52 protein-coding genes (2 of these 52 cut by a window edge) are annotated in these 57,671 nt (G+C 50.8%); 14 read left to right on the top strand and 38 right to left on the bottom strand.

The features are described from left to right. The 13 genes from V8F51_RS22880 to V8F51_RS22820 all read right to left on the bottom strand — a co-directional run. A protein-coding gene (locus V8F51_RS22880) for an A24 family peptidase (RefSeq protein ID WP_337102815.1) crosses the window boundary here: on the bottom strand, window positions 1-487 show its 5' portion. It extends 26 nt beyond the left edge of the window; the window shows 487 of its 513 coding nt (coding positions 1-487); its start codon is at window positions 485-487; its stop codon lies beyond the left edge, outside the window. A gap of 17 nt (window positions 488-504) precedes the next feature. Beyond that, window positions 505-1,479 (bottom strand): hypothetical protein, encoded by a 975-nt coding sequence (locus V8F51_RS22875; protein ID WP_337102814.1) that lies wholly within the window; start codon window positions 1,477-1,479, stop codon window positions 505-507. Then, window positions 1,445-3,676 carry a hypothetical protein gene (locus tag V8F51_RS22870; protein ID WP_337102813.1) on the bottom strand — a complete coding sequence of 744 codons (2,232 nt, stop codon included), beginning with the start codon at window positions 3,674-3,676 and terminating at the stop codon, window positions 1,445-1,447. The genes V8F51_RS22875 and V8F51_RS22870 overlap by 35 nt, the downstream gene beginning before the upstream one ends. Before the next feature lie 35 nt (window positions 3,677-3,711). After that, a complete protein-coding gene (locus V8F51_RS22865) occupies window positions 3,712-4,479 on the bottom strand; it encodes a TadE/TadG family type IV pilus assembly protein (protein WP_337102812.1) in 768 nt (255 codons plus the stop codon). Beyond that, complete coding sequence (locus tag V8F51_RS22860) at window positions 4,451-4,636, bottom strand: Flp1 family type IVb pilin (RefSeq protein ID WP_337102811.1); 186 nt, start codon at window positions 4,634-4,636, stop codon at window positions 4,451-4,453. Before V8F51_RS22860 ends, V8F51_RS22865 begins: the two co-directional genes overlap by 29 nt. Before the next feature lie 31 nt (window positions 4,637-4,667). After that, window positions 4,668-5,567, bottom strand: coding sequence for a type II secretion system F family protein (locus V8F51_RS22855; RefSeq protein ID WP_337102810.1), 900 nt, complete (start codon window positions 5,565-5,567; stop codon window positions 4,668-4,670). Between the two features lie 4 nt (window positions 5,568-5,571). Beyond that, entirely contained in the window at window positions 5,572-6,411 is an 840-nt protein-coding gene (locus V8F51_RS22850; protein ID WP_337102809.1) for a type II secretion system F family protein, read from the bottom strand. Continuing rightward, the gene (locus V8F51_RS22845; protein ID WP_337102808.1) at window positions 6,408-7,655 is read right to left on the bottom strand and encodes a CpaF family protein; all 1,248 of its coding nucleotides are present in this window, start codon (window positions 7,653-7,655) and stop codon (window positions 6,408-6,410) included. The genes V8F51_RS22850 and V8F51_RS22845 overlap by 4 nt, the downstream gene beginning before the upstream one ends. Further along, entirely contained in the window at window positions 7,639-8,814 is a 1,176-nt protein-coding gene (locus tag V8F51_RS22840; RefSeq protein ID WP_337102807.1) for a hypothetical protein, read from the bottom strand. The genes V8F51_RS22845 and V8F51_RS22840 overlap by 17 nt, the downstream gene beginning before the upstream one ends. 215 nt (window positions 8,815-9,029) lie before the next feature. Beyond that, window positions 9,030-9,428, bottom strand: coding sequence for a nucleoside-diphosphate kinase (gene ndk, locus V8F51_RS22835; protein ID WP_337102806.1), 399 nt, complete (start codon window positions 9,426-9,428; stop codon window positions 9,030-9,032). Window positions 9,429-9,460: 32 nt separating this feature from the next. Continuing rightward, window positions 9,461-10,270, bottom strand: coding sequence for a pyruvate, water dikinase regulatory protein (locus tag V8F51_RS22830; RefSeq protein ID WP_337102805.1), 810 nt, complete (start codon window positions 10,268-10,270; stop codon window positions 9,461-9,463). Continuing rightward, window positions 10,267-10,950: a helix-turn-helix transcriptional regulator gene (locus tag V8F51_RS22825; protein ID WP_337102804.1), complete on the bottom strand. Its 684-nt coding sequence runs from the start codon at window positions 10,948-10,950 to the stop codon at window positions 10,267-10,269. Before V8F51_RS22825 ends, V8F51_RS22830 begins: the two co-directional genes overlap by 4 nt. A gap of 140 nt (window positions 10,951-11,090) precedes the next feature. Next, on the bottom strand, window positions 11,091-12,890 hold the full coding sequence (locus V8F51_RS22820; protein WP_337102803.1) for a M3 family oligoendopeptidase: 1,800 nt from the start codon (window positions 12,888-12,890) through the stop codon (window positions 11,091-11,093). Window positions 12,891-13,045: 155 nt separating this feature from the next. On the opposite strand from V8F51_RS22820, the gene V8F51_RS22815 reads away from it, so the two are divergent. Both V8F51_RS22815 and V8F51_RS22810 read left to right on the top strand, forming a co-directional pair. Then, complete coding sequence (locus V8F51_RS22815) at window positions 13,046-13,213, top strand: YycC family protein (RefSeq protein ID WP_337102802.1); 168 nt, start codon at window positions 13,046-13,048, stop codon at window positions 13,211-13,213. Further along, a complete protein-coding gene (locus tag V8F51_RS22810; protein ID WP_337102801.1) occupies window positions 13,213-13,452 on the top strand; it encodes a hypothetical protein in 240 nt (79 codons plus the stop codon). Before V8F51_RS22815 ends, V8F51_RS22810 begins: the two co-directional genes overlap by 1 nt. 67 nt (window positions 13,453-13,519) lie before the next feature. On the opposite strand, the gene V8F51_RS22805 is transcribed toward V8F51_RS22810, so the two are convergent. Together V8F51_RS22805 and V8F51_RS22800 are read right to left on the bottom strand one after the other, a co-directional pair. Further along, complete coding sequence (locus V8F51_RS22805) at window positions 13,520-14,248, bottom strand: DUF2225 domain-containing protein (RefSeq protein ID WP_337102800.1); 729 nt, start codon at window positions 14,246-14,248, stop codon at window positions 13,520-13,522. 5 nt (window positions 14,249-14,253) lie between these two features. Continuing rightward, window positions 14,254-14,643: a globin domain-containing protein gene (locus tag V8F51_RS22800; protein WP_337102840.1), complete on the bottom strand. Its 390-nt coding sequence runs from the start codon at window positions 14,641-14,643 to the stop codon at window positions 14,254-14,256. Window positions 14,644-15,093: 450 nt separating this feature from the next. Here V8F51_RS22800 and ylbJ point away from each other — a divergent pair, with 450 nt between their 5' ends. Together ylbJ and V8F51_RS22790 are read left to right on the top strand one after the other, a co-directional pair. Then, on the top strand, window positions 15,094-16,170 hold the full coding sequence (gene ylbJ, locus V8F51_RS22795; RefSeq protein ID WP_337102799.1) for a sporulation integral membrane protein YlbJ: 1,077 nt from the start codon (window positions 15,094-15,096) through the stop codon (window positions 16,168-16,170). Between the two features lie 95 nt (window positions 16,171-16,265). Then, a complete protein-coding gene (locus tag V8F51_RS22790) occupies window positions 16,266-17,063 on the top strand; it encodes an NAD kinase (protein ID WP_337102798.1) in 798 nt (265 codons plus the stop codon). A gap of 45 nt (window positions 17,064-17,108) precedes the next feature. Here V8F51_RS22790 and V8F51_RS22785 read toward each other — a convergent pair whose 3' ends face one another. Together V8F51_RS22785 and lipA are read right to left on the bottom strand one after the other, a co-directional pair. Continuing rightward, complete coding sequence (locus V8F51_RS22785) at window positions 17,109-17,834, bottom strand: YutD-like domain-containing protein (RefSeq protein ID WP_337102797.1); 726 nt, start codon at window positions 17,832-17,834, stop codon at window positions 17,109-17,111. Between the two features lie 60 nt (window positions 17,835-17,894). Continuing rightward, on the bottom strand, window positions 17,895-18,803 hold the full coding sequence (gene lipA / locus V8F51_RS22780) for a lipoyl synthase (RefSeq protein ID WP_337102796.1): 909 nt from the start codon (window positions 18,801-18,803) through the stop codon (window positions 17,895-17,897). Between the two features lie 109 nt (window positions 18,804-18,912). Here lipA and V8F51_RS22775 point away from each other — a divergent pair, with 109 nt between their 5' ends. Continuing rightward, on the top strand, window positions 18,913-19,995 hold the full coding sequence (locus V8F51_RS22775; protein ID WP_337102795.1) for a M23 family metallopeptidase: 1,083 nt from the start codon (window positions 18,913-18,915) through the stop codon (window positions 19,993-19,995). Between the two features lie 366 nt (window positions 19,996-20,361). Here the strand turns inward: V8F51_RS22775 and yunB are convergent, their stop codons facing one another. Continuing rightward, window positions 20,362-21,468 carry a sporulation protein YunB gene (gene yunB / locus V8F51_RS22770; RefSeq protein ID WP_337102794.1) on the bottom strand — a complete coding sequence of 369 codons (1,107 nt, stop codon included), beginning with the start codon at window positions 21,466-21,468 and terminating at the stop codon, window positions 20,362-20,364. A 157-nt stretch (window positions 21,469-21,625) separates the two neighbouring features. Here yunB and V8F51_RS22765 point away from each other — a divergent pair, with 157 nt between their 5' ends. The 3 genes from V8F51_RS22765 (at window position 21,626) to V8F51_RS22755 (ending at window position 23,980) form a co-directional block, all read left to right on the top strand. Beyond that, window positions 21,626-22,366: an HAD family hydrolase gene (locus tag V8F51_RS22765; protein ID WP_337102793.1), complete on the top strand. Its 741-nt coding sequence runs from the start codon at window positions 21,626-21,628 to the stop codon at window positions 22,364-22,366. Window positions 22,367-22,480: 114 nt separating this feature from the next. Next, on the top strand, window positions 22,481-23,467 hold the full coding sequence (locus tag V8F51_RS22760) for a phosphotransferase enzyme family protein (RefSeq protein WP_337102792.1): 987 nt from the start codon (window positions 22,481-22,483) through the stop codon (window positions 23,465-23,467). A 39-nt stretch (window positions 23,468-23,506) separates the two neighbouring features. Further along, window positions 23,507-23,980, top strand: a complete 474-nt coding sequence (locus tag V8F51_RS22755; RefSeq protein WP_337102791.1) for a GNAT family N-acetyltransferase — start codon at window positions 23,507-23,509, stop codon at window positions 23,978-23,980. A 37-nt stretch (window positions 23,981-24,017) separates the two neighbouring features. On the opposite strand, the gene V8F51_RS22750 is transcribed toward V8F51_RS22755, so the two are convergent. The 6 genes from V8F51_RS22750 to V8F51_RS22725 form a co-directional block, all read right to left on the bottom strand. Next, window positions 24,018-24,752 (bottom strand): alpha/beta fold hydrolase, encoded by a 735-nt coding sequence (locus V8F51_RS22750; RefSeq protein ID WP_337102790.1) that lies wholly within the window; start codon window positions 24,750-24,752, stop codon window positions 24,018-24,020. Between the two features lie 16 nt (window positions 24,753-24,768). Continuing rightward, the gene (locus tag V8F51_RS22745) at window positions 24,769-25,299 is read right to left on the bottom strand and encodes a hypothetical protein (RefSeq protein ID WP_337102789.1); all 531 of its coding nucleotides are present in this window, start codon (window positions 25,297-25,299) and stop codon (window positions 24,769-24,771) included. Further along, window positions 25,296-25,715, bottom strand: a complete 420-nt coding sequence (locus tag V8F51_RS22740; protein ID WP_337102788.1) for a MerR family transcriptional regulator — start codon at window positions 25,713-25,715, stop codon at window positions 25,296-25,298. Before V8F51_RS22740 ends, V8F51_RS22745 begins: the two co-directional genes overlap by 4 nt. A gap of 134 nt (window positions 25,716-25,849) precedes the next feature. After that, complete coding sequence (locus V8F51_RS22735) at window positions 25,850-26,206, bottom strand: S-layer homology domain-containing protein (RefSeq protein WP_337102787.1); 357 nt, start codon at window positions 26,204-26,206, stop codon at window positions 25,850-25,852. A 61-nt stretch (window positions 26,207-26,267) separates the two neighbouring features. Further along, window positions 26,268-26,618 carry a hypothetical protein gene (locus V8F51_RS22730; RefSeq protein ID WP_337102786.1) on the bottom strand — a complete coding sequence of 117 codons (351 nt, stop codon included), beginning with the start codon at window positions 26,616-26,618 and terminating at the stop codon, window positions 26,268-26,270. Between the two features lie 128 nt (window positions 26,619-26,746). Then, a complete protein-coding gene (locus tag V8F51_RS22725) occupies window positions 26,747-27,613 on the bottom strand; it encodes a sugar phosphate isomerase/epimerase family protein (protein WP_337102785.1) in 867 nt (288 codons plus the stop codon). A 215-nt stretch (window positions 27,614-27,828) separates the two neighbouring features. Here V8F51_RS22725 and V8F51_RS22720 point away from each other — a divergent pair, with 215 nt between their 5' ends. Beyond that, window positions 27,829-28,044: a hypothetical protein gene (locus tag V8F51_RS22720; protein ID WP_337102784.1), complete on the top strand. Its 216-nt coding sequence runs from the start codon at window positions 27,829-27,831 to the stop codon at window positions 28,042-28,044. Window positions 28,045-28,093: 49 nt separating this feature from the next. Here the strand turns inward: V8F51_RS22720 and V8F51_RS22715 are convergent, their stop codons facing one another. The 5 genes from V8F51_RS22715 to V8F51_RS22695 all read right to left on the bottom strand — a co-directional run bounded on the left by V8F51_RS22715 (window position 28,094) and on the right by V8F51_RS22695 (window position 39,878). After that, window positions 28,094-34,753, bottom strand: a complete 6,660-nt coding sequence (locus V8F51_RS22715) for an S-layer homology domain-containing protein (protein WP_337102783.1) — start codon at window positions 34,751-34,753, stop codon at window positions 28,094-28,096. Between the two features lie 222 nt (window positions 34,754-34,975). Further along, the gene (locus V8F51_RS22710) at window positions 34,976-36,895 is read right to left on the bottom strand and encodes an ABC transporter permease (RefSeq protein WP_337102782.1); all 1,920 of its coding nucleotides are present in this window, start codon (window positions 36,893-36,895) and stop codon (window positions 34,976-34,978) included. After that, window positions 36,870-37,640 carry an ABC transporter ATP-binding protein gene (locus V8F51_RS22705; protein ID WP_337102781.1) on the bottom strand — a complete coding sequence of 257 codons (771 nt, stop codon included), beginning with the start codon at window positions 37,638-37,640 and terminating at the stop codon, window positions 36,870-36,872. Before V8F51_RS22705 ends, V8F51_RS22710 begins: the two co-directional genes overlap by 26 nt. A 535-nt stretch (window positions 37,641-38,175) precedes the next feature. Next, entirely contained in the window at window positions 38,176-39,174 is a 999-nt protein-coding gene (locus tag V8F51_RS22700) for a sensor histidine kinase (protein WP_337102780.1), read from the bottom strand. Next, window positions 39,171-39,878: a response regulator transcription factor gene (locus tag V8F51_RS22695; protein WP_337102779.1), complete on the bottom strand. Its 708-nt coding sequence runs from the start codon at window positions 39,876-39,878 to the stop codon at window positions 39,171-39,173. Before V8F51_RS22695 ends, V8F51_RS22700 begins: the two co-directional genes overlap by 4 nt. Before the next feature lie 205 nt (window positions 39,879-40,083). Between V8F51_RS22695 and V8F51_RS22690 the strand changes: the two genes are divergently transcribed. After that, window positions 40,084-41,031 carry a hypothetical protein gene (locus tag V8F51_RS22690; protein ID WP_337102778.1) on the top strand — a complete coding sequence of 316 codons (948 nt, stop codon included), beginning with the start codon at window positions 40,084-40,086 and terminating at the stop codon, window positions 41,029-41,031. 51 nt (window positions 41,032-41,082) lie between these two features. Here the strand turns inward: V8F51_RS22690 and V8F51_RS22685 are convergent, their stop codons facing one another. From V8F51_RS22685 to V8F51_RS22650, 8 genes are all read right to left on the bottom strand, one after another. Further along, a complete protein-coding gene (locus V8F51_RS22685) occupies window positions 41,083-42,537 on the bottom strand; it encodes an ABC transporter substrate-binding protein (RefSeq protein ID WP_337102777.1) in 1,455 nt (484 codons plus the stop codon). A gap of 118 nt (window positions 42,538-42,655) precedes the next feature. Next, window positions 42,656-43,534, bottom strand: coding sequence for a carbohydrate ABC transporter permease (locus V8F51_RS22680; RefSeq protein WP_337102776.1), 879 nt, complete (start codon window positions 43,532-43,534; stop codon window positions 42,656-42,658). A gap of 2 nt (window positions 43,535-43,536) precedes the next feature. Then, complete coding sequence (locus V8F51_RS22675) at window positions 43,537-44,454, bottom strand: carbohydrate ABC transporter permease (protein ID WP_337102775.1); 918 nt, start codon at window positions 44,452-44,454, stop codon at window positions 43,537-43,539. Window positions 44,455-44,583: 129 nt separating this feature from the next. Then, the gene (locus tag V8F51_RS22670; RefSeq protein ID WP_337102774.1) at window positions 44,584-45,924 is read right to left on the bottom strand and encodes a response regulator transcription factor; all 1,341 of its coding nucleotides are present in this window, start codon (window positions 45,922-45,924) and stop codon (window positions 44,584-44,586) included. An 18-nt stretch (window positions 45,925-45,942) separates the two neighbouring features. Continuing rightward, window positions 45,943-47,757: a sensor histidine kinase gene (locus tag V8F51_RS22665; protein WP_337102773.1), complete on the bottom strand. Its 1,815-nt coding sequence runs from the start codon at window positions 47,755-47,757 to the stop codon at window positions 45,943-45,945. 215 nt (window positions 47,758-47,972) lie between these two features. Next, on the bottom strand, window positions 47,973-48,410 hold the full coding sequence (locus tag V8F51_RS22660; RefSeq protein WP_337102839.1) for a GNAT family N-acetyltransferase: 438 nt from the start codon (window positions 48,408-48,410) through the stop codon (window positions 47,973-47,975). 279 nt (window positions 48,411-48,689) lie between these two features. Further along, window positions 48,690-49,817 carry a Gfo/Idh/MocA family protein gene (locus V8F51_RS22655; protein ID WP_337102838.1) on the bottom strand — a complete coding sequence of 376 codons (1,128 nt, stop codon included), beginning with the start codon at window positions 49,815-49,817 and terminating at the stop codon, window positions 48,690-48,692. A gap of 14 nt (window positions 49,818-49,831) precedes the next feature. Then, window positions 49,832-50,686: a sugar phosphate isomerase/epimerase family protein gene (locus tag V8F51_RS22650; RefSeq protein WP_337102772.1), complete on the bottom strand. Its 855-nt coding sequence runs from the start codon at window positions 50,684-50,686 to the stop codon at window positions 49,832-49,834. Between the two features lie 58 nt (window positions 50,687-50,744). On the opposite strand from V8F51_RS22650, the gene V8F51_RS22645 reads away from it, so the two are divergent. The 3 genes from V8F51_RS22645 to V8F51_RS22635 all read left to right on the top strand — a co-directional run bounded on the left by V8F51_RS22645 (window position 50,745) and on the right by V8F51_RS22635 (window position 53,690). Next, window positions 50,745-51,575, top strand: coding sequence for an AraC family transcriptional regulator (locus V8F51_RS22645; protein ID WP_337102771.1), 831 nt, complete (start codon window positions 50,745-50,747; stop codon window positions 51,573-51,575). Between the two features lie 102 nt (window positions 51,576-51,677). After that, complete coding sequence (locus V8F51_RS22640; RefSeq protein ID WP_337102770.1) at window positions 51,678-52,628, top strand: phosphodiester glycosidase family protein; 951 nt, start codon at window positions 51,678-51,680, stop codon at window positions 52,626-52,628. A gap of 3 nt (window positions 52,629-52,631) precedes the next feature. After that, window positions 52,632-53,690: a bifunctional glycosyltransferase family 2/GtrA family protein gene (locus V8F51_RS22635; protein WP_337102769.1), complete on the top strand. Its 1,059-nt coding sequence runs from the start codon at window positions 52,632-52,634 to the stop codon at window positions 53,688-53,690. A 7-nt stretch (window positions 53,691-53,697) separates the two neighbouring features. Here the strand turns inward: V8F51_RS22635 and V8F51_RS22630 are convergent, their stop codons facing one another. Next, window positions 53,698-55,956 (bottom strand): hypothetical protein, encoded by a 2,259-nt coding sequence (locus V8F51_RS22630; RefSeq protein WP_337102768.1) that lies wholly within the window; start codon window positions 55,954-55,956, stop codon window positions 53,698-53,700. Between the two features lie 172 nt (window positions 55,957-56,128). On the opposite strand from V8F51_RS22630, the gene V8F51_RS22625 reads away from it, so the two are divergent. After that, window positions 56,129-57,671: the 5' portion of a right-handed parallel beta-helix repeat-containing protein gene (locus V8F51_RS22625; RefSeq protein ID WP_337102767.1), read on the top strand. 527 nt of this gene lie beyond the right edge of the window; 1,543 of the gene's 2,070 nt are visible here — the first part of the coding sequence; it begins with the start codon at window positions 56,129-56,131; its stop codon lies beyond the right edge, outside the window.

The following is a 57,671-nucleotide window of genomic DNA, read 5'->3' as shown; positions in this document are numbered from 1 at the left end:
TCGCTGCAGGAGCGACAGCGAGCATGAATGGAAACTTTTGACCCGAATCTGCAAATTTCAGCCATTGCCTCCTCTTTGGCTCCTCGCCTGGTACGAGTAAGGCTGTCATTCCGAACGTTAGCTTGCTGCTGAACGGACGATATATGACCGCAACCGCGATGCCGATCAATCCCGCGTACAGGATCGAATACATCAGCACTTCCAATACATTGCCTACACCTACCCATGCGCCTAGCGCCCCGAACAGCTTAACATCGCCCGCTCCGATACCTTTGGCCAAATGCAGAAGAAGAAGCGGGATGAAACCGGCTGCCGCGCCGGCAACGGACATCCCTCCGCCCTGAATGCCGTCCGCAATCAGATGAAACAGAAAGCCGCAGCCAAAAAATAGGATCGTTAACCAATTCGGTATGATCTGCTTGCTAATATCCGTAATGAATGCCGCCGCAAGAAGGATCGCTGCTGCTATAATTGTCACTGCGTCCACGTCACAACCACTCCTTCCTAATCCCCATTTGCCTTCTCCACAACAAAATATTGCGACACGCTATGCTCCTGCTGAGCTGCTGCCGTGGCTGTCAGCATCCAGCTGCCTGGCGTCGTATTGCCCGATACATGCCAAGTCCATGTCGCATACCCGCTTTCATCGGCTGTCGTTGCGCCCAAGTGCTTCGCTTTGCTATGCCCGCTCTTGTATATAACGTCCAGCGAAACGGAAGTGCCTGGGTTAGTCTTGACGACAACCGTTGCCTTCCTCCCTGGCCGCAGAGGCGAGGGCTCGATAGACACAATTTGCAGCGGTATGATGTCCTCTCCTTCTGCTTCATGACCATAAGCAGCAGCGGCGGCATCACTTACCCATACTCGTTCGGACGCTTGATCCCGGAGTAGGATCGGCTTGCCGTAGAACGGCAGCTTAAGCGGAAACTCATATTCAACCGACATCGTTAATAGGGGCTCGGTTTCCTTCGATAGATCAGGTAATGATAGATGGCTTAGTCTTATTCGCTTTGGATCAAGGATCGCCTGGTCGGCAGCTTCGCGCAATATTGGCTCTACAACGGAGCGTCCGAGCTCCGTCGCCGCCATATCCTGCAGCGGCTTCCAATCTCCTCGAAGCGCAGATGAAATCAAACCGCCAGCTGGATTCGGAAGCCATTCGGCGGCCTCTGACGCAATATCGCCCCAACTGCTCTTCGGTAGCGGCGATGCCGCTTCAAGCGGATTCACGGCAGCTGCTTGCTGAAGAGCCAGGTCAATTGGATGAATATGTGCAGCAATCTGACGAACAGCTTGCGAAGCAGTCGCATGCAAAGCCATTTGAACAGCGCATAGCCGAATTAGGACGATAAAAACAAGCAATAAAATGAGTATAAGCGGCATGACAAAAGAAGCTTCTACAACAATCGAACCCTGCTCGCTATTAAATCTCGTATTCCCCTTATCAATACGACGAGCCGATTGTTTGTATAGTCTCATAACGATTGCCAACAACCTTTCCTTCCAATAATCCGAACTTCCCCACCATGTGCATGGCACCAGGCAAAAACCACAGCTTCATCGATAGTTTCGCTTCACCAGTAACCGCAGAAGGCGTAGCCGACAGCACAGTGCCTGTATTTTGCTCGATAACGGCGATCATACGGGATAGCATTCCTGCTTGATCCGCACTATGAACAAGCATGAACAGCCGCAAATAATCCATGTACGATACTTCTGTCTTCACATACTTGGATAGCGGGGCCGAGCCGCGTTCCGTGAACGCAATCATATCCTCGATCGTTTTCTCAAGACCATAAATAAGCGCAGCGGATAAAATAAGAAGCGGATGTCCTAGCGACCGGCTCTGAATAAGCCCCTCCATCGTTCGAATCGCCATACGCACAGCGAACAGTTCCCCATACGCGGCAGCTAAGTTTCCTATTGGATTATGAAAACCATAGATAACGTATTCAGCCTCCTGATTATGGAACGATGCAGCTTGCGAGAGCTCCGCCGTATCACCGTTCAAAAGCATGGCCCTCAGGTTCTGCGGAGCAAACACCGTGTAGCGATCTACGATATATTCGCCGTAATAGATTGTATCCCGTGATCGCTCAAGCATGCCTGACATGCCTGTGAACAATTCGCCTATGAATTGCTGGGACCGCTCTGCAGCCTCATGCGCTTCGCCAGATTGATTGTCTACCGTCGATTGCGCCGCCTCAGATTGCTTCTGATTAAACTTCAAATTATCGTCCCGCTTCTGCTGGATCTCCTCGTATAACTTGATATGCTCCTCCAACTGCGGAACGGATCCGAAGCCATCAAGCATATTTCGAGCTTGCTGCCATAGCGACTGCGCCTTCGCTTCCTGCTCCTTCAATCGGTTATTCAGCTCGGCGTCTTGGAGCAACGCTCTTCGTTTTCCGATAATAGTCGCCGGCTGTACGTAGCTCTCCTCATACTCCCCGTAAGACAGCCTCATTGCAGCAACAGCCGACATTAAAGTTTGGCTAGAGCTGCTGGCAACAGGCCTTGATATTGCCGCCGATACATTCGATTGGAACCTGCCAGCATCCATGTCGAATGCGGCTGCTGCCGCATTCTGTCCCTCCAGCTCCAGCTTATATTGCTGAAACCAGTTGTCAGGCAATATCATTTGCTTCGCCGATTGCTTAATCTCCTCAATATCGGAAGCGGCACTGTCAGGAAGCCGTACTCCGCCGGTTCGCTCCGCATGGCTGCCTACCGCGTCATAATCTGATCGATTAGCCGCTGCATCCACTTGCTGTTCAAGAAGCTTCATCTCATCATTCAGTTTCCTAGCCTCCTCAAGCTCCTGGAACGCTTTGCCCTTTAATTTCGCGTGCTGTTGCTGTACGCTTGTGCTCTGCCTTCGAAGACTGCCTGCAAGCGAGCTCGCATGCTGCTCGTAAGCGGCTATAGCCTCGGCATACAGCGGTTCCTCATCTTCTTGGAGTGATTCATCATGTTGCACATTCGCTGCATAAGCTGCGAACCCACCTGCGATGGCAGCCACTGTATCTCCATTCCCGCCTGATCCACTTGCTTTCACGGGAATCATTTCGCCCATTCCGCTGCCGCCCAGCGCTGCGGCCGCTTGCTCTTGCATAGCCAGCACAAGGGCAAGCGCCGCTTCACGCTTCTCGTACAATCTCCTCATGCTCTCCAGCAGGCCAACAGCGACGGCAGCCTCCTTCATCTCTCCAGCCATTGGCGCGAACTTCGCCACAAGCTCCAGCGTAAAGTCGATCGGAGCTTTATATTTCATATCCTCCAGCACCTGCCTGGCGAATATATCGTGGCTGCCAAGCACGTCAGCAGTCTGAAGATCTGTTGACTCTACTTGTCCGCCAACGATACTGAATCCGCTGCTACCCCCTTTCTCTTCCTCCATGTTCACTGATACTGCATGTTCGAATATCGTTTGTCCGCTTGTACCTCCACGAGCGAACAAACCATAACGCTCATAGAGTCCCGCATCGTAGGCGGATAAGACGGATCTTACGCCAGACCTTACCGTATCCTCTGTGAGCTTATGAAGCGCCCCGATGCGCGCATAATCAATAAGTACAGCAAAAAATAACAACAGGGAGGAAAGAACGATAACGGCAAATACGGTTGCTGCGCCATCCTCTCGAAAAACCAAATTTCTTAATCGTAGCCTCCTCATCACGTTTCCCCTCCTTGCTGACCGTGAGACGGACTTCATGGAGCTGCTCCTGCGGCAGCATCTTGATAGGGAGCAAGCGCCTCAGCAGCTTTCGTCTTCGATATCGCCGGACCTCCGCTCCGGTTCTGAAACCGGCTCGTATAATAACGTACGAGATCGACATTGCGAATGAACTCGACGGGATCGACCACAATAGCTGCAGCAACGGTCTTCGGCTCTCTGCCTAACCAGCCGTCTTGGCGCACACCGGATGATAGATCGAGCGGCTGCTTCAGCTTTACTAGCACTTCGTTCTGCAATATTCCATGGGCGAAAGAAAGCTCCCCCTTGTAATGAATCTCATCGTCACGCAGCCAAGCGGCTGCCTGCATCAGCTTGCGCTCCGGCAAAGCCTCTATAGCGCCGGCATCGCCTTGACTGTCTGACAACTCCACTAATGCGCCGCCTCCTCCCCGGGCTAAACCGAACAAGCTTTGCAGCATTTGATTGTCTCCGATTCTCCAATACAAGCCGTCATATTCAGGCTTCATGAGCATGCCGCTCCTTGTATCGCGATGGCTATTATCCCAAGCGAAGGCGGCTCTCTCTGCTGTAGAGGAGGCGGCGTAATAAATGACAACCTTCTGGTAGATATACATACCGAATACGATGAACAACATAATAGCTGCGAGCAGCATCGGCATCACGATGGACGATTCTAGCGTGAAGCTGCCGCTCTCGCTTCGGGCTATGTCTGCCGCGGGCTTGGCTAACATGGAACGAACCTTGCTTCGCTTAAGAGAAGATTTGATCTGCTTGGTCATCCGCTTTACCCATCAGCCGCTCGATTAGCTCAATAATCCAATCTTTGAACAGCAAAGCAATAATGATAACGACTGCAATGATCAATATAATTTCAAGCGTGCCAAGACCCTCCTCTGATTTCCAAAACTTGCGGACCGTATTTTTCATTCTTCTCATCGTACATCTCCCTCTCATTCATCGTTTGTTGTTAAGACATTAATAGAACAGCCGGCGCAGCGACTAAAATCATTAACACGAATAAAATTCCCACTAGCGGAAATACGAGCTTAGAGGATGCCTCCTCGCCACGCGATCTTGCGACCGCCTTTCTTTTCTCCCAAAGCGTATAGGACAACTCACGCAAGGCAAGTACGAAGTGCTCTCCTCCACGCCTATAGTTAAGAAGCAGCACTGTTGTGAATACCGATACCTCTTGCACGGCGCATCTCCTGTTGAACCGCTCCATCGCCGAGCTGAAGGAATGGCCATTGCGCAGCGCAATTACCGCATGTCCCCACTCGATATACAACGGGTGCTTTCCTGCTTCCTTTCCGTCCAGGCATCTTGCCAGAGCATGTTGTACGGTCTCGCCTGCTCCTACAAGCAGCATCAGCTTGCTTAACATGTCAGGCAGCTCAGCAATAATCTCCTGCTTGCGGCGCTCTACCTTACGTCCCGCATCAACGAATTGGCGAAGCGGCAGTACGACGCCGAAGACGATACCCATCAGCATTAGTACGCGCTCACCGGATAATGAGCTAAGCCAGGCGCAAGCCGTTAATGCCGCATATCCGATGGATACAGCACCTCCTGCGGCTGTCTTCGTTCGCTCGATCGTCCAGTCAGCGCCGTTCAAAATGACCAGCTTCATATGGTAGCTGCCCATCTGTAGCTGCATCGTATCGAACAGACGAAGACGCTCCAACATTCGAACGAATGGTTCTGTAAGGATAAGACTTTGAAAGCCAGGTCCATGCTTTCGCGAAGCTCCGTTGCTTGATTTGAGGCCCAGCCAAACCGTACGCAGTCCGGTTGCACCTACCATATAAAGCCATACTCCAGTTAAAACAACGGCAATTAGAACATCCACCTCGAACCTCAGCCCCATCCTCCTACATTCGAATATCCATCATTTTGTTCATAATCCAGAAGCAGAAGAGCAGCAATCCGAGTGCCGCAGTCAAGAGCAAGTAACCGAGCCCGCTGTATAAAGGAGCCATATAGTCAGGTGCGGCAAAGCTGAGAAATCCTAAAAAAACGAAAGGCACAGCCATCATAATCTTGCCTTCGAACCGCTTCTGAGCGACCATAACCGCTATCTCCTGTTCTGTCTCCAGCTTCTCGCCGATAATCGCCGATGTGCGCTTCATCACCTCGATCAGATCTCCGCCCGACCTCTTGCATGCAGCAAGCGCATCGGCGAATTGCGTAATCTCGTCAATGCCTGCCCGCTCCGCGAAGCTTCGGAGCGCTTGTTCCAGCGGCTCGGCATGATCCAATCGATTGCTAATAATTTGGAATTCAATCAGCAGCTCGGTACGTGGATCGGGATACAATGGCCGTAAGTCATCCAGCGTTGATACAAACGCATTTTCGATCGAGCGTCCGGCAGCGAGCGAAGAGACAAGCGAGAACAACGCCTCCTTAAATTGCAGCTTCAGCCTATCCTTCCGTTGCAGCAGGAGCGCTGCTCTCCTATATCTAGGTGCTATAACACCTGCCAAGGAGAACATAGCGGCAATGATGACGGAGTGGTAGAACAGATAAACAGCCCCGAACAGCGCTAGCGCCCCGGCAATAGCAGCGATAGCAAATTGCCCATGGGTCAGCCTATAATGCCGATAATCGGGAAGTGTTGATTGCCTAGCAGTAGCTGTTTTAACAGTCGGCGCTTGAACATGATTCTCCCATCCACACCAATACAGCAAACCGCGTATCGGGTGCTCGCTCATGTCCATACAGCCTCCCCGCTTTTCTGCTGCCGACCCGCCATAACGAGCTTGTCCGTATGCAGCAGAATATTGCCTGTCGGGCGCAGCTCGCCGATGACTTTGCCATCTCTCTCCCCGTCCTCTTGGAAACGAAACAGAGGATTCAACTGCACCTCGCCGCCCTCCATACCTAGAATCTCGCATATTTCCGTCACCTTCCTCGTTCGATCCCGGAAGCGCGACAGATGAACGACAATATCGATCCCAGACGATATTTGCTGTCTAACAACCTGTACAGGCATATCCGCTGCACTTAATACCATCGTTTCCAGTCTCGCAATCATATCCTTCGCTCCATTCGAGTGGCCGGTTGACATCGATCCGCTGTGGCCTGTATTTAGCGCTTGCAGCATATCCAAAGCTTCACCGCCGCGCACCTCGCCAACGATAATTCGGTTCGGCCTCATCCGCAGCGAAGCTCGAATCAGATCGCGAATCGTAACCTCCCCTTTGCCCTCCGTATTCGCATTGCGCGTTTCGAGCGACACGAGATTGGGCAAGGTCCGAATCTGCAGCTCAGCCGAATCTTCAATCGTTACGATTCGCTCGTCACTCGGTATGAATTGCGACAACGCATTAAGAAAGGTCGTCTTGCCAGTACCTGTTCCGCCGCTTATGAAAATGTTGTATTGCGATACAATGAGCTTCTCTAGAAAACTTGCAGCTTCCGCTGACAATGAGCCGTATGAGATCAGCTGGTCCATCGTTAACGGCTGCTCAGGAAACTTCCGGATTGTCATGCATGGCCCTTTGAGCGCGACAGGAGGAAGCACGACATGTACCCGCGAGCCGTCCTTGAGCCTAGCATCGACGATTGGCGAAGATTCGTTCACGACTCGGTTCACGCTTGCAACTACGGCTTGAATCAAATCCTCGAGCCGCTCCCTGCTCTCGAACGCTACGGGATACAGTGTCATCCTCCCATGACGCTCGATGAAAATTTCCGCATGATAGTTAATCATGATCTCCGTCACGGAAGCGTCCTCCATTAACGGCTGCAAAATATCAAGCCCGCGGAAGGAATGGAACAGCCTGCGCACAAGCAGCACTTTCTCATTTGCCGTAAGCGGATTGTTCGTGCACCACTCGAATACCGTATCTTCAGCAATTCGCATTAAACTATCATCAGACAAGGTGCCGTTGAAATCGATCTTGGCACGAACGCTGTTGCGGAGCGACAGCACCACTTCATCCGTTAACCGCATGCTGCTCTCCGCCTCTCAGCATATAATTCATCAGCCTTCCTGCTGCAGCTCTGTATGAGGGCGATGATAGAAGCTTAGCTGATGACGCGCTATAGCTATTCCATTCCATCGCATCTGGCAATGAAATTGGCATATACGGTATGCCGTCCCGATTAACAGTCGGCGGCAACGCATTCGTCTTCGCGCGATTGTGAATCAATTGGACCTTCTGAACCATGCGTTGAAACCGCGGTCCCCACTTCTGCTCGCCATAGCGGTAGGCCAGCCGCTGCTTTGCAAGAACACCTTCATCGTCGCTTACGAGCCACAATATCTGATCGGAATTTTCCAACAGCTTCATATGAAGCTCATCCAGACCGTCGTCCAGATCAACAATGATGAGATCATATTGTCCTGACTGCTTAATCAAAGCAAGCAATCCAGCTGCATCTTCCGCGCCTAGCGTTATACGATCCTCCGCATTCGTGCAGGACGCAAGGTAGTCTCCCTTTAGCAACGAATGGCGCTTGCGATGCTCAAGCAACCATTTGCCCGCTTGCTCCGGTTCGGATTTCAACTTGTATAATAGCTCTGACATGCCAAGCTGGGTTCCTGTGTGATTCGCATGCCCGAGCCATCCCCCTAATGAATGCCACCGCTCCAAGTTCAGATAAAACGTGCGGTACTGTTGTGATCCCGCAGCATTTGTCAGATGAAGAGCAAGCGCGGTCTTCCCCGTGCCCCCGGAAGATGAGTACACCGTTACGACCTTCGGGCCCTCTTTCGAAGCAAACACAGTGCCAACGGGAGATGAATGCCCAGCAGCACCTGCCCCCGCGTACATATCGAACAAGCCTTGAAGCAACGCAGGCAACGGCTGATATTGCAGCAGTTCCTTCTGCTGACCCACGCTCTCTCCGCGCTTCGAGACGAGTGCAACGGTCGCAATTCTTTCCAGTCTTGCAGCATCGATGCCGACTTTCAGTTCTGTATACAATCCCGGCTGCACAGCAAGCAGATCAATCGAATACCCTTTCTCGATATGCTCCTTCAGCGCTTGCGCATTTGTGAAGGCGATCAATTGCCATTGCTGGCTAATCGGGCTCTCGCGAACATATTCCGCCAGCCGTTTTACGTATTCCTGCTCCTTCGCAGCTACGGCAAGCTGATATCGTTTCATAGCTGCACACCTCCTCTTCAGATGAGAAAAACAAACGCAAAAAAGCACCGTATTAAACGCTATTTCTAGCGTCATATACGGTGCTTCCGCGGTTGCTCTTATTAACTTTGGTTAAAATTTACCATATCCCCCTGCCACTCGTCAACACTAGCAGTCTATCTTTTTGGAATCATTGAAGCTCATATTCCGGGATATCTCTTGCTACTGCTTCATCCTTATTGGAAAAATAGCTTGATTTCCCGATCCGCGTTCTCATCCGAATCCGAACCATGAATAATGTTGCTCGCCACATCGATGGCAAAGTCGCCGCGAATCGTCCCTGAAAGGGCATCGGACGGATTCGTCACTCCGATCAACGATCTTGCGTTTTTGATTGCATCCTTGCCTTCCCATATCATGGCGAACACAGGTCCAGAGATGATGAATTCGACTAGCTCGTCGAAGAAAGGCTTCGCTTTCAGGTGCTCATAATGCCGCTCGGCAAGTTCCCTGCTTATTTGCATTACTTTCGCGTCAACCAGCTTAAAACCTTTTTCCTCGAATCTGGCAACAATGCGTCCGACAAGGCCTCTCGCAAACCCATCGGGCTTAACCATTACAAACGTTCTATCCATACAGATCCCTCCATCTCTATCGGTATAGCCATTTATCGGTAAAGCCATTCAATAATGATGCCTGCCGTTTCCTCAATTGCACGGTTTGTGACGTCGATAATCGGACAATTGAGCGATTTCATAACATCCTCAGCGTATTTCAGCTCCTCGATAATGCGATCCGGTGACGCATATTGCGCCGAAGATGGCAGTCCCAGCGTCTTAAGGCGCTCCGTCCTAATCCCGAGCAAATGCTCAGGCTGCATGGTCAGACCAACGATTAAGCGTCCAGGCGCAGGCTTTAATTCCTCAGGCAAGTTAACCTCCGGCATGAGCGGAAGATTCGCTGTCTTAATTCCTTTGTGCGACAAAAAGACGCTAAGCGGTGTCTTGGACGTTCTTGATACGCCGATCAGCACGACCTGCGCAAGCACGAAGCCTCTCGCATCCTTGCCATCGTCGTATTTGACTGCAAATTCGATCGCATCCATTCTGCGATGATAAGCATCATCTATCGAATGAAGCAAGCCTGGCTCACGCTTCGGATAACTTCCGAAGGTATCGACATAAGCTTGCATCATCGGCCCCATCACATCGACGGCGCGCACGCCCTGCTTAAGCGATTCCTCCTTCATCAGTTCCCGCAGCTCCGGCTGAACGAGCGTATAGCTGATGAATCCGCCAGTCCCAGCCGCTTCCGTTACGATACGAACAATCTCATCCTCCGACTTCAAATGTCCATAGCGCTTAATCTTCACATGCTCTGACGAAAACTGTCGCAGGGTTGCTTTCGCTACCGCTTCAGCCGTCTCCCCAACCGCATCTGAGCATACGTATATGATTTGCTGAGTCAATTGTGTCATAGATTCCGCTCCCCCAAATCCGGAGCCGCCGCAATGTCGGCCAACAGACGTATAATGTTCGATTTCGATACCCATCCTACAATCTCCGGATGAGGCGCTTGCTCGTCGCGAGGCATGATAACTGGCAAGCAATCGACCTGATGAAGCGACATCTTGCGTATCGCGTCCAGCACGGAATCATCTTGCATTAACGTTACGATATTCGGGTAACGGGTCATGACCATACTTACGGGAATGGATGCTGCTCCCGCATTGCCAAGCGTAATCTTGAGCAGATCCTTCGGTGTAACTATACCTGCAAAACCTTTGTTCTCATTAACAACTAGGAGCGTGTCAGCATTCTCAGTAAATAACGTGATGACTGCATCATGAACGGATAGCGAATCCGGCACGTTAACCGGTACGCCCTGTATTTCTCTTACCTTCAAGCCGCTTAACTGCTGCAATGCTTCGTTGCTCGACCGGTACGCATTGCCTAAGAAATACCCAACCTTAGGTTTGGCGTCCAAATGTCCCAACATAACGAGCAGCGACAAATCCGAACGGAGCGTAGGCCTGCTTACACCGAGATATTCGGCTAATTGTTCACCGGTTATCGGCGCATGCTTCTTTACCAGCTCTACTAACTCCAATTGACGCGAAGATAGCTGAATCGGACTCCCCCCTACTATATGACTCATATTAACTATTAATATCGTTATTATACGCCAATTAATATATCACATTAATATATGATGTACAATATTTAATCTCTGATTGTACAAAAAGCTGCCTTCTCGTCATAACTACTACGATAAGGGCAGCTTTCTTTTGTAATAAGCTATTTAGATTCTATCGATTTCTCGGTCATATCTATGAATAATTGTACGTCTTCCTCCGTCAAGGCAACCGCCTCGCTCCAGAAGTTGCTCTCCTCAAGATTTACGCCCAAATGAACCGAGGCCAGTTCCTCTACGGTCATTCGGCCCGTATCCCGCAGCAGTGCGACATATTTGTCCGCAAACGAGGGCCCTTCTTGCTGCGCTCTTGCATAAATGCCTGCGCTGAACAAATAGCCAAAGGTGTAAGGGAAGTTGTAGAACGGCACATCCGTTAAGTAAAAATGAAGCTTCGATGCCCAAAAATGAGGATGCGCCTCGCCCAGCATGTCGCTGAACGCCTCACGCTGAGCATCTTCCATCAGCTTGCTGAGCTGTTCAGATGAAACAAGTCCTTCTCTCCGCAGCTCATAGAACCGGGTCTCGAACAAGAAGCGTGCATGTATATTCATAAAAAAGGCAACCGAGCGCTGGATTTTATCCTCCAGCAAGCCAAGCTTCTCATCGGCGTCCGTTGCCGTTTTAAGCGCTTTATCCGACACGATCAGCTCGGCGAATGTCGATGCCGTCTCCGCCACATTCATTGCATACTCTTGCGATAGAGGCGGCAAATCATTCATAACATGCTGATGATACGCATGCCCCAGCTCATGGGCTAACGTCGATATATTCGACGCCGAGCCGGAATACGTCATGAAGATACGCGTCTGTCCGCTCTTCGGAAACGAGGTGCAGAAGCCTCCTGGACGCTTACCTGGGCGATCCTCTGCTTCAATCCAGCCATTAGCGAACGCCTCCTGCGAGAAATCGGCCAGCTCCGGGCTGAATCCGCGGAATTGCTCAACGATGAACTCCGCCGCTTCCGCATAGGGAACAATTCGCGCTGAAGCGCCAAGCGGTGCCTCCACGTCATGCCAGTCAAGCTTCTCTACGCCTAGCAGCTTCGCTTTCCGCTCCAAATAGCGAACGAGCGACTGTTTTCCGTCCTGTATCGCCGTCCACATCGCCTTTAGCGTTGCCTCGCTCATCCGATTCATCTGAAGCGGCTCTTGCAGCACAGACGCCCAACCGCGCTTATCATAAAGCTTCAAGCGGAAACCGGAGATGCGGTTCAGCACCTCGGCGCTTAAATCTGCTTGCTCCGACCATACGCGCTCCCATTCGGTGAAAGCTGCCTGACGAACAGACCGTTCGCCTTCGGACAGCCGATTATGCATTTGACCTGCAGAAAGCGTCCGGCTCTCCCCGTCTGCTCCAACATCATTAAACTTGGCTCTCGATACGATTAAGTTGTAATAATCGCCCCAGCCATGATAACCATCCACGGACAGATCCCCTGCCAGCGCCTCCAATTCGGGCGCCATCTTCTGCTTTGCCAGCTCTCGGCGCTCATGCAGGTTGAATGCGATCTCTGCCAGCTTCTCATGTTCGAGCAACGCTGCCCACTCGCTGTCCCCGTAAGCTCTTAGCATATTGTCAAATCGAGTAAGTACGCCAATCAGCTTGGCAGACAGCGTCTTCACCTTATCGTTAAGCGAATTAGCCGCTGTATCACGGACATCGGCAGCCATCAAGCATGCCACAAAAGAATCCGTCTCTCTCAGACGCAGCAGCACGGATTGTACAATCTCGGTCAGCTGTGCCAGCTTATCGGCATCCAATAACGCATTGCCAGCTAGTTCGGCATCCAGCCTCTCCATATCTTCTTCCATTCCTTTAAGCTCTTGCATAAAAGCTGCCGAACCGGAGCCCCCCTTATAGATCGAATCAAGCTCCCAAGTAAGCGGATATTGCTTTGCCACGCCCATCATCCTCTCATTGTTATTTGCGCAAATGTCTCTGACGGTGTATAACTTATATTAATATTACCACATCCCTATTAATAAGAAGAAACCGCATCGTGGTCCTGTGAAGGCCCTGCGGAATGCTGAATGAATATTGAATGGAGGAATCATACATGTCTAAACCTTTGCAAATATCAGCCGAAACGGCTGTTAAGTTATCCAAACAGCTTGGCGTGCCGATCGAGCATCTCATGCATATGCCCAAACATATTTTGCTCCAAAAGCTCGCCGAGCTTGCGAAGCAGGAAGGTCCGGCAACGGACGAGAGCGGCAACAGCTAATGGTCCCTTTCGAGAGAACATGGCCGTATGACATCATAATGGGCGATATCTATGTCGCCAATTGCCCGTTCTGCAATGGAGAAAATGTGCTGCTTCCGCTTCGTCCCGAAGAAATCACGCTAATCCAAGACGGCAAGAAACGACTGCTCGTATTTCCATGCTGCCATAATCAAATAACGGTTGTTGACATTGATCGTGACTATTTGCTCGCTAATCGAGCTCTCCCCGGGCGTAAATAAAGACAAAAAAAGCCGACTCCGACAGATCACCTAAAGTGATTGCGCCGGGATCGGCCTTTATTATTTTTTATGCGAATGAAGCTATGCCGCCACCGTTCACTTGCTCGGAGGTATCGGTAATCTCGCCTTCGCCATTCAGCATCGATTCCTCGCGTATCAATTGCCATTGCTCGCGGCTTGCCCGAATCATTGCCGAATCTACAATTTTCTTATCATTGACTACACGGGAGAACCATCGTACAGCATCATTCCGCTCTCCGATTCTACGGTGCAGCTCCCCGATTATGTACATCAACCTCGCATTGTTAAGCGAAGCGCCTTCTTCCTCATAGACACGGATATAGGATTGCAGCGCGAAACGCAAAAAGCGCTGTTCCTCCGTTTTGTTGGACGCGTATCGATAAAGCCAGGCGATATGATGCAAAATTCCGGCAATAACACGTTCCTTCTCACCGACAGCCTGAGCGCTAATAAGCGCTAGCTTATAGGAAGCCATCGCTTCCTTCTCGGTGCGCTCGCCGCCATAATTGACGGGTACCCACCGGCTTCCTGCCGCCTCCATATACTTCCGCTTCTGAACATCATTAAGCCTGTCCAAACCATTTTCAGTCGTAGCGAAGCCGCAGGTAGGACATACGCGAACAACATAAAAATCAGGGTTAACGCCAGCTTTGTAGTAACCGCAAAAATCAGTATCTGTAGCGATTGCTTTCTTGAAACTCGGGCGCACTCTTGATGTCTCAAATGGTGTTTCACAGCAAATACACTGTAGCTTAGATTGATAGAGCGGTTCCATTGAACTCACGTCTCCTCTTCGAGTGTGTTAACAAAGTGATGCGCCGGGCCGGACAGCCTGTCAATGACGATCGCTTGCAACTGCTCCTCTACTCCAATCTCCGCTAGCGCTCTGCGCATGCAATCGAGCCAAGCTTCCGCGCGTTCAGGCGTAATCGGAAAAGGCAAATGCCTAGCTCGCATCATCGGATGTCCATATTCGTCGGAATAAAGCGAGGGGCCTCCAAAAAATTGCGTCAAAAACATATATTGCTTATCCATCACCGGATGTATATCAGCCGGAAACAGCGGTCCGAGCAAAGGGTGGGCTTGTACCTTTGGGTAGAAAGCCTCAACCATCTCTCTAATCTTTCCTGCTCCGCCGATCAATTCATAAAGGCTTATATTCCTATTCATCGTCATTTTCAGCTCCATATTGTAGGTCTTTTGAATTATATTTTAGAAAAAATCATTTCCTTATGCTTAGTATAACATTTATAGATAATAGTATAGAAAAAAAAGCCCGCATTGAAATATGCGGACTCATGATTATAAGAACGAAACATACCTTAATAGTCTTCTTCACCAGGTGAGGATAGCGACTCTCGGATGACATAGACGAACGCGCAGACTAAGATGCCAGCGATATAACTCATGCTCATCACTCCAAGCTTTTAAAGGTAGCTCTATTGTAGCATATTTCAGCGTCAAAATGTAAACGTTTTCTTTGTGTTTGAAAAATTATTTTCCCTCCCTGCAAGTGATGGATGTCCACCCTTCGGCATATACGTGTAGGAGGATCAATCGACTCGTCCATAACGTCCTTTCCTATGCTTGTTCTCACCGTATACTAAGGAGGCGGCTAGCGTGCTGCGCACTTTCATTCATCCTTTATCGTTAACGGCGTTCGCTGCATTAAGTGTCGCCCTGCTAATGACTCTGTTTCCTGCTGAGACACTGACATCGTCGCTGCGCGGACTGTCGATTTGGTGGGAGGTGCTGTTCCCGGCGCTTTTCCCTTTCTTCGTCATATCAGAACTGCTGCTCGGCTTCGGCATTGTCCACTTCTTCGGCAAGCTGCTTGATCCGCTTATGCGCCCGCTGTTCAGACTGCCTGGCAACGGCGCATTCGTCGTCGCAATGGGTTATATATCGGGTTATCCTGTAGGAGCGAGATTAACCGCGCAGTTATGGGAACAGCGCCTTATTAATCGCTCCGAAGGCGAACGGCTCGTTGCCTTCACGACAACGTCCGATCCCGTCTTCCTGATTGGCGCGGTAGCCATCGGCTTCTTCCACAATGTCGCTTTGGCGCCGCTGCTAGCAGCAGCACATTACGGCAGTGGGCTGCTTATCGGACTTACGATGCGTTTCCATGACCGTCATGCCCCAATGACAGCATATAGGCGGCCGACCGTCAGAGCAGATGGCAGCAACCGGCGCCCATCGCGGATTTATACCGCCCTGAAAGCTATGCATGAGGCTAGACTGCTCGACGGACGGGGTTTCGGCCAATTGTTGCAGGATGCAGTAGGCTCTGCTTTACGGCTTATGATTGTCGTAGGCGGTCTCGTCGTCTTCTTCTCCGTCGTCATGGAGATGCTGACACGGGCAGGACTCGTCGGAGCACTGGCTGAGGCCTTCCGATTTCTATTAGCGGCAGCAGGCCTGCCGGCACCGCTAGCGGATGCGGGCGTATTCGGCATATTCGAGGTGACGCTAGGATCGCGCGCAGCCGGGACAGCGAATACGCTGCTCCTTCATCAAGCTGCAATAGCTGCATGGGTGCTGTCATGGGGCGGCTTATCTGTTCATGCACAGGTTGCCAGCCTGCTTAGCAAAACCGATCTGCGTTACCGACCGTTCCTGCTGGCCAGGCTTCTGCACAGCTTCCTAGCCATGGCACTTGTCTACTTGCTATGGAATGTGCTTGGACCTGCATAAAAAAGTGACCATTTTCCAGCCCACTCACGCATTGAATTCAATCGACATTTCCTTTATCATCTTAAGTATGCAACAGATCGGAAGGAGATTTACCTTTGAAATACGCGGTTATTGATCGAGGCGATTCTTTATCGCAATCATTGGCTCAGAAATTTCATCAGCTTGCAGCGGAGAAACATTTTGTTCGCAGCGACGACAGGCCCGAGATCGTCATTTCGATCGGAGGCGACGGCACGCTTCTGCATGCCTTCCACAAATATGTCGATCGTATCGCTGATGTCGCTTTTATAGGCGTTCATACCGGACATTTGGGCTTCTATGCAGATTGGCAAGCAGACGAGATTGAAGAGCTTGTCGCCATGATGGCATCGGAACAACCGCGAATCGTGCGCTATCCGCTTGCGGAGATTCAACTCGAAACGCCGACCGAAACGAGTTATCATTTATCCTTAAACGAGTTCACGCTCAAAGGAGTCGATGGAACACTCGTCGCGCAAATTAATATTAACGACGAGATGTTCGAGATGTTCCGCGGCGACGGTATCGTTATCTCTACACCTTCAGGCAGTACCGCTTACAATAAGAGCGTCGGCGGCGCTATCGTCCACCCTTCAATCGAATCGCTGCAAATCGCAGAGATTGCATCCATTAACAATCGTGTGTATCGAACGCTTGGCTCATCGGTCATGCTCCCGCAGCATCATCACTGCGATATCATATCGAAGAAGGAGCAGAAGCTCCAACTGACGATCGACCATGTAAGCATCACGCGCAGCGATATTATCTCGATTCGTTGTTCCGTTGCGAGCCGCAAAGTCAGCTTCGCCCGTTATCGTCCATTCACGTTCTGGAATCGGGTACGAGAAGCATTCTTAGACTCCGGCGAGCGTTAACAGACATTGAACTGATCACACAAACAAAGACGCCGAGACACTCCCTTAGGAGCGTCCGGCGTCTTTGTTTGGCCGTTGGTTCGCAGGCGATTCTGCGGATGCCGCCGCTTCGCCAGCGGCTGTACCGGAACGCGAATGCTTCTTGTTCCGATCGTTGCCGCCGCGGTAAGGCTTGCGAGGTTGCTGCTCGCCCTTCTCCCCGCGCGGATGTCCGCTTCCGCCACCGCTGCGATGACCATTGTCGCGTTGGCCATTCTCGCGTTGATTATGCTCACGGGGGCTATTGTCGTGGCGATGAGCTCCCCGGTTAGGACGCTCTTGTCGTTCATGACGTTCTTGTGCCGGTGCTCCCGCTTCCTTGCCTGCTGCCGTTTCATCCAATGTTCCCGTTTCCGAGCGGCCCGCGCTCTCCGGCATCCGGTACGTTCTGGCATCGACCCTTGGCTTCAGTTCCTCCGCATCGAAGTCGTAATCTCCCGGCTCCTTCTTGCTCGATTCCTTCTTCTCCAGAATGAAGTAAGCGCAGCCGAAGTTGCAATATTCGTTAATATAATCCGGCATACCGGAGTAGAGGCTGTCCTTCGTAGCCTTAGAGTGGGAATCGCGGAAGAAGCCTTTCAGCCTTAGCTGACTATAGCCCCAGTCGCCCACGATAAAGTCATACCGCTCCAACACCTCGCTGTATCGATCACGAAAGGCTTCTGGATTCCATCCGTTTCTATTCTCATGAACAAGCTCATATGATTTGCCGCCGATATGAATCAAAGCCATCTTCTCCACCTCTTCTGCGCATCCCTTACATTCCGCCGGAGCAAGAGACACTTCCTCACACTATTCCTTCGCAGAGCCTGCTACTGCCATCTTATCCGCAGCAATAGCTGAGTCCGTCTGTTCATGCGCATGATAAGAGCTTCTTACGAGCGGTCCGGATTCTACGTGTCGGAAACCGCGTTTTTGCCCTTCTTCCTTCAACTTCGCGAACTCGTCCGGATGAACGTAACGAACGATTTGCAAGTGATTCGGCGTCGGCTGCAAATATTGACCCAACGTCAAAATATTGACATCGACTGCGCGCAAATCATCCATTGCCTGCAAAATCTCTTCGTATTCCTCGCCTACTCCAAGCATAATGCTCGACTTCGTCGGTATCTTCGGCTTCATTTCCTTCGCTCTCTTAAGCAACTCGAGCGAGCGTCTATACTTCGCTTTCGCACGGACACGGTTAGATAATCTCTCCACCGTCTCGATGTTATGGTTCAGGATATCCGGATTCGCATCCATTACGGTCTGCAGAGCATCCCAGTTGCCCATAAAATCGGGAATAAGCACTTCAACGCGGCAGAATGGCATCCGCTTGCGAATTGCGCGAATCGTTGCCGCGAATATCGAAGCCCCGCCATCGGCAAGATCATCGCGGGCAACCGAGGTCACGACGCAATGCTGAAGTCCCATCTGCTCGGCAGCTTCCGCTACGCGGTCCGGCTCTTGCAGATCAAGCTCTGTCGGCAGTCCGGTCTTAACCGCACAGAAGCGGCAAGCACGCGTACAAATATCGCCAAGAATCATGAACGTAGCCGTTCGATTCGCCCAGCATTCATAAATATTCGGACAACGCGCTTCTTCGCATACGCTATGAAGCGTCTTGCCGCGCATCATTTCTTTAATCTCGGCAAAGTTGCCGTCTGTCGCCAACTTTATACGAAGCCAATCAGGCTTTTGCAATTTCTCACGTTGTTTCATACGGCATTACCTGCTTTCACTTTCGTTGTATAAGGCCACAATCACTTCGCTTATTATATCACGTTTCGGATAAAAACCAATGATTTGCAAAACATATCGTTATTCCGTCATGCTTTTGGAAAGGGTGAAACGTTTGAAAAGGACTTTTCTGCTGAAAGCAGCATTATCGGCCGCATCGCTGCTCCTTGCCGTTCCCGGTGTATCCGCTCAGGCTTCGCTTAGCAAGCAGCAGCGAACCGAGCAATCCGCCAAGCCGACATCTTCTGCAACGGAAGCGGATTTGATCGCAGCAAGAAAGAGCTTATATCATCAACTGAGCACCGTTACGCAAATTCCATGGTTTTGGCTCGCAGCCATTGACCAATATGAACGCTCCATGTCGAAGGTGAAGCCAAAAGCACGGCCAATGCTCGGCAGCACGGTAGGGATATTTATCGATCAGGAGCAATGGGCCGGACCGCTAAATCCCGATATGGACGACAGCTCTCCCGTATCGATCCAATGGTTCAACGGCATCGGCCGCGACGGAGACGGCAATGGTATCGTCGAGCGGAATAGCGATATTGACCTTCTCTACTCGCTTGTCAGCAAGGTTGCGGCCTTCGGCACAACGGAGGAGGACTTCTCTATCGGGTTATGGGAATATTACCAGAACGGCCGAGCGGTCAAGCGTATTCAACAGTTTGCCCGCATTTACGAGCATTTCGGCAAGCTCGATCTGTTCGAGCATGCCTTCCCGCTGCCGATAGGCACCAATTACAGTTATAAGGACACCTGGGGAACGGGACGCAGCTGGGGCGGCAGGCGAACCCATGAAGGGACGGATATTTTCGCTAATCACGGGGTCCCCGTTAGAAGCACCTGCTACGGCGTAGTCGAGATTAAAGGCTGGAATCCGTATGGCGGTTGGCGAATCGGCATTCGGGACTTAAGCAATTTCTATCACTACTACGCCCATCTGTCTGGCTATGACAAGACAGTGGAGGCCGGCACGATCGTTCAGCCGGGTCAAGTGATCGGCTGGGTCGGCAGCTCCGGCTATGGCAAGCCCGGTACGCAAGGCAAGTTCCCGCCGCATCTGCATTACGGCGTATACAGCGATCGAGGGCTTATCGAATGGTCTTTCGACCCGTATCCGATGCTCCGCCGCTGGGAAGCTTCCGAGAGGCAGCGCTTAAGATCCAGGCAGTAATCCGGAATCTTAAACAGAGAGCAAAACCTTATGAGACCTTTGCTTAGAACCGAATACTACTCGAAAGAAAGAGGACCTCGGCTTTCACTTTGCAGTGACAGTCTAGAGGTCCTTCGTGTCGTGCACGAGGTTTTTGAATGGATTTCATACAATCAAAAGGCTAGGAACGATAAAATATCAGAGTTTGATTGGATTTTATGCAGTCAAATGGACGGAAAAAGACTGCTGAGGGCTACAATGTGCGTTTTACCTGTATATTTTCCACTCAAAAGTCACTTAACAAGCGATTGGCGACGATTTGACTGTATGTAATACAGGCAAACGTAATATCAGTAACCCTCCGGGGCGACCTCATTATTAACGGCATCACTCCGCGCCGGTATTGCCGGCGTTATTGCTATGCTCGCCCGAAGCATTGCCTGACGAGCCTTCGTTGCCCTCCGCCCCGCTCCCGCTCGCATTATTGCCGCTGCTACCCTTATTCTCGCCGTTCTCGCCTTGTGTCGTAACGCCGGATCCCGGAGATAACGGAACAGATATATTCGGCGCCTGCCCCGCAGATTCGCCAACAGGCTTGCCTGTATTGTCGTAGTAGTACATCGGCACATCTCCAACGACGAGCAGGTACGATATCGGGATCTCCGTCTCTACCAGTTCAGGCTCCGTATCGAATGGAATGATAATCGTAACCTCCGCTGTAATGCGAATGTACACCTCGACCAATACCATGTTGATCGCGACATCCTTCTCGCGCGTGCTCAGCTCCACCTTCGCCGCCCCAACCGGCTCGAACTTGACCGGTACTCGCGGCCCGAACGACGATATAATTGCGCTGTTCAGCGCATGTCCGATTGGGATATGCTCTAGAATATCCTTCATATCCTTAAGCGTGTTCTCCACGGTAGACACCGTCTGCGACGTGATCTTCATATGCTCGGCATAATTGAGAATGAAGCCGGATATTTTGCCGTTGCTGTTCATCTTCCAGTCGATCAGCTTCTCTGATTCCGACTGGTTCGCCACCTGATCGGTAATTGCCTTGTTGATTGCCTGTGTCGCAACCTGCTTAACCCGAATCTTAGCGATATTCATGAGCGGCGGCCTTAAGTTCCGTTCGATATATACAAACGATTGAATCGATAACAACGTCATCACAATAAGGGCAATGAGCCAAAAATTGCGCCGGCGCATACGCGGCCTAGCCGGACGGCCTCCCCATGCGCTTGGCGGTGCGCCGCCGCTATTCCTGCTCCGCGCACCGATACCGAGTGAAATAGAAGATGTGCGTTTGCCCCATTTTCCCCGGCTTGCCCCCGTTCTCGACCCCCACTTCGCGCCTGAAGAGCTCGTCTGCGGCGTACTGGGCCTGCTGCTGCCCCAGCTTACCGTTTTCACTCGTCTAATTGGCCTCCCCGTCCACATGCCCCCGCCGAATGAACGAAACCGCCAGCCTCTCCTTCCCCATTTTGCCAAGTGCAAGGCCCCCTCCCGCTTCACCCTGTCCGCCTTCTATATCCATTCATATGCGTGGCTCGGCCAAAAAAGAAGGCAGCTTGCCCGTTGCGGCTGGGCTATTCTACCTTATAATGGAATCAGACAGACTCGCGGACTAATGATAGGAGTGTTATAGATGATTATGCGGCCTGAAGCGATTTTGATGGATATGGATGATACGATTATAGCCTTCGAGCATGGAGTAGACGTTGACGCCTGCTGGTTCCAAGCTTGCGGCATCCATTTGAAGAGCGATGACAGGGGTAATATACCGGCATTAGTAAGTGCCATTAAAACGCAGGCCAAATGGTATTGGAGCGACTCGCAGAGGCACCGAGAAGGCAGAATGGATCTCACCGCTGCGAGAACGCGTATTATCGATGCGGCTCTGCAAAAGTTGTCCTTCCTCAACAGCTACAGTTCATCGGTCTCACGGGCAATCGCTCAAGATTACGGACTAGTTCGAAACGAAGCGATCTACTTGTACGAGGATGCCATTGAAACGATTCAGCATATCAGAACAATAGGAATTAAGCTGGCGCTGTTAACGAACGGTACCTCGTCGGAGCAACGGCACAAGATCGAGCGCTTCAACCTTGAACCGCTGTTCGATCATATTTTTATTGAGCAGGAAGTGGGTATTGGCAAGCCTGATCCGCGCGCTTACGAAAATGTCTTGAAGCGGCTAGGCGTAGAAGAGCCGCACGCGGCTTGGATGGTAGGCGACAACTACGAATGGGAGATTACCGCTCCTCAGAAAATAGGCATTCGCGGCGTTTGGATTAACCATAACCGTCCGTTGCTCGATTCTAATCCAGATATAGCTCCCTACCAATCCATTACAACGCTCAGCGAATTGCGTAAGCTGCTCCTATAAAGCTGTATCTGTATTAAAAGATGACTATAATCATCTTTTATATCCCGTTTGTTTTCCGACCCGGCTAGAATAAGAACATACCGAAAGAAACGTAATAGGAGGAAGACAAAGAGTATGATTACCGTTGCAGCCATTCATACCGTTTTTCAAAAAGAAGCCTTGTTCACTGCCATTGCCGAGCAGTACGATATCGGCCTACCGCTCACGAGCCGATTTGTCTCGAACGGCTTGAACGATACCTACGACGTCGTTACGGACCAAGGCCGTTACGTGCTTCGCATCTATAAGAAACATTGGCGGAGCGAAGCCGAGATTCGTTATGAGCTCGATCTGCTGCTTTATTTGCAAAGTGGAGGCATCCCTTTATCTAGCCCCCTTGCTCGGAAAGATGGCGAGCTCATTACCTATATTGCCTCTTCAGAGGGTACGCGCTACGCGGTTCTGTTCACTTATGCCGAAGGCATCGCGATAGCGAATGCCAAGACGAGCGTACACTACGGCCGGGCGGCAGCTCAGCTTCATCTTGCAGCGGACGGCTTCGTTTCGTCCCATGAACGCTTTCAGCTAGACAGCGTTCATCTGCTCAATGAACCGCTGAAACATCTGTTGCCCAAGCTTCAACACCGCCCTGACGATATCCGATTCGTCCAAGAAGCGGCAGTCCGGTTGAAGGATAGGATGAACCGGCTGACGTTAAGCGACAACGACTGGGGGGCATGCCATGGCGACCTGCATGGTTGGAATGTGTTCCATGACGAGAAAGTCGACGGCAGCCTGACGCACTTCGACTTCGATTGCTGCGGAGCAGGCTGGCGCGCTTACGACCTGTCTGTGTACCTATGGAATCTCGTGCACGTCAGACATGATCCCGAGAAATTCGGAGACGAATGCTGGGATGCATTTCTAAGCGCTTATGTCGCGGAACGTCCGTTGAGTCAGGCCGATCTTGACGCTATTCCGTTATTCGTGGCTGTTAGGCAGCTATGGCTGCTTGGGCTGCATACAGGCAATAGCGCGGTGTGGGGCGCGTGGCAGGATGACGGTTATTTTGACGGGAAGCTCAAGTTTCTGAAACTATGGATGGAAGCATACGATTTATAATAACGTTCCAACCAAAGTGAAGCGAGGAGGGTGTGCGTCATGCTCATACAACCGCTGGCGCATGCCGAAGCTGAACAAATATGTAATTGGAGATACGATGGCGAATACTCGTTCTATGATATAGCCGATAGCCCGGGCGTCATTTCGGAGTTGACGGACGGCAGCTATTATTCGGTAAAGACGGCTGACGAAGGCGAGCTGATCGGCTTCTTCTGCCTCGGACCGCATGCGCAGGTACCCGGCGGACAAATAGCCGGCCTGTATGGCGGGGACGGCATCATCGATATTGGAATTGGGCTGCGGCCCGATCTCGTCGGTCAAGGCCGAGGCTCAGCTTTCCTGGCAGCTGTCACCGATTATACGGTGGGGACGTTTCGGCCTCGGAGGCTGCGCCTCAGCGTCGCGACATTCAATCGCAGAGCAATCGCGTTGTATACGAAGGCTGGATACCGGAGGCTAGCTGCGTTTGATAGCTACGGAACGGAATTTTGGCTCATGCTGTATACCATTTAGAAATTTATTCAATAAGATTGCCGTTCTTCTAAGGGCGTCATGCGAGATTATTCAAAAATAAAGCGATATCGCCATAATACTGGCCGCCATTCGTTTCTTTCAAATCATGTCCCGAATCCGGATACTCCCTAACCGTTAAATTCTCAGCCATTCTGAGGTAACGGTCCAACTCGCCGTCAGGGATCATGGAGTCCTCCTTTAATCCCCTCGCTACTAAAACGGGAATATTCATCCGCTCATCGAGATTGCGGTACGTCGATTCTATCTGAATTCGTTGTACGGCCTTGACCCGAATATGCTCGGTACGGCCGAAAGGAATTAAATACTCATTAATATAGGCGCTAGGCCACTCAGGCGGCATCATCCGATGCTCTGGCGGATAATCTCCAATAAGCAGAGAATTCACTTGTGCCTGATGCTTGAGAGCATAACCAAGAGCGTACGACACCCCGCGGGAGTAACCTAGCAAATGAAAGCTTTCCAACTGCGCCTGCTTTACAACAGCCTCTATGTCGCTTATATGCTCATCCAAGTCATAGCCAGCGTCTGGCGTATCGCTTTGCCCTCTCCCTCGGAAGGATAACGCGATGCACCTTCTCGGGGAAACCGATATAACCGTCTCCAACAATTCCAAATACTCTTCCGCTGTTTCCGACAGCCCTGGACAAACGACCAGCGGCAGGCGCACATCATGGGCGGCAGGTCTAATATCATAATAATGAAGGCTAACACCTTGGTTATTGGCAAAAAAAGATGGGTACGTATGCTCCATTACAGCAATCTCCTCCTTATCGGCCCTCGATTCGATACTTTTTCTCCAGATCAGAATAAGGCCCTGGCGCAATTGGAATCGGCTTCGTAATCGCTGACTCGTCCGTTAGACCATCACTTTCTGTGTCATCATACACAGAAATCCCCAATTTAAGCACTTTGGCAACTATCTCTTCATCGATGTGCACATCATCCATTTGTTCCTCAAGGACGACCTCCATTGTATACTCGTACTCGAAGCGCTGCTCCAACCCTTGCTTATCCGTGTATATTAATGCAACTAAAATAGGTGTGCTTCCGCAGTTTATCGGTTCATCCGTAAAGATGGCTATAATGAATTCATCTGCCCGATCGGGACGGTAAATGACAATTTCACCGTTTTCATTCTCATAGAAGCGAGATAAGTTGCTTTTACGGCTTATCCCTTGCGGCAGTTCAATCACAATACGAGCAGTAGCAGCATCAGGAATCGGGCCGAACCGCACGAGCAGATGGTTCATCCCATCCGCATGCTCAATCTTGGACTTCGCCGAACGTATCGTGATCATCCCTGTTCTCCCCTTTCGACCAATCCTGCTACAGCTTCAATGATTTTGCCCCTGAGCTCGGGCGACGTGCGAGAGCTGATCGACAAAATTACATCCTCGCTGATGACATAAGTCTCATGCCTCATCATCTGGTCAGCCTGATAGAGCGGCAGCTTCTCTCCGATGCGAATGACTTCCTCAATCGACAGCTGCTTCAACTGCTCCTGAATACTGGCTAGCGTCTCCCCGCTCTTCGCGAGCGTCAATAACGCACGAAAATAATGCAGATGATTGTCGGTGTATACACGCTTATTTCCGACTGTCTCCAAAGGCGGAATAACGCCAATCTGCGTATAATACCGAACCGTTCGCAAATTCATCCCAGCATCCTCATTCTGCAAAACTTCCGTTAGTTGCTTCGCTGTATATTGCTCCATACTTCTCTCCTTCTGTTACACTAAAGTGTATTAGTTACAGTATACTGTAACTATTTAGAATTGTAAAATAAAAACAGAATTCAGTCATGAATACAAATGCCTCATGCCTAAATCCTGTTTGCCATACTGTTGTGCTACTCTAGAGCATTATACAACCGCCAGATCGTCATATAGGCTTGCTGGCGTGTATACGTACCTTTCGGTGAAAACTTATTGTTCCCCGTCCCTTGCATGATTCCAAATTCGGATACGAAGTCTACGCTCGAACTCGCCCATTCCGCAATACTATCATTGTCGGCATATACAGATGCATCGGCCCGCACATCATATCCTAGACTAATTGCCGTTTTCGTAAGCATACTAGCCGCTTCTTGGCGCGTAATGCTGCCATTAGGATCGAACCTGCCGCTGCCTTTTCCGTTCAGGATCCCCAGCTTGTTGGCAGCAATGACTTCCTTAGCTTTCGTATCGGTGAACGGATTATCATTCAAATTATGTCCGTACTCCCCCAAAATCTCGTCGATCGTTTGACCCGTCTTAACCTCTATTAATTTAATTATCTATGTAGTCGTACTTTGCCATACCAGCGTTCTCCCACGGAATAGCCTCTGAGACCTGAACCCCTTTTTCCGAACGATACCCGATAAGCATCGCGCTTGTATCTATTTTTGCCGCGAAAAAGACAAAAGCACCTTTACCTACATAGTTAATAACAACTTCTTCGGTTACTGGCGTATCTTCTAATACGCGTGTGATCGTCCTCACGCCATCACCTACAAGTTCCGATGCCGTAACCTCGTAATTCTCTTCTGGTACCTCTTCTGCCGCCACTGGCATCGCAAAAGTTATTGCCAATAAACATATTGTAATAATAAACAATAAAGCCTTCTTTCCGAATTTCATTGTTGCATGCCTCCATATTAATCTAATTAAGTATCACAATGAACATTCGATTCAAATATGGAGAATCCCTCCTATCTTAATCACAAAAAAAGCAGACCCACTTGCACGGTCTGCATTCTGATTAACTCTTATAGCAATGAGCGGATATAAGCGAGGTTGTCACGAAGCAGCGTCTCGGAATCGGCAGAGCCACTGAAGTCCTCGAAGCTGAGCCAGCTGTCGTAACCGACTGCCCGCAGCGCGGCAATGACTTGCGGCCAGTGTACCGCGCCAGCCGTAACAGCCGACCACGATGCTTGCCAAATTCGGCCATGGTCGCCGCTCCCGATTGTCGGAAGCGCTGCATCTGTGCGTTGCCATACCGCGTTCTTGACATGGACGTGACCTAAATATTCGCCGAGCACTTCGAGTCCCATTTGGTAGTTCTCGAAGCCTTCATGCACCATGTTGCCCGGATCATAAATGACTCCGATATGGTTCGCGTCGAACCCGTCAACCAACCGGCGGGCCAGCGATGCGCTAGGTGCAATATTGCCATGATGAACTTCAATAAGACCTTTGACGCCGTAAGTTCGGCTTAGAGATACCGCTTCTTGCAAGTAAGTGCGAGCCTCGGCATACAGCTCTTGGTAAGTGCGTTTGCCGTCATAATTCGGAACGCCGATGCGGATGGAAGGTGCGCCAAGCAACTTCGCTGCGCGCATCGCGTTTTCTGTAGCCGCCAGGTCGCCGCTGCCAATGTAAGCTGCCACATTCGGCACGACCAAGCCAGCCGCCTCAGTCAATTGCTTAAGCTCTAACAGCTCGGCTTCTGACGTATCCGTTTCGACTGTGGACAAGTTGTTGCCCCAGAACGAAGGCGCTTCCTCGCGTCTAGCCGGGTCCGTCTTCGTGAAACGCCATTCTACGCCGTCATATCCGTTCGCGCGAAGCAGCTCAAGCGTACGTTGTTGCGAGCAATCTGGAAGCATTACCGTAAATACTGAAAATTTCATACGTCACCCCGATATCATCATTATCGAACCCTATTTCCTATCAATCGATCATTGCTGTCCCCATCTTATCATAACGATCATCCCTTCTCTTCGCTTAGCTTTGCCTTTATGGCTCACCTATTTGACTGTGGTTGCTATCGCTTGTAGACTAGACAAGTCATACATCGCAGACAAACACGCACGCTAGATATCTATTACTGGAGGAGTTCATACTTATGTCCGTCAATCGACGACTCTTTACCGATAGCGACTTCGAGGAAGTCATCCAGAAGCAGCTCAAAATCCGTGTTTTCCAAGACAATCATATTATTGAAGGCAGCACTGTCGTTGTCCGCTTCGACGATTCAACCGTCGTTACCCAATCGAGCGTCAGTGATATTACGTATCATAAACGAAACGCTTGCGAGTTTTTTGAGCTCAGAAGACGTTAAGTATAGGCAAGAAGGGCTGCCCTCGGAGGCAGCCCTTCTTGTTTGGATACTACTTCAACAATTGCACGACTTGCAGCAATCGCTTAATGATAACAGCCGCTTCTGCGCGCGTTGCCGAATCAAGCGGAGCGAATATATCCGCTTTTCCTTTGCCTACTATAATACCGACTGCCGCTGCGCGCTTCACGCTATCAAGCGCCCAGGCATGGATTGTTGCTTCGTCACGGAAGCTTGAGCTTGCTGCGTCCGAAGGATCAGCGCCTTGCTTCACCTGAAGCCCAGCGTTAGCTGCGAAAGTCAGCGCATTGGCCGCCATTACGGCCATTTGCTCGCGGGTAATAGTAGCGAGCGGTCGGAAACGGCCATCGGCATTTCCTTTTACAAGACCGTAGCTTGCCGCCGTTATAACCGCTTCCTCGTACCAAGCTCCCTTCGCTACGTCGGAGAATGTTATTCCCGCTCCATTCCTTGTACCATGCAAGCCTAACGCTCTTACGAGCATCGTCGCGAACTCTGCGCGCGTCACGCTGCGCTGCGGAGCAAAACTCGAAGCCGTAATTCCGCTTAAAATTTGCCGCGCGGCAAGCTGTTCAATGTCGCTCTGCGCCCAATGTCCCTTCGTATCGTCGAACGATTTCGCATTACTCGCAAGCACGTAGATGCTGTTGCTCATACTCCTAATATCAGCATGCGTCTTACCTTCAGCCGATTCGATCACAGCTGGTACGTAATGGAATTTTCCTGTGCCAGGATCATAGACGAACACGACCGCATCCTTCGTATCAATGTCGCCTTTCGCTGTCAGCGTACGCTTCACGTAACGACCTCCGAAGCTGCGAATTTCTGTCTTCGTACTGCCGTTCGTTACGATAATCGTGAAGTCGATCGGTTCGCCTACAAGCTCGAGACCTTGCTCTTCGGCTTTCTCCTCAAGCTCAGACTTGATTGCTGGCTCCACCGGCTTGATGTTGAGTGTCCAGACTACTTTGCTAAGTTCCTCCGGAGTCAATGTACCAAGCTGACTTATTACGAACGACAACGGCAATTCATATGTCGCTCCGTCAAGTTCGATAACGATGACCGCATCAGCATTTTTTTTGCCAGCTTCAAGCAGTGCAGCGCCAGAGAACGAAACGCCGTTATTCGGTTTGGCAGAGTCAATTGTAAATATGATGCGATCTTCATTCGCAGAAGCGGCTTCAGTCAGCTTCGCATCATTCTGCTTCGTATCGACTGTTTCTGTCACAGGAGGGTCTGTAATGATGCTGCCGCCCCCTGAACCGCCTTGACCTTCATCATCTCTTGCCTCAACTTCGATCGTATAGATGCGAAGATCATCGCCTAACAAGACACTGAGCTTTGTCACCCCTTCAGAGCGTGCGCGTATCACATGATCCGATCCAATCGAAGCAATGCTCGCAGTCTCAATAGCGAAAGCCGCATCATCCGTCACGTCAACGCCCTCTGCACCCAGCACTTGCAGTTCCTTCCTCTCTCCCGCTGTCATGCGTAGCGGTCCTACATCACCATTCTCGAGCTTAATGGAGAATGGCTTCTGCAGATTGGCAAAACCGTCGTTCAGCTCTTCAAAAGCAAAGTTCGGATTGGCATCGGCAATCATTCGAATTCGTTCGCCGCGAACAATTACGTTATCAACGTCGATCGCGCCCGATAGATTGCCTGTTACGTCAATGCCGTTCGTACCCATGCCATCGAGGACGATATTTTGCAGCGTGAGATTATCGACGCCAAAGCCTCCGCCATGGACGATTAGTCCTGCATACGTGCTGTCCAGCGCGACATTGTCGCGAACGATAACATGACCGTTCAAGTCTTTCTCGCCTGCGAACAACCAGATCGCGCCAAGATTGATGTTATAAGCCGAATCGGCGCTGCCTGTGCGGATGAGCGTATTTCGTTCAACAACAGTCGTTCCCGTGAACGGAACCGGATTGAAACGCGTCGATACGGCAATGCCCGCACCGTTCGTGATCGTATCCGTACCGATATTATCCTGAAGCTTATTGTCTTGCCCTCCAAAAATAACGAAGTTGTCCGCTAGCCATGGCAGCGCCACCGTATTGAAGCGCGCCGTATTGTTGACGCTCGCGAGCCCTTCTGCCGACCACATCGCAAGGCCGTCATCGCCTGGATAACGAATATCCGATTGCTCCATCAAGCTGTTGCTCGTTCCGACGGAGAAGTTGATGCCATCCGCCATCAGATTGCGCAAGCGAAGGTTAACCATATGCAGCTCGTCGGTAATTTCCGTACCGCCCCTAACTCTAGACAACCATAAACCCGTTTTGGAATGCTCTACCCACACGTTTTGGATGACCGAGCCAGTGCCATAACCGCCATAGAACGCATGCGTAAGCGCTTCGTCATCGCGAATATTAAGATCGCCGTCAATCAACAGATCGTACACCTGTACGTCACTGCCCTTGCCGATAAACTTCGCTCCGATCAGCGTCGTGTACCACATGCCAGCACCGCGAATCGTAATTTGCGACAGATCAATATTATCTTCATCAAGATTGAATACGCCGGCCGGGAACCATACACCCTTGCCCTGCTGCTTCGCGGCAGCCATCGTTTCTTCGAACGCAGCCATGTCGCTATTGCCGTCGCCTGCAACTGCGCCGTAATCCGTCACCGACAAGAAGCCCTCCGGCATAGTTAACGCGTCTTCAACCTGCTCCATATCTGCCAGGTCAATGACATAGTAGTCTGCTGCATTGCCCGCATCCTTCCGGAGCTTGATCGTTGCGCCAGCCGGCACATCGCCGATCAGGGCATGGATCTCATCGAAGAAGCGGTGCGCATTGCCTTGCCTTGGGTCATTCGACCACGGGTAGCTGCCGTATTCCCAGCCATGCTTGGAGCTTAGCGACAGCTGCTGCTTGAACTCGCCGTTCACATAAAGCGCAAGCGTCTCGTTAAGCCCTGCTCCATCCTCGCTGTCAGGAATGACGTAGCGTAGTACGATTGAGTTCGCAGCCTTCGCAAGCGTGAATTCCACATACTCGCCCTCCGCCTCCAGCTTGACAGCCGATCTTCCCGATGCCTCGGAGGCTATCTCCTTATAGAGACGCGATGGCTCAAGCACTTCTCCATTCGTAACCGCGTGCTCCGCTTCATAAGAAACATAAGGTACTGTTGCACCACGATAGTTAATGCCTATACTATTGCGTACGGTGAGGCTGTCGAGCTTTACGCGGCCGGTGTCGGCGGCATTCTTCTGTAGCGTGATCGTGTTAATGCCAGCACGCAGCCCCAGTTCAAGCACTAGCTCTGACCATTCTGCCGCCTTGCCGAATGCCGCTTGCGACGCGGGCAAGCCGTTGACGTAAACGCTAAGCGTCCGCTCAGCCGACGAAGTACTCAAATAACGGAGCGATATATCATAGCCGCCTGCTTCAGGTGCGTTTACGGTAAAGCTGATTTTAGCGCCATTCGTCGTAAAGCCGTCCATATACCCATCGCCAGTGAAGCCTTTGGACGTATAGGAGACAGCTGCTCCTCCGCCAATGAACGCTTGCTCCGCTTCATAACGAACGTCCGAGAGTACCGGCGCAAGCGTCCACATCGCGTCGTCGATATCGGATGGCGAGCCGTGCTTCACTCCACTATCCGTATGCTGCAACAATCCGCCACGGTCAGATGCGTTGCCGATTAGCTTGTAGCCAAGCCGATCCTCGGTGTACCACTGTACCGCATCATTCCCCTTCGCATCCGTATCGAGACTGACATTTCCTTCGTCATCGACCGCGAGCAACTGCCCCGACTCTTTGTTGCGGAGCAGCTTCCGGCCGTTGAAGCCCTGCTGCAGCCACTGTGCTCCAGCATCGCCCTCAACCGACGTTCCCGTTAACAACGCACCATCTTCCACATACATATACTGCGATGTTGCCTTCGACTGAATGGTGACGTAATTCGTGTCGTTGAAGATAGGCGTTGCCGTGTCGAAGACTTTCCCTTCGCTCATATCAGGTGTATCGAACAATTCAGGAGCGTATTCGAAGCCCCACTTCACCGAGCCGTAGCCGATTGGGAACAAGCCGCGTTCCGCGTAACCTGCATTGTTCTGGACATTAATCAGTTCGTCATTGTAATAGCCGTTCAAGCTGCGGATCACATATTCCAACGTACCAGGAACCGCCTCAATGGCCCACTCCGATTCCAAGTCCCCTTCCGCAGCTTCTTTACTTTCAATGAATGTCATGTCCTTTTTCATAGACATGTAATGGCCGGTTACTCGATTGCGCAGACGATGTACGCCATCAATATCCTCGATATACCAGTGTCCGTACCCGTTACTCTCGTCAACATCGCCATAGAGCACGATACCTCCGCTATTTTCGTACAAAAATTTGCCGTTCGCCATGCTTACGATTCGAATCGGACCGTCATAGAGCGGTTCGGGCTCCATAGCCACCGGTTCGAGCACATACTGCGCGCTGTCCTCTGCGACAACCAGCTTGCTTAACTTCGTGTAGCCCTCGCTATCGGCATACAAATAATGTCCGGCCCATCCGCTCTTCAGAACGATATAATCGTCAGACGAGCCGGGCTCCATCATCCATTTTGCGCTGCCCCAGCACAAACAAATGCCGTCTTGCGCAACGATTTGTTGCGGCGGCGCATCAAGCTCAACATCTACACCTACATGCTCCATCGAAACATAATGATTTGTGGATACATTTTTCAGCCTGACCGAGTTCGGACTGTCGCCCGTCTTCTCCAAATACCACACCGCTGCCAACTGTTCTTCAGCGAGATCGTCGTACTTCACTTTGCCAAGATCTTCTCCAACCTCGGTTACCTCATATAAATATTCATTCGTCAGCTTATTTTTGATTCTGACGTTGGTAGGTCCCGCTTCACCGACAGGCTCAAACTTCCAGCGCGGACTGCCCCATGACGGATTAATAACGCCATACTCCACATATTTCGTTAAGTTTTGGAGGCTCAAATACTTTTGCTGGCCAACGACATCATTGGCATCTTGAACGCTGTGAATCAGCTTCGTCCCGTCGAAATCCTCGATCACCCACACGGCGCTCGTCCACGAGTCCTCGACGTCGGAGACGGAAATGCGTCCATTTTCCATATTTTCAATATTGATATAGTGGCCGGTAGCTCTGTTTTGGATTCGCTTGCGTCCGTGGAATCGCTCGACAAGCCATTGCCCCTTTTCATCATCCTCGGCAACGTTGCCATATTTCAATTGACCGTTGTCGTCCTCGTAGAAATAGAAAGGCTGCCATTCATTTCTGATCCGGACGTATTGCGGCGTACCGTCCCCCGAAAATGCCGGATCCTCGAACAACCATTGCGCCGAGTCTACATTCGGATCGATTTCTCCTGCTTGTGCCGCACCGATTGCATCTTTTATATTCAAATATTCGCCTGCGGCAGCTTTGCTTTCGATTGTTTTGTAATCGTCATACAAGGTAGATCTTGCAAGCGTCCATTGATCATCAATAGTACTCTCGGATAAGCTCAGTACTTGTAATGGATCTTCAGAACTATCGTTGCCTGCTCTTGATATATACCGGCCTGTTGCCAAATTGCGAAGCCGCTGCTTGCCGTCATAGTCTTCCGTTACCCATTGGTAATACGTTTTATCGCCAACTACGGTCGTTAATGCTCCATAGCTCACAACGCCTTCGTCATCGAACAAATAAGTCGTACTGACGGGATCGATCGTAAAGCCCGCAATGCGATATGGCAGCGCATCCGGCGCCAACTCGATTCGCCATTGCGCGTTATCCAGTCCCGGATTCGACCAATCGTTGGAACGCACATGCGTATCGTCGGGAAATTGGGTATTCAGCACATAGGTAAGCGTCCCAGATGGCGTGTTTAGCGCTTCAATGTTTTTGAACGTTATAAAACCGGCGTTAGATGCATCCTCCATCAGCCACTCCGACTTTGTGTCGATACCTGTTGCTAATGCCTTTATTGGCTCCCAAAATACGCCTTGCGTAATATAGTGACCGGTTGCACGGTTTTTGAGGCGTTTCGTATTCGGCGTATCTCCCTCTTCCAATATCCAATGCGAAGAGGCGTCATTTGCTTTTTTATCGCCGAAATCAACGAACCCATCAGCAGCCTCGTACAAATATTGCCCTTCTCTGAACTTATTCGCCAGCCTGACCGGAACGGCTTCTTCCACCGGCTCAATCGCCCATTGCGGGCTCTCGAAAGTGATGTTAATGTCATTGCTCGCTTCCGCAAAACCAAGCTGATCCTCTTGGTGAATGACAAGGTTGGCGCTCGAAGGTACGGTTGCACTCTTGATGACGACAAACCCAGGGCGATTCGATTCATGAATCGTCCATTGGTCTGCATTCGTGCTTGTCGTTATCTCACGGGCGGTTAGCGCATCTCGGCGCTGCGTCACGTCCGTGATCGTTATGTAATGGCCGGTTGCGCGGTTGCGAATTCTTTTGTTGCCGTTGTAGTCCTCCATCTTCCATTGTGCGGACTCGTCTTCATAGCTTGGAAAACCATAGCGAACAATCCCTGACGAATCCTCGTAAAGGTAGTTGCTCTTCCACTTGTTCTTAAGCCTAACATAGGAGTCGCTAACCGCATCCCCGCTTTCTCCTGCCAACTGCTCGTCAGCCGCGTATACCGGCATCGCCGTTAATACCAGCAGCAGCGATAGCAGCAAAGCGAGATATGACCGTGCTCGTTTCATTGCAAAACCTCCCTATTGTATATGAAATAATCTCTCTATAAGCATAGGTTGGAATCGCTTACATAACGATGTGTATTATTAAACGAAGTAGGTGTATTTTTACTAAATGTTGGTTGAATATCCATCTAACCCTGTCCTGCGCAAAAAAAAGCTCTCCATTACTCGCTGTTGAGCGAGCCGGAGAGCTTGAAACTTTTTGATTGAACCCATTAACGCTTACGCTTATGCCAGCTTCTGGTACATATGATGCAAGTAGCGCCAGCGGATCATGAAGTAATACACGAGCTGAATGAGCATGAACCCGCCATAGATTTTGAGGGCGCTCCCAAGCATCGAATATTGAACGACCCCTTCCATGTTGACGAATGCCACTGCGCTATGAATAAGACCGAGCAGGAACGGCAGGAAAAACATTAGCACGAGCTGGCGTGTCACTAACCGCTTAAGCTCTTTGCGGCTAAGTCCTAGCTTGCTAATCATCTGATACTGACGCTCATCCCGCTCCAAGTCGGCATATAGCCGGAAGTAGATGAAGCTGGCCGCGAATGTGAAGAAGACGACTCCCACGAGGACGCTGATAATGAACAAAATCGCATTCAGCTGCTTATCGTGATACCAGTCCATGACGAGCAACGAATAATAATATTCGCCGTTCTCGCCGTATGCCGGAATAAGCTCCTCAAAGCCTCGACTTATGCTTAACGTATGCGACCAGTCCGGCACTACGTAGTAATAGACAGTCTCGTTAATGTTATTTTCCTGCTCGAACTGCGTCTTTGGAATCGTATTGAACAGCTCGTCGGACACGATTAACGTATCGCCGTATTCCGTGGAAATGAGCTCATTGAATCTGTTCTTGATGATCATATCCGCTCCGGACCACTCTCTGACCGCTGACAGTAGCCCGACGTCGTCATAACTTCGATTGTTGCGCGATGCAATTCCCGACGCGATGCTGACTTCCGTATTCGATAAGCTTTCCGTCTCATAGCCGAGCAGCGTAGCAAGCTTGTTGAAGTCGCTAAGCCGAATGATCATGCCGCCTGCATTCGTATATCTATGCATGACTGCAACTTTCTCATAAGAGAAGCCCCCGCTCGACAACTTCTCATCAAACGTCTTAATATGCTCCTGCTCCATCTTGTTATCGTTCAGCGATCGGTACGTTATTGCATAAGGATTCATTTTCTCCGAACGGACCGGATCGCCTACGGCCAGACAAACGCCGATACCGGAGAACGCGACAGCCATCACCGTTGCAACCATGAAGAACATGATCGCGTTATCCTTCATGCGGTACGTCAAATCTGATAACGTCAGAAGATTGATTCGGCGAAAAAAGAATTTCTCCCGCTTCTTCATAGCCCGTATCGCATATACGCTAAGCTGCGTGAACATGAAATACGTACCGAGAATAACACTGCTGACTGCGGAGATAAGCAGCGTGAAGTAATACGCTTTGCCGAACACGAAATAGAACACCATGCCATAACCGCCCAAGATTAGGACGAGCGCTAGCAGAGATAGCCACAACGACGGCTTCGGTTCAGGCTTCGGTTTCTCGCCTTCCTTGATGAGATCCAGCACTTGATTGCGTTTGCCGATCCGCATCGTCAGAAGCGAGATGAATAGAAAAAGCAGCGCGAATGCTCCAGCCGTGGTCCATATCGCTTCAATAGGGACGTAGAAGTTCAGCGTCTCCTCAAGCATAAGCATTCGTGAACTAACGAGCAGAATAAGCTTCGTGAAGAGCAATCCGATGACGATGCCGCATACAACGGAGGCAAGACCGATAATCATATTTTCGATAAAAGTCAGCCTCTTGCGCTGTCTCTCCGACATGCCCAGAATCAGCAGAATGCCGAATTCACGTTTCCGCACCTTGAGGAAGGCGCTTGTCGAATAGAGCAGGAACAGAAACGAGAAAATAAAGATCAAATACTGCGAGATTTTCAGCCCCATTCCCCCAAGATAGGAAGCCGTCTCGCTGCTGGATGCAAGCTGCCCTTGGAAATCCGGGTGATACAGCAGCACGGCGTAGATGAAGAAGACCATGACGGAAAAGGCGCTGCTCATGAAATGGGCGGCATATGTTCTTTTTTTGCGAAAAACGTTATTAAACGCGAATTGTCGAAAATTCATTCTCGTTCCCCCCAAGCAAAGCGAGCACGTTGATGATTTTTTGGTAGAAGGCCGGACGGTTGTCGCCGCAATGAATTTCGGTGTAGAACTGTCCATCCTTAATGAACATGACTCTATCGCAGTAGCTTGCGGCCATCGCATCATGCGTCACGAGCATCGTCGTCGCGTTCTCCTCCTTGTTCAGCTGCGACATAAGCTCCATTACATCCCGCGCCGACTTGGAATCGAGATTACCGGTCGGTTCGTCGGCCAACAGCAGCTTCGGAGTGTGAATGAGCGCCCTCGCAATTGCCGTACGCTGTGCCTGACCGCCCGATATTTCATAAGTGCGTTTATCGAGAATACCGCTAATGCCCAGCTTCTCAGCCATATAGGCAACTCGCTTATTCATCTCCGTCAGGTTAACGCCGTCCAGCGTTAACGGCAATACGATATTCTCCTTCACCGTTAGCGTGTCGAGCAGATTGAACGCTTGGAATACAAATCCAAGCTCCCGCCGACGAAACTGGGACAGCTTCTCGGAGGACAGCTCATATGGATCTTGTCCGTTAATGCGAACCTCGCCTGAGGTCGGACGGTCGATCGTGGACACCATATTCAACAGCGTCGTTTTGCCGCTGCCCGATGGGCCCATGATGCCGACGAACTCCCCCTTCTCGATCGTCAGATCAACGTTCGTCAATGCTTTATAAGCAACCTTGCCCGGATATATTTTATTTAAGCTTCGTACATGCAGCAGTTCCACTGGATGATCTCTCCCCACATTTTGTTGATAGCTCTAGTCTAGCCCAACCGTAAACGGCTAACGCTACGCACGAACCGCTAACCGCTTCATTGCGCAGCTCGGTTCTGTGCTGTCCTCTGACAGCGTGTAGCATTCGTTTCGCGGTGAATTATTGGCGTAGGCATAAGAGTAAAACTTATACTTTACTATAATTCAAAAAAGCCGTCGCTCCTATGAGCGCAGCTTTCATTTACCTAACAACTTTGTAAGATTGGCGAATGGGCCATTGGGAATGCGCCGGGTGACGAGCCGTAAGTGCGCATATGCTCTTACAGCACATGAGTAACTCTGCCAAGCAGGCTGTACGATCATATATGCGCTTACAGACTCGGATCGGTGTAGAAAACCAGACCCCGGTGGGCTGTAAGAGCGCATATGCTCTTACAGCTCAAGAGTAACTTTGCCAAGCGGGCTGTAAGAGCGTATTTGCGCTTACAGCCTCCGATCGGTGTGAAAAACCGGTCGACGGGGAGCTGTACGTGGTGCGTATATGCTCTTACAGACCTACCGCCCGGGCGGCATACGGGAATGTAATGCGTACGGTCGTTCCTTCGCCAACTTTTGATTGCAGCCTGATGTCGTGGTTCATCTTGTCCAGCACCAGCTTCACGATATAAAGGCCCATGCCTGTCGACTCCTTGAACCTGCGACCGTTCTCTCCCGTGAAGAACGGCTGGAAGACGCGAGACAGATCAGATGCGGGAATGCCCGCTCCCTGATCGATAACTTCCAATATAACCGACCGATCGTCTGTCTTTGCCGACACGGTCACCTTCTGCTTCGAGCCCGCCGAGTAATTAATCGCGTTGGCAATCAACTGCTGCAGGATGAACCGCAGCCATTTGCCGTCGGATTCCACGCGAAGGGATTCATCAATCTGTATCTCCGGATAAACGAAGCTGCGGATGAATAGCCGCTTATTTTCTAAGATGACATCGTTCACGAGTTCCCTAAGCGATAACGTCTCCACCTGAAAGTCCTGCTCGAACGTCTCCAGCCTCGCCATATACAGTACCATCTCAAGCCCCTTGCGGATACGATCCGTTTCCTCGGACATGCTGACATCCCGCGGCTCGTCGCTATCCTGCAGCAGCAGCTCCAGCACCGAGAGAGGAGTCTTCATCTGATGAACCCATTGATTCATGAACGTAATCTGATTTTGCCATTTGCGCTCATCCTCTAAAATCTGCTTCTGATAATGGCGGTATTGCGTATGCAGCAGCTCTCCAAGAGCCGCTTGCAGCGGGGCGGATTCCAACGTTTGAATCGATTCCTCGATTCGAACCTGCTTGCTCGACAACACCTCATAGAACCGCCGATGACTTGCATACCGGTAAACCAAATACACAGCCAAGAAGAAAAAGCCAAGCAAATACGCATACAGCGCAACCTTCCAATTCCGATAACCTTCCAAATAAAAGACGACGGTCACCGCCGCCATCTGCAGCAGAACGACACCAGCTAGAGGCCATTGTTCGCGGAGAAACAGCTTCATAGCTGTCTTCCCTCGCTCCAAGTGTCGCTTAACCGGTAGCCTGTGCCGCGAACCGTTTCCAGCGAGCCCTCAATGCCAAGCTCAGCCAGCTTCTTGCGCACACGCGTAATGTTAACACTGAGCGCGTTATCATCCACATACGTATAATCGTCCCACAGCTTCTCCAAAATGATCTCTCTGCTGACCAGTCGTTCGATCCTGCTTAGCAGCGTCTCTACAAGAACCGTCTCCTTCTTCGTTAATGCAGCAGTTTTGTCCCCCAGTCGAAGCTCCATTCGTTCCGGGTAAAGCGTCAATCCTGCCCGTTCAACGAGCCGTTCAGCCGATGATGCTGCATAATCGCCGTAGACTCGCCGCAGCTGGCTGCGTATCTTGGCCATGACGACCTCATAATGAAAGGGCTTCGTCATATAGTCGTCGCCGCCGTTCTCGATCGCCCGTACTTGATCCATCTCGCCGCTTCGCGCGGATATGAAGATGATCGGACACGTCGATACGGTACGAATCTGCCTGCACCAGTAGAAGCCGTCGAAGCTAGGCAAATTAATGTCCATCAACACCACATGCGGCTTGATCTGCTGGAACTGATCCAATATATGCTGGAAGCCGCTGGCGATAACGGCCTCATTACCGTACTTCTCGATATGTGCGCGCAGCAGCTCGGCTATCTTCGCGTCATCCTCTACGATCATGATCGTGTACATGCTCCGCCTCCACTAGACCTTTGTTATACAACAATTATACACCGATGACACTCACGGATAAAAATGAATAGCCATAACCCTTTGCAGCGGCAGGGCTAGTGTCTCGCAAGGCGTGCTAGAAGGCAAAAGATAGTGTATATCCTAGAACCTCTCAAGCTCAAAAAGGATACATATATAGAAGTACGAACCACTAGGAGGAACGCATATGACGAAAGTCTATATCAAACGTCCATCCGTCTCCATTCAAGGCAGATACGTCATTGATCCGAGGCAGATGACCCCGGTCCATCACCAGCATCATCATGAAAGCCATGCAGCTATTGCGCCTGTCCACAAGCCGGTGAAACACAAAAAAATAAAAATCGTTAAAGTGCCTAAAAAACGTTACTACAGTCCTCCAGGCGCGCCCCTGCTATTACTGGAGGGTCAACACGTACCTGTAAGACACTGTTGTGGTCATGAAAAAGAACATGAAGAGCATAAGCACAAGCATGAACACAAGCATGAACACAAGCATGAACACAAGCATAAGCAGGATGAAAAACCTAAGCCGCATCATGACAAAAAACTGAAAAAAGCTAAAAAAGTTAAACTCGTGAAACGGGTTAAAGCTATCAAAAAATTGAAGAAGATTCATGTTGTTAAGACGGTACATGATATCAAGAAGGCACATGTTGTTAAGAAGATACATGTCGTCAAGCCTATCAAATGCGTTGAAAAACCAAAAGCTCCTAAAGGTCCAAGAGGCAACAACGGAACGCAAGGCTTACGCAAACTTACAAGACCGATCGAAGCAACCAGAGCTACAGACGCTGAAGGGATTATAGATCCAATTGGACCGCAAGGCGTTCCAGACATCCAAGGTCCAGTCGGTCCAACAGGCGAACCAGGAATTGAAAGACCACCGGGCATTCAAGGTCCTCCTGAACCAGCATTCATTGGCGACTTTTCCGAACTGATAGCCCTATTGAAGGCGTATTTGCTGGAAGGCACAACGGTCACTGTCATGACTGCCGGACAACCGACAGGCTTCACTGGCACGGTATCGAGTATTCAAGAAACACTTGTCACGTTTATCACTGGTTCGTCTACGCTCATGACCGTTCCGCTGAATCAAATTACGAACATCGGAATCAACGAGCCAGCTAATTAAGCACAAGCAAGAAGCCCGATCCTCCATACGGAGAACCGGGCTTCTGTCTTCCTATTCGACTTTGATCGCGTCGTAGAATTTCTCTTGTACCAGCTTCGCAGAGTTGTCGAGCAGCTTCTGCAGGTCTGCGCCTTTTTTGGAGAATACTTCTTGCAATGCGTTCGTTACCTCACCGTAGTAATCTTGCGTATTGTATTGCGCTTCCGGCTTGCCGTCAAGCAGGCTGTCGGATTCAGCGTTGTATTTGTATACGTTGTCGTATTTGTCGAAGATCGCTTTTGCCTTTTGACCATACTCGGAATCGCTGCTGAAGTAGTTCAATTGCGGCGGGATGAAGAATTTGCCTTCCGTTTGGCGTTTCTTAATATCGTTCTCAAGCGACTCCAGACCTTTATCTGTAAAGTAGTCGAATGTAATGTAACGGAACGCGATTTCTTGCTCGTCTTTCGTAGCGTTAGGGTTGATGACGAGGTAGTCGCCGCCAAGTACGCCCGTATGCTTGCCGTTCGCGTCAACTTTCGGCATTGGGAATGACAGTACCTCTTCAGGCTTCATGCCGCCTTGGTTCAGAGCTTGCTCAAGCACATCTCCAGCGCCGGCGATAACCATAGCCGTACGTCCTTGCGCAAATGCGCCTACAGCGTCGCCCCAGCCAAGCGCCCAGTCTTGCGGAATTGCGTTGGCTTCCCATCTCAGCTTGTTGTAGAACTCGAGAGCTTTGACGCCAGCTGCCGAGTTGAATGCCGCCGTTACTTTGCCGTCCGCAACCGTTTGTATTTCCCCGCCGGCTTCGAACAGGAAGTTAGTCCAGTTCCAGCCCGCTTCATTGCCTCTGCCCATCGGTGCGATACCGGCAATGCCTTTGCCTGGGTCGGCAGCCGCTTTAGCCGTGTTGTACATATCGTCCCAAGTCCAGTCATAACTAGGAATTGCTACGCCTTTGTCATCCAGCATTTTTTTGTTGACGACCGTCGTTGTCACATAGCCCTTCTGGGAGATGCCGAATACTTTGCCGTCGATGTTGAACTGCGATTGAAGGATCGGGTTGATTTGATCTTTGTATTGGTAGTTATCCCACAACTCTGTAATATCGGCAGCCCAGCCGCGTTCAACAAGAAACTTCGCTTCCGTTGCCCAAGTGTTGAATACAGTCGGAGCTTCGTTCGAAGCCATCTTCACGCCGATTTCCGCCGGGTTGTAGTGCCAGTCGCTTTTCACGATTTCAACATTCGGGTATTCTTTGATGAAACGAGCGATTTTATCGTCTTCCGCTTTACGGTTTTCGACTTGGTCGGGCAATGGATAATAAATGCTGATCGTTACTTTTTTGTCCTTGATATCGTCCTTCGGCGGTTCCGTCTCTTCCGAGCCTTGATTGCTCGGTTTATCCGTTGCCTTCGGAGGTGTCGTCTCCTCCGGTTTATTATTTCCGTTGCCGCTGCACGCTGCGATGATCGACATTAGCAGGACGAGACAAACCATAACTACGACATTTTTCTTTAGCATCGTTATACCCCTTCTCATTCGGATTTGTTTTTACATTCTCATCATAGCGAAGGCGTTTTCATGCGACGAGGTGTATTTTTATGTCGATCATGTGCAGGTTTACGATTCGTAAAATCTGCTATCCTTTCACTCCGCCGAGCTGTAATCCGCGCATAATGTACTTTTGGAACAGCAGGAATACAACAATTGGAGGCAGCATGACCATCGTCAGAATCGCGAACCGAATGTTAAGGTCAAGCCTGCGAGCCTGAATAACATACTTATAAATAGCCGTTGCAAGCGGATACGTATCATCGCTTTGCATGACGAGCGAAGGCCAGAACCATTCGTTCCAGGCGCTCGAGAATACGAAGATCGCCAGCGTCGAGAAGATCGGAACCGATAGCGGGAGCGCGATCCGCGTGAATGAGCCCCACTCCGATGCTCCGTCGATACGCCCTGCTTCGAACATTTCATGATGGATGTCATCGAAGAAATTTTTCAGCAACAATAAGAAAAATGCGCTTGCGCCAGCCGGCAGCCAGAAGGCCCAATACGAGTTAAGCAGTCCGAGATCCCGCAAATTAAGGAAGTTCGGAATGATGTACGTGCTTGGCGGGATGAACAGCGTAATCATGAAGAAGAAGTAGATCCCCTTCCGATACGGAACGTTCAGCTTCGACAAGCTGAATGCCGCAAGACCGAGCACAATGATCGTCACGATCATATTGCCAAAGAAGATCGCCAGCGTATTGCCTAGGAATTGTGTCAAATCGATATAATTCCAGCCTGTCTTATAGTTGTCGAAATGCCAATCTTGAGGCAGAAAGTGAGGCGGGAAGGAGTTGACCTCCGTATTCGCCTTAAGTCCGTTGAACAACGTTGACAGTATCGGATAGACCATGGAAGCGACCATGATCAGTATAAGGAGAACGATTAATGCCAAGCCTGCTATATTGGATTTCTTCTTATAGTCGTAATCGGATAAAATACCGCGCTCTATCGTCTTGGCCTTCATGGTTAGTTCCCTCCCTTGTTGTTCAGCCTGAATTGAAGCAGTGCCAGACCGCCGAGCACAAGGAACATCAGAACGCCAAGCGCAGAAGCTACACCGTAATCCAATCGCATGGTCGCATACTTAATAATGAGCAGCGCATACGTGAGCGTTGCTTTGTTCGGACCGCCGTCCAGCAATGCAAGCTGCGACTGGAACCCTTGCGACGTGCTGATCAGTTGCATTAGCAGCAGCAGGAGCAACAGCCCTCTAATGGAAGGAAGCGTAATATGCCATATTCTGCGGAATATGCCCGCGCCATCGATCTCCGCAGCTTCATACCAGTCCTTCGGAATGCTGAGCATAGCTGCCAAATAGATCAGCATGGCAGAGCCGAATTGCTGCCACGATTCCATGAAGACGATTGATATCATCGACCATGATTTATCGGATAGGAAAGCGATTTGATTGGTGCCAAGTCCCGTCAACGCTCCGTTGATCGGACCGACCGGATCGTAGAACCAGCGCCACAGCCCGTACAATACGACCGCCGGGAGCACGTTAGGCAAATAAGCGGCGATACGTACGATCCCTTGGAAGCGGCGCATCTCGGATATAATAATGGCAAATACGATCGGAATCCAAAAGCCCATCACAAGTCCGAGGAACATGTAATACAGCGAGTTTTTGATCGCAATCCATACGTCGGCGTCCTTGAACACCGTTTTATAGTTATCGAATCCTACAAACTCATTCCCTTTGACGAAGTCGATGTGGTAAAAGCTATAAAATAACCCTTTCGATATCGGCACCCACAAAAACAGTAAAAAAATGATGGCGGCAGGCGCTAAAAACAAATAACCCGGAATATGTTTTTTCCACCTGCCCGACTTGCGCAAGGCTTTGACGCCCGGCGATTCGCTCATTGCGACTTGTTGTTTCATCAGCGTTCCCTCTTTTCTTTTCTATCGCTCTATACCATTTTAGAAGCATAGACGCTCGCTGATAATGTGCATATCTAAGGCAATGATGTTCATTTTTACTCGTTGTGGGCGGAGCGATATCGAGTCGTTCTAATCGCTTGCCTGCTTCTTCATCTCACTCGGACTCATGCCAAAGAATTTTTTGAATATTTTGCTGAAATGCTCCGGCGACTCGTACCCGACCCGCTCCGATATTTCGTACCTGCGAAGATCCGTTTGCAACATAAGTCTGCGGCTCTCTTCCATACGCAGCTTAATGACATATTCCCATAGGTTATAACCCGTATCCTTCTTGAACAGATAGCTCAAGTAGTTCGGACTGACGTGATTTTTCTGAGCGACCTCGTGCAGGGTTAGACCCTTTTGGTTAAAAAATTGATCGATATACGCCTTCGACTTCTCGACGATCAAGCTGTTCTGCGCGCTTAGATCCTCCTCCGTCGGGTCTTGCGTATACGTGCTCCAGTTGAAATCGCCGTAGTAGAACACATAATGATCGCGATGCTCGCGATTCCATAGAATCGCCTTGCGCGCCTGTTCGTCAAGGATACTTAAGAACTCGATGCCTCGCAAAATTTGGCTAATCCCAATGACGCAATGCAGGCTCAAATATTTATGGATATTATAATGAAGGCTGCGCCCGATCATATCGAGCTGATTGATCTTATTGACGGAGGACTCGCTGAACTCGTTCTCGTCCCATTGAATGATAATGCTGATCTCCTGATTGGGCGAATAGAAGGACAGGTAGTTCCATTCCTTCTCGAGCAGCTCGCCCGCGATATTAAGCGCCGCATACTGCAATAGCTGTGCGTCGCTCGCAGGAATGGCGCGCTCCTTCGCCGAGCTAAAGTTGAGCTTCAGCTTAATGACCGCAAAGTAAGGTCCTTCGACTCGCCTGCCGAACCGCTCATAGAGCAGCTTTGCCGCCTCTGCGGCATTGCTTTGCGGCGGCGCAAGCAGCCGGTTATACAGCTCGGTCCGCTGCGGAAGCGGCTCATCCATGCGGAAGTGCTCCTGCATTTTCGAGAGGAATTGATCCTCCGCGGCTGCCGGTTTATCCATCTTAAGCAGCACATTCCGCACCGAGTCAAGAAACTGCTCATTGTTAAGCGGCTTAATCATATAATCCTTCGCCCCAAGGCGAATGGCCATCTGTGCGTATTGGAACGTCTCGTAAGCGGATATAATAATCGTCTGTACCCACGGTTTAATGAGCTTCGCTTGATGCATCAGCTCGATCCCGTTCATCGAACCCATCTGAATATCGGTTACGAGCAAGTCTATTTCTTCAATGCGCAAATAGTCGAGCGCCTCATAGCCGCTGTGGGCAATATACACATTAGCTAGGCTAATGCCCGAAGTAGATAGTAGGTTGCTCAGCCCATCACAAATCAACGGCTCGTCGTCTACGATCAATATATTGTACATCCCTGCTGCCTCCCTATCCTATACCTCGTGAATCTGCTGCTCCGCTGTTATCATGGGCAACATGATCATCGCCACTGTGCCGCCCTGCTCTCTTTCCTTATAACTTAGCCCGTATTGATAACCGAAATGCAGCTGGATGCGCTGCTGAATGTTGCGTATGCCATATCCCGACGTATGGTCCGGCTTATCCTCGTTAAGAATGCGCTCAAGCGCCGCATAGTCGACGGTCTTATGCCCGTTGTCCTCTACCTTGATCGTTACTCGTTCTCCCTCGATCATTGCCGAGATCCGAATTTCGCCATCCTCGCCCATGTTCTTGACGGCATGGATCATCGCATTCTCGATCAGCGGCTGCAGCGTAATCTTCGGAATCAAGACCTGGCGCGCGGCGTCCGGAATAATCCAGTTCACTTCGAATTCATATTTGTATCGCTTCTGCTGCAAGCTCACATACGCCGATGCATGCTCCAGCTCTTCCTCCAGCGTAATCAGCTCCCGGCCGCGGCTGAGGCTGATCTTCATCAGCTTAGAGAGCTCCTTAATCATATCCGCGGATTCCGTCTTGCCCTCGAGCGAGCTTTTCCAATAAATGCTTTCCAGCGTATTGTAGAGCAAATGCGGATTAATCTGCTGGTACAGCAGCTGCAATTGCGACTCCTTCTGCTTCAGATCCATATGGTACTTATAATGAATAAGCACGTTAAGCCTTCTGGCCATATCGTAAAGCGCGCCAACGAGTACGCCAACCTCGTCGTTTCTCCCTTTGAACGGCGTTTCCGGCACGAGCTTGCCCGGCTCATAGGTGCGTACGAACTGTGCCAGCCTCTGCAACGGCGTCATTAACGAACGCCAAAAATAAATCATGACGATACAGCCGAGCAGCAAGTAAACGACAGAAATCAATTGAATAACTCGCTTCAGCTCGTTCTGCTGTTTAAGCAGCGACTCCACCGGAATCTGATATATAAGCTTCGTCTGTGTGCCTCGGTCATAGTTGATCACGTAGATCGAATCTTCCGTAATGAGGTCAAGATTGCCTTGCGAGTTGACGCCATCGGGGATCGAAGCATCCGCCGGAAGAGACAGAATCGTATCAATCAGATGAGGTTCGGTTGAGCTCATGACGCGATCGTTCCAATCGGTAAAATAAATATGGCCATCCGGCAGCGATACGGATCGCAGCGATTCCCCGATCTTCTTATCCATTTGCGTCGCGACAAGAATGCCTATGGTATCGTTTGCAATATTCACGCTGTTGACGGCTCGGATATACGCATACGTCTTCACCCTGGACAAGCCGACATTCGTGTCGATCATCGTCATATAGCCGCCGCTGTTTCGTTTCACGGCATCGTCGAACCATTCGGGCTTGGTCTTATCATTGAAGAAATATACGCCGGTCTGATTAAACTGCTGCTTCGGAGCGAAGAAATAATAATCATTCGGATCGTACACGTACAACGAATAATAAACCGCTTCCCCTCCGTTCAATGGAATTGAGTTGTTGGAAAGCAGCTTGTCGACGCTGTCGAACTTCCTTACCCGTTCGATGACGGCATCGTGCTCGTTCGGAATAAGCTTTTGCACAACGGGGTTTTGGATCATCGTCGTCGTTATTTTGCTTACGGTATCAATGTCGCGGTTAATAAGCGTGTAATTCTGCTTAATGAGCTCGACGTACGCATTCGTCACATGATTTTTGAGCAGATGCTCCGTCTTCATGTTGCCGTACCAATGGAGCAGATAGATCGGGCTTACCATTACGAGGAACAATAGGATAAGCTGCTGCTTGACGTTAAGCTTTGTCATAGGATTGATTAGGCCCGTTCTCATGCTGGCACCTCCGACTAATAATTGTACTATAGCAAAAAAAGCTTCCCATAAGTGTGGCTATTTCTATGCTCTTCATGAGCGTTATTACGATATGGCCTGCTTTATTATTCGTCTTTCCCCAGCCAAAAACCTGTAAATGACCCTAGCTGCGCAAAAAAAGAGACTTGGATGCCAAGGCTATTCAGCCTTAGCATCCAAGTCTCTTCTTCGCCCGATTAAAGCTCCTTCACCATCAGCACATGGGGAATGCCTTCCTCCATGAACACCTCGGACGCCGTGCGGTAACCTAGCTTCATATAAAAGCCTTCCGCTTCCGTCTGCCCGTGCAGCTTCGCCTTGGATGCGCCATCCCGCTTCGCCAACTGCTCCAGCTTGTCCATAATAACTTTGCCAACGCCATACTTCCGATAGGCAGCCCGAACGCATATGCGTTGAAGCTTCGCTGTCTTCGTCTCCTCGTCGATTCGGACACGCCCGGTGCCTACCGGCTTATCATCGTAATAAACGAGCACATGGCTTGTCCTTCCGTCCAGCTCGTCGTATTCGTCGATCTCCACTTCGGGATCTACGCCCTGCTCCTTCACAAACACTTCCATGCGTATGTCAAAAGCAAGCTTCAGCTGCTCTTGATTCGTTATCTCCACCGCTTGCATCATCGTAAGTTCCATCCTTCCGCTCGCTCTGAGGCTGTCTGAGTCATAGTTCAATTCCTATTAAACCATGTAATCGGCTGCTCGCTCAAGTGAGCCTCCAAAGCGAGCACTCCTCGCATTGTCGGTTTGATTAGCATACGCCAAAAAACGCCCCATTAGTTTCCCGAAATCAAACTAATGAGGCGTTTCTCCACCACAAGAGCGATTTAGCTTCCCAGAACGACGCTATCACGCATGCCGGACTAGTTAGCTTCCGAAGCTCCCGCTCGTATCGAACAGCTACGCTTCCACCGTCTTGAACTTGGAAGCCGCTGCCCGCTTGTTAAGTTCCGCCAAGTAAGCCTCCTCGTCGATCGGGAGCTCGACCGTCTGCTCCAGCCAGCTGGACAGATGCATCGCGTTCGACAGAGTTAGGCTGTGAATGCCTTCCTCGCCGCCCGCAACAAGCGGCGAGCCGTGCAATACCGCCTTCGCGAAAGCGGACAGAACGCCCATATGCTGGCTGTTGTCCCCAAACGTCTCGACGACGGACACTTCGACGCTCGGACGCGCGAAGCCTTCTTTCGTCTCAAAGCAGAATTCCCGCTCGTTCTGGCTGAGCTTATGAAGCGTCAGCTTATCGTTTTCGCAGATCAGCTTGCCCAGCTCGAGCGTAATCTCGAACCGATTCGTGCCCGGCAGATCGGCGGTCGTCGTAATGAATACGCCCGTTGCTCCGTTCGGGAACTCCAAGTATGCCGTCACATCGTCCTCGACCTCGATGTTATGCCACTTGCCGTTATGGCAGAACGCCCGGACCTTGCTTGGCATGCCGCAAATCCACTGGAGCAGGTCGATATTATGCGGACATTGGTTGATAAGTACGCCTCCGCCCTCGCCGGCCCATGTCGCGCGCCAACTGCCGGAATCATAATATGCCTGCGATCGGTACCAGTCTGTTATGATCCAGTTGACCCGCTTGATCGCGCCTAGCTCGCCGCTATGCACAAGCTCGTGCATTTTGCGGTATACCGGGTTCGTTCGTTGATTGAACATCATGCCGAATACGACATCGCTCTCCTGCGCCTTCTCGTTCATTTCACGGACCTGCTTTGTGTATACGCCAGCCGGTTTTTCAACCATAACATGGAGTCCGCGCTCGAAAGCCTGGATGGCGATTGTTGGGTGATCATAATGCGGCGTAGCGACGATAACTGCGTCGCATAGGCCACTGTTCATAAGCGCCTCCGGTCCGCCATACATCGCTACCGCATCCGGCAAATACGCTCTAGCTGCTTCAAGACGCTTCTCGTCCTTGTCCGCCACGGCGGTCAACACGATTTCCGGCACTGCGCCTCCAATTAGCTTCTTCGCATGATCCGTCCCCATATTGCCCATACCGATAATGCCTAATCGCATGCTGCTCATCACCTTTTCTCCTCCTATCGATAGCCTAGCGCGGCTAAATTATTGTAGCTCGTCTGCAAACATTCGAACGGACTTCCTTGGCAAGTGTCCTGCTCCACGAGCAAATATTTCGCATTCGTCTTCTCAAGCGCTTTCATAATTGCCGGGAAGTTCATATTGCCTTCCATGACCGGCGCCATTAATTGTTCCATGCCTCTTACTGCCATATCCTTCAGATGCACGCAATGAAGACGATCCTGCAACCGTTCGATCCACTCGCATACGTCAGCGCCTGCGGCCTGCACCCAATACGTGTCGAGCGTAATGCCCATTTCCTCCGGAGACAGGTCTTCGATCAGCCTTTCGATCATGCGGCGGCCTTCGATCTTCTCGAATTCGAAATTATGATTATGATACATGAACAGTTTGCCTGCTTGTGCGATTGTGCCAGCGGCTTTGCGCACGTCTTTGGCGAAATAATCGTACCAGTCCATCGTACGGTATTTCTCCGGCATGCCTCCGATGCCGATGTAATCGCAGCCAAGAATGTCATGTTCTTCGATGACTTTGTCGGTTTCGTTAACGATCCGGTCGAAGCCCGTATGCGTGAGCGCAATCTTCAGCGACAGTTCATCGCATATCGCCCTAAGCGTCTGCGGTTCAATCTTTCCCATTGCGGATACTTGGATCGATTTGTACCCCATATCTGCAATCTTCTTAAGCGATCGTCTTATATCTTCCTCCGTCTGGATGAACGATCTAACCGTATACAGCTGCGCGCCCAAAATCATAAGTCCCGTCTCCTCCTTGACCTTATTTCCAATTGTCCCTACACCTTTAATTATAGATAACAGGTCTGGAATCGCCATTGTGAATATCAATAATAACATTGCAAAAATAGCGATTATCTCCTACACTGGGGGGGAATATGGATCAGGGGGTATGACGATGCAGCATGTGAATATTCATACGGATTCAATCATTCTTCACCATACGGTTGGACATGGCAATACGGAGCAATACGCCCTGCATTGCCATAACTTCTATGAAGTGTTCTACTTCGTTGCCGGCGACGTGAGCTATCTCGTGGACGGCAAACGCTATGACCCCGAGCCGCACAGCATCCTGCTCATTGCCCCCCATGTGTTTCATGGTGTCAAGATCGAAAGCGATGCGCCATACGAGCGCATATCGCTTCATTTTGTTGCCGGATTTCTGCCGCGCGAGTACCAATCCGTCCTCTTGTCTCCATTTCATACCGAAGGCGGCTCAAGTAACGTTTACTTCGCGCAAGGCGTGAAGGACGAGCTGTTCTCCTTCTTCAAGCAGCTCATGGATTGCCGCGATTTCGAAGCTGATATTCGCGAGCTGTCGCTCCGCATTCGGCTTGAAGCGCTGCTATCGCAAATATTGCAAATGAGTCATTCGCTTAAGAGCCATACGGAAGCTGCCGCCTCTTCTACCACCGTTTCCCGCGTCATTCAATATTTGAACGATCACATCGCCGAACCGATTACCCTCGATGACCTCTCTGCCCATTTTTTCATAAGCAAACATCATCTGAACAAAGTTTTTCGCCAGGCAACCGGCACCACTGTGCTTAATTACGTCATCCACAAACGGGTCGTGATGGCCCAAAATCTCATGCTGCAAGGCCAATCCGCTAATAGCGCCGCGGCCGCGGCCGGATTCGGTGATTATTCCTCCTTCTACCGTGCCTATAAGAAAATATTCCGGCATGCGCCTTCGATCAAGCAAGCCCCTATGCTGCTCCATTAAGTCGGCTTCTTTCCCCTTGGCCTCTCCCTTAACCCTTAAGGTTCGTTTAAGCTGCCTGATTTATCGTTAGGAAACCCTAACAAACAGGAAGTGATAACAGTCATGAACCCATCACGAAAATCAAGAAAAAAGCTATACGCCATTATCCTTACAACAGCAGTTGTCGTTATAGGCGGCATCCTGTATGCCCTCGCTGACCGTTACTTAATCGAAAAGGTCGAGGTCGTCGTGGAAGCGCCTCAAAGCGTCGATACCGACGATAGCAGCGCCACGCAAGAGCCTTCCGCCGAGCAAGCCGAATACGATGATTGGAATTACGAGAGCGATGAAATCAGCATTAGCATCGATCAGGTTCAGACGGGCTCCGGCGAGGATATGATTACGTATTTCGTAGCCGATGTGCAGTTGGCGGGTGACGCAACCCTAAGCTCGGCTTTTGCCAAAAACAGTTTCGGCCGCAACGTGATCGATTACACCTCCAGCATCGCAGAAGACAACAACGCCCTCTTCGCGATTAACGGCGATTATTACGGCTTCCGCGGCGACGGCGTTATTATCCGGGGCGGAACGCTATATCGGGACGAGCCAACTCGCATCGGGCTTGGCTTATTCGCGGACGGTACGATCAGCAGCTTTGACGAGGCGGAGATTTCCTCTTCCAGCCTGCTTGCGGACGGCGTCGTCGACACGTTGTCATTCGGCCCGGCTTTAATCCAAGACGGGGAGATCGCAGATGACCTGGACAGCGTAAAGATCGATACGAACTTCGGCAATCGTTCCATTCAAGGCGCTAACCCGCGAACCGGCATTGGAATGATCTCAGCTAATCATTATGTGTTCGTCGTTGTCGACGGTCGTAAGTCGAATTACAGCAGAGGCATGACGTTGGATGAATTCGCGGAGGTATTCGCCGAGCTCGGAGCAACCGAAGCTTATAATTTGGACGGCGGCGGCTCGTCTACGATGTATTTCATGGGCAGAGTCGTCAACAATCCGCAAGGCAAAAACAAAGAACGCGGAGTGAGCGATATTTTATATATCGCGGAAAGGTAGGTGATGGAGATGGTTATCCTTATTCCTTCCTACGAGCCGGATGTTAGACTGATCAAGCTGATCGAAGATCTGCAAATTTCCATTCCCGGCATGCCAATCGTTGTCGTCGATGACGGCAGCGGCGATGCTTACAGCGAATGGTTCAAGCAGGTTGTTCAACTGGGCTGCATGCTGCTGACGCATAAAACCAATCTGGGCAAAGGCCGCGCGCTCAAGACAGGCTTCAATTATATAAGAAGCCATATGGATACCGATGGCGTCGTCTGCGCAGACAGCGACGGTCAACATTTGCCTTCCGATATTAAGCGGATCGCCGAAGCCGTCCTCGAACATCCGGACCGGATTATCATGGGCGGCCGCCGGTTTACGGGCAATGTGCCTTTGCGCAGCCGCTTCGGCAATACAATGACGCGCAAGATGTATGCTTTCTCTACGGGAGTGAAGCTTTATGATACGCAGACCGGCCTTCGCGGCTATCCGTCCCCCATGCTGGACTGGCTGTGCAACCTTAACGGGGAAAGGTTCGAGTATGAGATGAACATGCTGCTTGAGGCTCCCGGAGCAGGCTACGCATTCCATGAAATTCCGATCGACACCGTTTATTTGGACGAAAATAAATCGAGCCACTTTCATCCGATCAAAGATTCCGTTCGTGTTTATAAGCCGATCATCACCTTCATCGCGTCGTCGCTCTCTTCATTCGTCGTTGATTTTGTACTGCTTCTCGTCTTGCAGCTGTTAAGCGGCCATCTCTTATTTGCCGTCATTGGCGCGAGATTAGGCAGCTCGATCGTCAATTACTCACTCAATCGAAAATTCGTATTCCGCAAAAACAGCCGGAAGGCTCCGGCAGCAGCATCGACTACGGCCTCTTCATCGTCCACCGTCACGAAGTCGCTGCCGAAATATTACGCTTTAGTAATCGTCGTTCTTCTATTGAATTACGGTGTCCTTCATCTTCTCAATATTAATCTAGGCGTCCCATTACTGGCGGCTAAGCTTGTGACGGAAGCAGTGCTTTTCCTGTTCAGCTACTGGTCGCAGCGGAAATTCGTCTACTAGAACCAGATCATAGGGTAATTGCCGTCGTTTCTCCCGGCCTCAGTTCGACCCGTTGCCATCCGGCGGAAGCGCATTGCCCGAGTGGCTTTGCCGCTTCCGCTTTATTTTCGACCAGAAGCTTAACCGCCGCGGGATAGACCGACTTATTGCATACCGTGAGGATGCGCTCACCTTGCCCATTAACGACAAGCCCGCACTCCACTTGATCGATCGCAAATACCTTATCGTTGGCCAAGTCAACATAAATGCCGGGAAGCTCCGCATAAGTAAGCATCAGCGACACCTCGCACCAGCACGAATAAGGAATCGCTTCTCCCACATAACCTTTGCCTTCCCAATCGCTCATATTGACGCGCTCGCTCATATAACCCGGCGGCATATCATGGCCATCCCAACCTCTCACCGGACGGTCCGACCGTGACAAATATTGCGGCAGATTGCCCGCAATCTCCCGCAGCAGCTCCATATACATCGCTTTGCCGGTCGCGCGATACAGCTTCAGCAACGAGTCGCCGGACAACGTACAAATCCCCGGTGCGCTGTGCTTATTCTGAACGTTGGCAATTACCGAGCCGGTCGTACGAATGCCAAGCCTCCCGAATGTCGACTCCTCGGGAAAGCGAAAATCGTACGACACGCACCAAGTCATCGCTTGTTGCGCCGCTTCCTCCGCCCGGTCTATCCAAGCCTTCTCGCCGCTCGTCTCATAGAGGACAATATACGATTCGAGCAGCCCAAACGCCGATTCACTGTCCGGGCATTGCAATATTTCACCCGGACCGCCGGTCGTAATTCCCTGGGCAGTGAATTGCCGATAGAAGGATGCAGTCGATTCCTTCGCAACATCCAAATATATGCTATCGCTGAAGTAGCGGCTGCAAAGAGCGAGCCCTGCCGGGGCAATCCCCGCTCCAGCCGAACCCCCGATTATTATATCTCCAGTCCCCGTGTGCACCCACTGGCCGAACTGGCCGTACGTTCGCCATAGCCTCACGAACGCATTGGCCAGCCTTCGTGTGCCGTCCGTCCAGCTAGGCGGCAATTGGAATTCAGGCCTCAATCGCTCAAGCGCGATGAAATGTTTCATAATGAAATAAAGCGCATCCGCGCTCTTGCGCAATATATGCCAGCGCTCCGGGTACAGTCGGTTCAGGGCGTCATTGAACTCATCCCCATACCACTCTCCCTGATAACAAACGCCATGGAAAAATCCCGACTCCGTCTGGCTGCTGAACATAAATTCAAGCGTCTCAAGCGCCCGCTCAACCGACTCGTCATTGCCTTCCAGCAGTAAAGCGTAGCTAGACATTCCGCCTCCAACCCATCCGATCTGCCAGTCTTGGTGCTTCATATCGATAGTGCCTACCGCATAATAGCCCAGCTGCTCATTCCAATTCAGCTCGTTGTACTTCTTCTCCTGGATCTCCCATGCGGCGGAGAAAGGCAGACTCGATGCAAGTTTCGCTGATGGCTTGCCCGAGGTTCGAATAGATGCGAACTTCTCGAATAGTCCCTTCACGTCTTCGCAGGGGAAACGATATGCACGGCAGCGAATTTGCACCGTTTCACCCGGTTCGAAATCATGTCCGCGATCGTCGCTTGGCGCTTTGGTCGTCGCCATCTCGTATTTCGTCACCGGCCTGACGCCCGGCGCTTGAAACGATATCCGCGCCGTGCTTCTGTCCAAGCTTTCTTCCATATGTATCGACGTATCGCCAAGCGCAGTCGCTTGCTCTGTCTCGAACAACCAGCCGACAGACGTTTTGTCGTCGAAGATGCCGATAATCGGCGTTGCCGCGTCGCCCGTCAGAAGGTGAAAGGCGGAAGGCGTCTGAGGCTGCTTCGATAGCCTTGGCACATCGGTGATGATCGTCGGCACGTCCGGTCCATGATCATCGAGCTTCGTCCAGCATGGAGCATATGGCAGCTCCCTGATCTCGAATCGATTGCCGGCATATACAGCTCCCGGTACAAGTACATAGTTGGAACTCGACCACTCCGATAACGAAAAGGATAATGCGGCCGCCGATTGCTTCGCATAGCCTTCCGACCTAAACTCCGCTGTAATGACCATTCCCTCGCTGCTATCCATTGTTCCTTCATAAGACAATCTCACCTTCCAAGCATCGCCGGATGCCGCTGCTGCCGCACCCCCTTGTTCTCCGATCCAGTTAACCTCGCCGTTCTCCACCGGAACCGCATCTTCATATCTCGTAATGAAACCCTCCAGCTTAACGCCTGTTCCACCGAACAACTTGTCAACCATCAAGACAATCCCCTTTTCGATTACTGTAATTGATGGATACGTTATCACGGGATCCGAAAGCGGTCTACTGTGAAAAAAACGATTAAGTGTACTTATTATGAAAGCCCTTGCAAGTGTAAAGACATCGGATTTATAACTATAATGTAGCTTTATAACCAAGGAGGACTTCTTCATGGAAACCGCTTATTATGTTGCGCCTTACGGCAATGATAGCCACTCGGGCAGCACCCATGCCCCTTTCCTTACGATTCGCAGAGCACAGGGTGAAGTTCGTACGAACATTAGGAATGGCATGAATCAGGATATTACCGTTTATATGCGCGGTGGTTTGTATGAAATGGATTCACCTCTGCGCTTCGATGATAGAGACAGCGGCAGAGACGGATGGAAGGTTCGCTACTGCAGCTATCCGGGTGAAGAAGCACGCCTTGTAGGAGGCAGAGCGATAACCGGATGGAAACCGTATAACGGGAATATATGGCAAGCAAAGCTAGACAGTAATTTCCCTTCCTTCTATACGCTGTATGTGAATGAAGAACGGATAAAGCAGGCGAGGCTGCCCGCTTCCGGCTATTTCAAGACGGCTGCTAATGAAGAAGGGGGAAACTCCTCTGACCAAGGGATTACCTTTCGCGAAGCAGACCTTCCAGCCCAATATGATCTAACCGAGGCGCAAGCCTTCGTATGGCCCGGTGAAGGGGAATGGAATTGGTTTTCCGAGACGAAGAAGATCGCGTCGGTTGACTGGGAGAAGCGGTATATGAGCTTCGAAACACCGGCAACTTGGCCGATCGGAACTGGCTCGCGTTATTTCTTGCAAGGGTCGCTCGACTTCCTTCGCGCCCCAGGGCAATATCATTTGGATTCGGCTGCCGGGATCCTATATTACTGGCCTGCTGATGGAGCAGCCAACCCGAATGAGCAGATCATTATCGCTCCATCGGTCAAGAGACTGCTCGACATTCAAGGCGCATCGCAATCGCACCTCGTTCAGGGGCTAAGCTTCTCAGGCCTTTCCTTATGTTGTACCGACTTCTTCCGCGAATATCGGATGATGGACGATAATGCGGAGCGCATGGAGCACCGTGAAGGTGTTGTGTATATCGATCATGCGGAGCATATTGAAATCGAGAACTGCAAGCTTCAGCTGTCCGGGAGCTGCGGCATCTTCCTCGATCATTATGCGAAGCATATTGCAATCGAGGGCAACGACATCCGCAGCCTCGGCTATTGCGGAATCAGCTTGAACGGATTCCCGCCAGGCAAAGGCCCCTTCGTCGATGCGGAATCCTCCTATTCGAACTCTCATAATCGCATTGTGAACAACCGTATTACACACGGCGGAGAGCTAATCGGCCATGGCTGCGGCATCTTTCTCTACCAAAGCGGTGACAACGACATCTCGAATAATCGGATCGCCGAAATGCCTCGTTACGGCATCTCGCTCAAGGGCATGAGGCACAAGACGCTTCCCGAGCAAGTATATGGCATTCCGGTCACCTGGGATAACCACTGGGATTTCCTTCACAGCCGCAATAACCGAATTGCATATAACGATATTTCCGAAGTGATGACGGACAGCCAAGACGGAGGCATGATCGAAGCATGGGGCCCTGGCCGCGGCAACGTTATTCATGGCAATGATCTGCATGACAGCGGCATTCACTTCTCGTTCGGCTTCGGCATCTATTTAGACGACGCCGCCGATGATTTCA

This window comes from Paenibacillus sp. YIM B09110 (genome assembly GCF_037167145.1).
Classification (GTDB): Bacteria; Bacillota; Bacilli; order Paenibacillales; family Paenibacillaceae; genus Pristimantibacillus.
This window is presented reverse-complemented; position numbering and strand designations above follow the sequence as displayed.

Excerpts from the sequence above, each read along its gene's own strand:
- V8F51_RS22875 (WP_337102814.1), bottom strand. The coding sequence starts at position 1,479 with ATGAGACTATACAAACAATCGGCTCGTCGTATTGATAAGGGGAATACG.
- V8F51_RS22675 (WP_337102775.1), bottom strand. The coding sequence starts at position 44,454 with ATGAAACAACAAGTCGCAATGAGCGAATCGCCGGGCGTCAAAGCCTTG.
- V8F51_RS22785 (WP_337102797.1), bottom strand. The coding sequence starts at position 17,834 with ATGGCTTTGATTCATATCGGCGGCAAATCATATGAGCTTGTTCATGAG.
- V8F51_RS22805 (WP_337102800.1), bottom strand. The coding sequence starts at position 14,248 with ATGGAACCGCTCTATCAATCTAAGCTACAGTGTATTTGCTGTGAAACA.
- V8F51_RS22665 (WP_337102773.1), bottom strand. The coding sequence starts at position 47,757 with ATGAGAACGGGCCTAATCAATCCTATGACAAAGCTTAACGTCAAGCAG.
- V8F51_RS22635 (WP_337102769.1), top strand. The coding sequence starts at position 52,632 with ATGGAGATGGTTATCCTTATTCCTTCCTACGAGCCGGATGTTAGACTG.
- V8F51_RS22680 (WP_337102776.1), bottom strand. The coding sequence starts at position 43,534 with ATGAAGGCCAAGACGATAGAGCGCGGTATTTTATCCGATTACGACTAT.
- V8F51_RS22760 (WP_337102792.1), top strand. The coding sequence starts at position 22,481 with ATGATTACCGTTGCAGCCATTCATACCGTTTTTCAAAAAGAAGCCTTG.
- V8F51_RS22860 (WP_337102811.1), bottom strand. The coding sequence starts at position 4,636 with ATGAGAAGAATGAAAAATACGGTCCGCAAGTTTTGGAAATCAGAGGAG.
- V8F51_RS22740 (WP_337102788.1), bottom strand. The coding sequence starts at position 25,715 with ATGGAGCAATATACAGCGAAGCAACTAACGGAAGTTTTGCAGAATGAG.
- V8F51_RS22750 (WP_337102790.1), bottom strand. The coding sequence starts at position 24,752 with ATGGAGCATACGTACCCATCTTTTTTTGCCAATAACCAAGGTGTTAGC.
- V8F51_RS22755 (WP_337102791.1), top strand. The coding sequence starts at position 23,507 with ATGCTCATACAACCGCTGGCGCATGCCGAAGCTGAACAAATATGTAAT.
- V8F51_RS22725 (WP_337102785.1), bottom strand. The coding sequence starts at position 27,613 with ATGAAATTTTCAGTATTTACGGTAATGCTTCCAGATTGCTCGCAACAA.
- V8F51_RS22825 (WP_337102804.1), bottom strand. The coding sequence starts at position 10,950 with ATGAGTCATATAGTAGGGGGGAGTCCGATTCAGCTATCTTCGCGTCAA.
- V8F51_RS22660 (WP_337102839.1), bottom strand. The coding sequence starts at position 48,410 with ATGCAAGCGGTGGAGATAACGAATCAAGAGCAGCTGAAGCTTGCTTTT.
- V8F51_RS22700 (WP_337102780.1), bottom strand. The coding sequence starts at position 39,174 with ATGAAGCTGTTTCTCCGCGAACAATGGCCTCTAGCTGGTGTCGTTCTG.
- V8F51_RS22685 (WP_337102777.1), bottom strand. The coding sequence starts at position 42,537 with ATGCTAAAGAAAAATGTCGTAGTTATGGTTTGTCTCGTCCTGCTAATG.
- V8F51_RS22810 (WP_337102801.1), top strand. The coding sequence starts at position 13,213 with ATGGTCCCTTTCGAGAGAACATGGCCGTATGACATCATAATGGGCGAT.
- lipA (WP_337102796.1), bottom strand. The coding sequence starts at position 18,803 with ATGAAACAACGTGAGAAATTGCAAAAGCCTGATTGGCTTCGTATAAAG.
- V8F51_RS22650 (WP_337102772.1), bottom strand. The coding sequence starts at position 50,686 with ATGTTATTATTGATATTCACAATGGCGATTCCAGACCTGTTATCTATA.
- V8F51_RS22845 (WP_337102808.1), bottom strand. The coding sequence starts at position 7,655 with ATGCGGTTAACGGATGAAGTGGTGCTGTCGCTCCGCAACAGCGTTCGT.
- V8F51_RS22710 (WP_337102782.1), bottom strand. The coding sequence starts at position 36,895 with ATGAATTTTCGACAATTCGCGTTTAATAACGTTTTTCGCAAAAAAAGA.
- V8F51_RS22850 (WP_337102809.1), bottom strand. The coding sequence starts at position 6,411 with ATGAGCGAGCACCCGATACGCGGTTTGCTGTATTGGTGTGGATGGGAG.
- V8F51_RS22870 (WP_337102813.1), bottom strand. The coding sequence starts at position 3,676 with ATGAGGAGGCTACGATTAAGAAATTTGGTTTTTCGAGAGGATGGCGCA.
- V8F51_RS22690 (WP_337102778.1), top strand. The coding sequence starts at position 40,084 with ATGACGAAAGTCTATATCAAACGTCCATCCGTCTCCATTCAAGGCAGA.
- V8F51_RS22720 (WP_337102784.1), top strand. The coding sequence starts at position 27,829 with ATGTCCGTCAATCGACGACTCTTTACCGATAGCGACTTCGAGGAAGTC.
- V8F51_RS22670 (WP_337102774.1), bottom strand. The coding sequence starts at position 45,924 with ATGTACAATATATTGATCGTAGACGACGAGCCGTTGATTTGTGATGGG.
- V8F51_RS22775 (WP_337102795.1), top strand. The coding sequence starts at position 18,913 with ATGCTTTTGGAAAGGGTGAAACGTTTGAAAAGGACTTTTCTGCTGAAA.
- V8F51_RS22645 (WP_337102771.1), top strand. The coding sequence starts at position 50,745 with ATGCAGCATGTGAATATTCATACGGATTCAATCATTCTTCACCATACG.
- V8F51_RS22730 (WP_337102786.1), bottom strand. The coding sequence starts at position 26,618 with ATGAAATTCGGAAAGAAGGCTTTATTGTTTATTATTACAATATGTTTA.
- V8F51_RS22640 (WP_337102770.1), top strand. The coding sequence starts at position 51,678 with ATGAACCCATCACGAAAATCAAGAAAAAAGCTATACGCCATTATCCTT.
- V8F51_RS22630 (WP_337102768.1), bottom strand. The coding sequence starts at position 55,956 with ATGGTTGACAAGTTGTTCGGTGGAACAGGCGTTAAGCTGGAGGGTTTC.
- V8F51_RS22840 (WP_337102807.1), bottom strand. The coding sequence starts at position 8,814 with ATGAAACGATATCAGCTTGCCGTAGCTGCGAAGGAGCAGGAATACGTA.
- V8F51_RS22715 (WP_337102783.1), bottom strand. The coding sequence starts at position 34,753 with ATGAAACGAGCACGGTCATATCTCGCTTTGCTGCTATCGCTGCTGCTG.
- V8F51_RS22830 (WP_337102805.1), bottom strand. The coding sequence starts at position 10,270 with ATGACACAATTGACTCAGCAAATCATATACGTATGCTCAGATGCGGTT.
- V8F51_RS22815 (WP_337102802.1), top strand. The coding sequence starts at position 13,046 with ATGTCTAAACCTTTGCAAATATCAGCCGAAACGGCTGTTAAGTTATCC.
- V8F51_RS22695 (WP_337102779.1), bottom strand. The coding sequence starts at position 39,878 with ATGTACACGATCATGATCGTAGAGGATGACGCGAAGATAGCCGAGCTG.
- V8F51_RS22745 (WP_337102789.1), bottom strand. The coding sequence starts at position 25,299 with ATGATCACGATACGTTCGGCGAAGTCCAAGATTGAGCATGCGGATGGG.
- V8F51_RS22865 (WP_337102812.1), bottom strand. The coding sequence starts at position 4,479 with ATGACCAAGCAGATCAAATCTTCTCTTAAGCGAAGCAAGGTTCGTTCC.
- V8F51_RS22855 (WP_337102810.1), bottom strand. The coding sequence starts at position 5,567 with ATGGGGCTGAGGTTCGAGGTGGATGTTCTAATTGCCGTTGTTTTAACT.
- V8F51_RS22800 (WP_337102840.1), bottom strand. The coding sequence starts at position 14,643 with ATGAATAGGAATATAAGCCTTTATGAATTGATCGGCGGAGCAGGAAAG.
- ndk (WP_337102806.1), bottom strand. The coding sequence starts at position 9,428 with ATGGATAGAACGTTTGTAATGGTTAAGCCCGATGGGTTTGCGAGAGGC.
- V8F51_RS22655 (WP_337102838.1), bottom strand. The coding sequence starts at position 49,817 with ATGAGCAGCATGCGATTAGGCATTATCGGTATGGGCAATATGGGGACG.
- V8F51_RS22765 (WP_337102793.1), top strand. The coding sequence starts at position 21,626 with ATGATTATGCGGCCTGAAGCGATTTTGATGGATATGGATGATACGATT.